The 56186-nt window shown below is 69.5% G+C and carries 53 protein-coding genes and 2 pseudogenes (1 of these 55 running past the window's edge); 23 read left to right on the top strand and 32 right to left on the bottom strand.

The genetic code is table 11. The features are described from left to right. Nucleotides 1-1038, bottom strand: partial view of a glycoside hydrolase family 35 protein gene (locus tag ACWDEW_RS40735; protein ID WP_450520151.1) — the beginning only. Its footprint begins 1938 nt before the window's first position; the window shows 1038 of its 2976 coding nt (coding positions 1-1038); it begins with the start codon at nt 1036-1038; its stop codon lies off the left edge, out of view. A gap of 118 nt (nt 1039-1156) precedes the next feature. Here ACWDEW_RS40735 and ACWDEW_RS40730 point away from each other — a divergent pair, with 118 nt between their 5' ends. Both ACWDEW_RS40730 and ACWDEW_RS40725 read left to right on the top strand, forming a co-directional pair. After that, a complete protein-coding gene (locus tag ACWDEW_RS40730) occupies nt 1157-1615 on the top strand; it encodes an RrF2 family transcriptional regulator (protein WP_019067053.1) in 459 nt (152 codons plus the stop codon). Nucleotides 1616-1717: 102 nt separating this feature from the next. Continuing rightward, on the top strand, nt 1718-2644 hold the full coding sequence (locus ACWDEW_RS40725; protein WP_450520148.1) for a sulfite exporter TauE/SafE family protein: 927 nt from the start codon (nt 1718-1720) through the stop codon (nt 2642-2644). A 43-nt stretch (nt 2645-2687) separates the two neighbouring features. On the opposite strand, the gene ACWDEW_RS40720 is transcribed toward ACWDEW_RS40725, so the two are convergent. Next, nucleotides 2688-3536: an intradiol ring-cleavage dioxygenase gene (locus tag ACWDEW_RS40720; protein WP_450520146.1), complete on the bottom strand. Its 849-nt coding sequence runs from the start codon at nt 3534-3536 to the stop codon at nt 2688-2690. 283 nt (nt 3537-3819) lie between these two features. Here ACWDEW_RS40720 and ACWDEW_RS40715 point away from each other — a divergent pair, with 283 nt between their 5' ends. Next, nucleotides 3820-4476 carry a DUF4360 domain-containing protein gene (locus ACWDEW_RS40715; RefSeq protein WP_450520144.1) on the top strand — a complete coding sequence of 219 codons (657 nt, stop codon included), beginning with the start codon at nt 3820-3822 and terminating at the stop codon, nt 4474-4476. 65 nt (nt 4477-4541) lie between these two features. On the opposite strand, the gene ACWDEW_RS40710 is transcribed toward ACWDEW_RS40715, so the two are convergent. After that, nucleotides 4542-5318 (bottom strand): intradiol ring-cleavage dioxygenase, encoded by a 777-nt coding sequence (locus tag ACWDEW_RS40710; RefSeq protein WP_450520142.1) that lies wholly within the window; start codon nt 5316-5318, stop codon nt 4542-4544. Nucleotides 5319-5464: 146 nt separating this feature from the next. Between ACWDEW_RS40710 and ACWDEW_RS40705 the strand changes: the two genes are divergently transcribed. Continuing rightward, a complete protein-coding gene (locus ACWDEW_RS40705) occupies nt 5465-6001 on the top strand; it encodes a hypothetical protein (RefSeq protein WP_450520140.1) in 537 nt (178 codons plus the stop codon). Between the two features lie 83 nt (nt 6002-6084). On the opposite strand, the pseudogene ACWDEW_RS40700 reads toward ACWDEW_RS40705, so the two are convergent. From ACWDEW_RS40700 to ACWDEW_RS40690, 3 genes and pseudogenes are all read right to left on the bottom strand, one after another. After that, nucleotides 6085-6849 (bottom strand): annotated as a pseudogene (locus ACWDEW_RS40700) (catalase); the annotation flags it as partial. 15 nt (nt 6850-6864) lie between these two features. Next, nucleotides 6865-7062 carry a hypothetical protein gene (locus tag ACWDEW_RS40695; protein WP_450520138.1) on the bottom strand — a complete coding sequence of 66 codons (198 nt, stop codon included), beginning with the start codon at nt 7060-7062 and terminating at the stop codon, nt 6865-6867. Between the two features lie 7 nt (nt 7063-7069). Next, the gene (locus ACWDEW_RS40690; RefSeq protein WP_450520136.1) at nt 7070-7474 is read right to left on the bottom strand and encodes a hypothetical protein; all 405 of its coding nucleotides are present in this window, start codon (nt 7472-7474) and stop codon (nt 7070-7072) included. Nucleotides 7475-7575: 101 nt separating this feature from the next. Here ACWDEW_RS40690 and ACWDEW_RS40685 point away from each other — a divergent pair, with 101 nt between their 5' ends. The 4 genes from ACWDEW_RS40685 to ACWDEW_RS40670 all read left to right on the top strand — a co-directional run bounded on the left by ACWDEW_RS40685 (nt 7576) and on the right by ACWDEW_RS40670 (nt 12430). Further along, on the top strand, nt 7576-7974 hold the full coding sequence (locus ACWDEW_RS40685; RefSeq protein ID WP_450520134.1) for a MerR family transcriptional regulator: 399 nt from the start codon (nt 7576-7578) through the stop codon (nt 7972-7974). Between the two features lie 165 nt (nt 7975-8139). Further along, a complete protein-coding gene (locus ACWDEW_RS40680; RefSeq protein WP_450520132.1) occupies nt 8140-9519 on the top strand; it encodes a DUF3500 domain-containing protein in 1380 nt (459 codons plus the stop codon). Nucleotides 9520-9628: 109 nt separating this feature from the next. Beyond that, nucleotides 9629-10804 (top strand): 4-hydroxybenzoate 3-monooxygenase, encoded by a 1176-nt coding sequence (locus tag ACWDEW_RS40675; protein ID WP_450520130.1) that lies wholly within the window; start codon nt 9629-9631, stop codon nt 10802-10804. Between the two features lie 27 nt (nt 10805-10831). Next, nucleotides 10832-12430: a methyltransferase gene (locus tag ACWDEW_RS40670; protein WP_450520128.1), complete on the top strand. Its 1599-nt coding sequence runs from the start codon at nt 10832-10834 to the stop codon at nt 12428-12430. Between the two features lie 54 nt (nt 12431-12484). Here the strand turns inward: ACWDEW_RS40670 and ACWDEW_RS40665 are convergent, their stop codons facing one another. From ACWDEW_RS40665 to ACWDEW_RS40630, 8 genes are all read right to left on the bottom strand, one after another. After that, on the bottom strand, nt 12485-14146 hold the full coding sequence (locus ACWDEW_RS40665) for an aminotransferase class I/II-fold pyridoxal phosphate-dependent enzyme (RefSeq protein WP_450520126.1): 1662 nt from the start codon (nt 14144-14146) through the stop codon (nt 12485-12487). Between the two features lie 181 nt (nt 14147-14327). Continuing rightward, nucleotides 14328-15482, bottom strand: coding sequence for an aldose epimerase family protein (locus tag ACWDEW_RS40660; RefSeq protein WP_450520124.1), 1155 nt, complete (start codon nt 15480-15482; stop codon nt 14328-14330). Between the two features lie 73 nt (nt 15483-15555). Further along, entirely contained in the window at nt 15556-16800 is a 1245-nt protein-coding gene (gene mmsB, locus ACWDEW_RS40655) for a multiple monosaccharide ABC transporter permease (RefSeq protein WP_450520122.1), read from the bottom strand. After that, nucleotides 16797-18347, bottom strand: a complete 1551-nt coding sequence (gene mmsA / locus ACWDEW_RS40650; RefSeq protein WP_450520120.1) for a multiple monosaccharide ABC transporter ATP-binding protein — start codon at nt 18345-18347, stop codon at nt 16797-16799. The genes mmsB and mmsA overlap by 4 nt, the downstream gene beginning before the upstream one ends. Nucleotides 18348-18393: 46 nt before the next feature. Continuing rightward, nucleotides 18394-19503, bottom strand: coding sequence for a multiple monosaccharide ABC transporter substrate-binding protein (gene chvE / locus ACWDEW_RS40645; RefSeq protein ID WP_450520118.1), 1110 nt, complete (start codon nt 19501-19503; stop codon nt 18394-18396). A 267-nt stretch (nt 19504-19770) separates the two neighbouring features. Beyond that, nucleotides 19771-20745 carry a hypothetical protein gene (locus ACWDEW_RS40640; RefSeq protein WP_450520116.1) on the bottom strand — a complete coding sequence of 325 codons (975 nt, stop codon included), beginning with the start codon at nt 20743-20745 and terminating at the stop codon, nt 19771-19773. A 121-nt stretch (nt 20746-20866) separates the two neighbouring features. Continuing rightward, nucleotides 20867-21871, bottom strand: coding sequence for a zinc-dependent alcohol dehydrogenase (locus ACWDEW_RS40635; RefSeq protein WP_450520114.1), 1005 nt, complete (start codon nt 21869-21871; stop codon nt 20867-20869). Beyond that, nucleotides 21868-23025, bottom strand: coding sequence for a mandelate racemase/muconate lactonizing enzyme family protein (locus ACWDEW_RS40630; RefSeq protein ID WP_450520112.1), 1158 nt, complete (start codon nt 23023-23025; stop codon nt 21868-21870). Before ACWDEW_RS40630 ends, ACWDEW_RS40635 begins: the two co-directional genes overlap by 4 nt. A gap of 226 nt (nt 23026-23251) precedes the next feature. On the opposite strand from ACWDEW_RS40630, the pseudogene ACWDEW_RS40625 reads away from it, so the two are divergent. Then, nucleotides 23252-23482 (top strand): annotated as a pseudogene (locus ACWDEW_RS40625) (SCO2400 family protein); the annotation flags it as partial. Here ACWDEW_RS40625 and ACWDEW_RS40620 read toward each other — a convergent pair. Beyond that, entirely contained in the window at nt 23375-23683 is a 309-nt protein-coding gene (locus tag ACWDEW_RS40620; RefSeq protein WP_450520215.1) for a hypothetical protein, read from the bottom strand. The pseudogene ACWDEW_RS40625 and the gene ACWDEW_RS40620 sit on opposite strands and share 108 nt — an antisense overlap. Nucleotides 23684-24190: 507 nt before the next feature. Further along, nucleotides 24191-24643 carry a MarR family winged helix-turn-helix transcriptional regulator gene (locus tag ACWDEW_RS40615; RefSeq protein WP_450520110.1) on the bottom strand — a complete coding sequence of 151 codons (453 nt, stop codon included), beginning with the start codon at nt 24641-24643 and terminating at the stop codon, nt 24191-24193. A gap of 137 nt (nt 24644-24780) precedes the next feature. Between ACWDEW_RS40615 and ACWDEW_RS40610 the strand changes: the two genes are divergently transcribed. Continuing rightward, entirely contained in the window at nt 24781-25779 is a 999-nt protein-coding gene (locus ACWDEW_RS40610) for an NADP-dependent oxidoreductase (RefSeq protein WP_450520108.1), read from the top strand. Between the two features lie 406 nt (nt 25780-26185). Here ACWDEW_RS40610 and ACWDEW_RS40605 read toward each other — a convergent pair whose 3' ends face one another. Beyond that, nucleotides 26186-27340: a serine hydrolase domain-containing protein gene (locus ACWDEW_RS40605; protein WP_450520106.1), complete on the bottom strand. Its 1155-nt coding sequence runs from the start codon at nt 27338-27340 to the stop codon at nt 26186-26188. Nucleotides 27341-27655: 315 nt separating this feature from the next. On the opposite strand from ACWDEW_RS40605, the gene ACWDEW_RS40600 reads away from it, so the two are divergent. Then, entirely contained in the window at nt 27656-28474 is an 819-nt protein-coding gene (locus ACWDEW_RS40600; RefSeq protein WP_450520104.1) for a hypothetical protein, read from the top strand. A 57-nt stretch (nt 28475-28531) separates the two neighbouring features. Next, on the top strand, nt 28532-29335 hold the full coding sequence (locus ACWDEW_RS40595; RefSeq protein ID WP_450520102.1) for an EI24 domain-containing protein: 804 nt from the start codon (nt 28532-28534) through the stop codon (nt 29333-29335). Here the strand turns inward: ACWDEW_RS40595 and ACWDEW_RS40590 are convergent. Then, nucleotides 29321-30580 (bottom strand): pyroglutamyl peptidase, encoded by a 1260-nt coding sequence (locus ACWDEW_RS40590; RefSeq protein WP_450520100.1) that lies wholly within the window; start codon nt 30578-30580, stop codon nt 29321-29323. The two genes, ACWDEW_RS40595 and ACWDEW_RS40590, sit on opposite strands and share 15 nt — an antisense overlap. Before the next feature lie 154 nt (nt 30581-30734). Here ACWDEW_RS40590 and ACWDEW_RS40585 point away from each other — a divergent pair, with 154 nt between their 5' ends. Next, on the top strand, nt 30735-31085 hold the full coding sequence (locus ACWDEW_RS40585) for a YrdB family protein (RefSeq protein ID WP_450520098.1): 351 nt from the start codon (nt 30735-30737) through the stop codon (nt 31083-31085). A gap of 15 nt (nt 31086-31100) precedes the next feature. Here the strand turns inward: ACWDEW_RS40585 and ACWDEW_RS40580 are convergent, their stop codons facing one another. After that, nucleotides 31101-31676: a TetR/AcrR family transcriptional regulator gene (locus ACWDEW_RS40580; protein WP_362970729.1), complete on the bottom strand. Its 576-nt coding sequence runs from the start codon at nt 31674-31676 to the stop codon at nt 31101-31103. Between the two features lie 109 nt (nt 31677-31785). Here ACWDEW_RS40580 and ACWDEW_RS40575 point away from each other — a divergent pair, with 109 nt between their 5' ends. Next, complete coding sequence (locus ACWDEW_RS40575) at nt 31786-34218, top strand: beta-glucosidase (RefSeq protein ID WP_450520096.1); 2433 nt, start codon at nt 31786-31788, stop codon at nt 34216-34218. A 104-nt stretch (nt 34219-34322) separates the two neighbouring features. Here the strand turns inward: ACWDEW_RS40575 and ACWDEW_RS40570 are convergent, their stop codons facing one another. Further along, the gene (locus ACWDEW_RS40570) at nt 34323-35294 is read right to left on the bottom strand and encodes an aldose epimerase family protein (RefSeq protein WP_450520094.1); all 972 of its coding nucleotides are present in this window, start codon (nt 35292-35294) and stop codon (nt 34323-34325) included. A 10-nt stretch (nt 35295-35304) separates the two neighbouring features. Beyond that, nucleotides 35305-36210 (bottom strand): SGNH/GDSL hydrolase family protein, encoded by a 906-nt coding sequence (locus ACWDEW_RS40565; RefSeq protein WP_450520092.1) that lies wholly within the window; start codon nt 36208-36210, stop codon nt 35305-35307. A gap of 248 nt (nt 36211-36458) precedes the next feature. On the opposite strand from ACWDEW_RS40565, the gene ACWDEW_RS40560 reads away from it, so the two are divergent. Then, nucleotides 36459-36953, top strand: a complete 495-nt coding sequence (locus ACWDEW_RS40560) for a DUF3145 domain-containing protein (protein WP_093626247.1) — start codon at nt 36459-36461, stop codon at nt 36951-36953. A gap of 135 nt (nt 36954-37088) precedes the next feature. Here ACWDEW_RS40560 and fabF read toward each other — a convergent pair whose 3' ends face one another. The 5 genes from fabF to fasR all read right to left on the bottom strand — a co-directional run bounded on the left by fabF (nt 37089) and on the right by fasR (nt 42037). After that, nucleotides 37089-38360: a beta-ketoacyl-ACP synthase II gene (fabF, locus tag ACWDEW_RS40555; protein WP_450520090.1), complete on the bottom strand. Its 1272-nt coding sequence runs from the start codon at nt 38358-38360 to the stop codon at nt 37089-37091. 118 nt (nt 38361-38478) lie between these two features. Then, nucleotides 38479-38727 carry an acyl carrier protein gene (locus ACWDEW_RS40550; RefSeq protein ID WP_019067091.1) on the bottom strand — a complete coding sequence of 83 codons (249 nt, stop codon included), beginning with the start codon at nt 38725-38727 and terminating at the stop codon, nt 38479-38481. Between the two features lie 81 nt (nt 38728-38808). Further along, the gene (locus tag ACWDEW_RS40545) at nt 38809-39807 is read right to left on the bottom strand and encodes a beta-ketoacyl-ACP synthase 3 (protein WP_450520088.1); all 999 of its coding nucleotides are present in this window, start codon (nt 39805-39807) and stop codon (nt 38809-38811) included. A gap of 17 nt (nt 39808-39824) precedes the next feature. Continuing rightward, on the bottom strand, nt 39825-40742 hold the full coding sequence (locus tag ACWDEW_RS40540; protein ID WP_450520205.1) for an ACP S-malonyltransferase: 918 nt from the start codon (nt 40740-40742) through the stop codon (nt 39825-39827). An 89-nt stretch (nt 40743-40831) separates the two neighbouring features. Further along, nucleotides 40832-42037, bottom strand: a complete 1206-nt coding sequence (fasR, locus tag ACWDEW_RS40535) for a fatty acid biosynthesis transcriptional regulator FasR (RefSeq protein ID WP_450520086.1) — start codon at nt 42035-42037, stop codon at nt 40832-40834. A gap of 175 nt (nt 42038-42212) precedes the next feature. Here fasR and ACWDEW_RS40530 point away from each other — a divergent pair, with 175 nt between their 5' ends. Beyond that, complete coding sequence (locus tag ACWDEW_RS40530; protein WP_450520203.1) at nt 42213-42863, top strand: pirin family protein; 651 nt, start codon at nt 42213-42215, stop codon at nt 42861-42863. On the opposite strand, the gene ACWDEW_RS40525 is transcribed toward ACWDEW_RS40530, so the two are convergent. Beyond that, on the bottom strand, nt 42860-43684 hold the full coding sequence (locus tag ACWDEW_RS40525; protein ID WP_450520084.1) for a serine hydrolase domain-containing protein: 825 nt from the start codon (nt 43682-43684) through the stop codon (nt 42860-42862). The two genes, ACWDEW_RS40530 and ACWDEW_RS40525, sit on opposite strands and share 4 nt — an antisense overlap. Before the next feature lie 95 nt (nt 43685-43779). On the opposite strand from ACWDEW_RS40525, the gene ACWDEW_RS40520 reads away from it, so the two are divergent. Both ACWDEW_RS40520 and ACWDEW_RS40515 read left to right on the top strand, forming a co-directional pair. After that, entirely contained in the window at nt 43780-44241 is a 462-nt protein-coding gene (locus tag ACWDEW_RS40520; RefSeq protein ID WP_019067097.1) for a MerR family transcriptional regulator, read from the top strand. After that, nucleotides 44238-45254 carry an aldo/keto reductase gene (locus tag ACWDEW_RS40515; RefSeq protein WP_450520081.1) on the top strand — a complete coding sequence of 339 codons (1017 nt, stop codon included), beginning with the start codon at nt 44238-44240 and terminating at the stop codon, nt 45252-45254. The genes ACWDEW_RS40520 and ACWDEW_RS40515 overlap by 4 nt, the downstream gene beginning before the upstream one ends. A 51-nt stretch (nt 45255-45305) precedes the next feature. Here ACWDEW_RS40515 and ACWDEW_RS40510 read toward each other — a convergent pair whose 3' ends face one another. From ACWDEW_RS40510 to ACWDEW_RS40500, 3 genes are all read right to left on the bottom strand, one after another. Beyond that, complete coding sequence (locus ACWDEW_RS40510; RefSeq protein ID WP_450520079.1) at nt 45306-46154, bottom strand: DUF4429 domain-containing protein; 849 nt, start codon at nt 46152-46154, stop codon at nt 45306-45308. Nucleotides 46155-46211: 57 nt separating this feature from the next. Then, a complete protein-coding gene (locus ACWDEW_RS40505; protein ID WP_450520077.1) occupies nt 46212-47441 on the bottom strand; it encodes an alpha/beta hydrolase in 1230 nt (409 codons plus the stop codon). A gap of 83 nt (nt 47442-47524) precedes the next feature. Beyond that, nucleotides 47525-48160, bottom strand: a complete 636-nt coding sequence (locus ACWDEW_RS40500; protein WP_450520075.1) for a TetR family transcriptional regulator — start codon at nt 48158-48160, stop codon at nt 47525-47527. A gap of 83 nt (nt 48161-48243) precedes the next feature. Here ACWDEW_RS40500 and ACWDEW_RS40495 point away from each other — a divergent pair, with 83 nt between their 5' ends. Both ACWDEW_RS40495 and ACWDEW_RS40490 read left to right on the top strand, forming a co-directional pair. Continuing rightward, nucleotides 48244-49890, top strand: a complete 1647-nt coding sequence (locus tag ACWDEW_RS40495) for an MFS transporter (RefSeq protein WP_450520073.1) — start codon at nt 48244-48246, stop codon at nt 49888-49890. 234 nt (nt 49891-50124) lie between these two features. Next, nucleotides 50125-50412: a hypothetical protein gene (locus ACWDEW_RS40490; RefSeq protein WP_450520072.1), complete on the top strand. Its 288-nt coding sequence runs from the start codon at nt 50125-50127 to the stop codon at nt 50410-50412. A 19-nt stretch (nt 50413-50431) separates the two neighbouring features. Here the strand turns inward: ACWDEW_RS40490 and ACWDEW_RS40485 are convergent, their stop codons facing one another. Continuing rightward, nucleotides 50432-51193: a potassium channel family protein gene (locus tag ACWDEW_RS40485; protein WP_450520070.1), complete on the bottom strand. Its 762-nt coding sequence runs from the start codon at nt 51191-51193 to the stop codon at nt 50432-50434. A 109-nt stretch (nt 51194-51302) separates the two neighbouring features. After that, nucleotides 51303-54050 (bottom strand): pyruvate dehydrogenase (acetyl-transferring), homodimeric type, encoded by a 2748-nt coding sequence (gene aceE / locus ACWDEW_RS40480; protein ID WP_450520068.1) that lies wholly within the window; start codon nt 54048-54050, stop codon nt 51303-51305. A gap of 362 nt (nt 54051-54412) precedes the next feature. On the opposite strand from aceE, the gene ACWDEW_RS40475 reads away from it, so the two are divergent. The 3 genes from ACWDEW_RS40475 to ACWDEW_RS40465 form a co-directional block, all read left to right on the top strand. Next, the gene (locus ACWDEW_RS40475) at nt 54413-54850 is read left to right on the top strand and encodes a DUF3052 domain-containing protein (RefSeq protein ID WP_019067106.1); all 438 of its coding nucleotides are present in this window, start codon (nt 54413-54415) and stop codon (nt 54848-54850) included. Between the two features lie 141 nt (nt 54851-54991). Beyond that, entirely contained in the window at nt 54992-55450 is a 459-nt protein-coding gene (locus tag ACWDEW_RS40470; protein WP_200713458.1) for a peroxiredoxin, read from the top strand. 113 nt (nt 55451-55563) lie between these two features. Next, on the top strand, nt 55564-56186 hold a 623-nt coding region (locus ACWDEW_RS40465), incomplete at its 3' end, for a TerD family protein (protein ID WP_450520066.1).

The following is a 56186-nucleotide window of genomic DNA, read 5'->3' as shown; positions in this document are numbered from 1 at the left end:
GGCGAGGTTGGTGAGGTAGAAGCGCCGCTCGTACGCCGCGTCACGCGTCCGGCGCGACTCCGCGTACCCCTTCCCCTCGAACCAGGACCCGCCCCACGGATCGAACCAGCCGCCCCCGAACTCCGGCACGAAACCAGGGGTCTTGGGGCTGGCGGTCGCCCCGCCCTTCGCTCCGCCGATTCCGAAGTGGCCCCAGTCCGGCGGCGGTTGGGTCGGCGTCGGATAGCCGTCGAAGCCGTAGAGCCAACCGCCCGTGTCGCCGCCGGTGTCGAAGGAGCCGGGGGTCCAATAGCCGTTGCGGCCCTTGTCGTTGTGGAACAGCGGGACGTCGATGCCGTCGGCGCGCACCTTCTTGTACAGGTGGGACATGTAGGCGGCGCCGGTCGGCTGGGTGATCTGGGCGTCGTACTCGTTCTCGATCTGGTAGAGCAGCACCGTGCCCGTGCCCTGGGTGAACAGGTGCTTGGACACGATGGAGTTGACCTGCGTCAGCCACTCGTCGACATGCGAGAGATACGTCGGATCGGCCGTCCTGGCCGTGCCCTTGGTGGCGGTCAGCCAGCCGGGGAAGCCGCCCGCGTCGATCTCCGCGTTGATGTACGGGCCCGGGCGCAGGATGACGTAGAGGCCGGTCTCGGCGGCCGTGCGCAGGAACAGGTCGAGGTCGCGGACGCCCGTGAAGTCGTAGCGGCCCTGGGCGGGGGAGTGGTAGTTCCACGAGACATAGATGCTGACCGCGTTGTAGCCGAAGGCGCGCATCTTCTGCAGGACGTCCCGCCACAGGGACGGGCTCGGCAGCCGGAACGGGTGCATCTCGCCCGACCACAGGACCAGGCGTCTGCCGTCGACGAGCAGCGAGTAGCGGTCGTAGCCGATCGTGTGCGGCAGCCCGTCCGCGGCCGGCGGGGCGGGCGGCGGGCCGGTCGGCACGACGTGCGCGGCGTAGGCGTCCGGGGAAGCGGCGCTGCCACCTCCCAGCGCGAGTCCGAGCGCGGCCGTACCCGCGAGGGTGCTGAAGGTACGCCTGCTCAGCTCCACTGGAAGCTCCTTTCGGGTCCGGACCGTCGGCGGCACGTGCGAAGCCATTTTCCGTGGTGATCCCGGGAGGCTTTCGTGCGGGGTCATTCTGTACGCCAGAACGGCCCACAATGGACGCATGAGGATCTCGGCACGGGCGGATTACGCGGTACGGGCGGTACTGGAGCTCGCCGTACGGGGTGACGACGGCCCGCTGAAGGCCGAGACCATCGCCACCACGCAGGGCATCCCGCACAAGTTCCTGGAGGGCATTCTCGGTGATCTCCGGCGTGCCGGGATCGTCGACAGCCGGCGCGGCGGGGGCGGCGGCTACCGGCTGGCGCGCGACGCGACCGCGATCACCGTCGCCGACGTGATACGCGCGGTGGACGGCCCGATCGTGTCGGTGCGCGGCGAGCGCCCCACCGGCCTCGCCTACACCGGTTCCGCCGAACCCCTCCTCCCGCTGTGGATCGCGCTGCGCGCCAACGTCCGCAAGATCCTGGAGGGCGTCACGCTCGCGGACATCGCGGCGGACGCGCTGCCGGAGCCGGTACGGGCGCTGGCGGCGGAACCGGCCGCGTGGGAGAACCCCTAGGGGCGCGCAGTCTCAGGCAGCACTCAGAATCACCCTTTAGCGTCACCTCCCGTTCATCCCTACCCAACCGGTGGGAAACCCGGGAACGAGAGGCCGCTCGACATGCGCACGCTGATACTGCTCGCCCTCGCGGGCCTGGGGGCCCAGCTCGTGGACGGCAGCCTCGGCATGGCCTACGGGGTCACCTCGACGACGCTGCTGCTGGCCATGGGGACGAATCCGGCCGCCGCCTCCGCCACGGTCCATCTCTCCGAGATCGGTACGACCCTGATGTCCGGGGCCTCGCACTGGCGGTTCGGGAACGTGGACTGGAAGGTCGTCGTGCGGATCGGCGTACCGGGCGCGGTCGGCTCGTTCCTGGGGGCCACCGTGCTGTCGAAGCTCTCGACGGAGGTCGCGGAGCCGGTGATGTCGCTGGTCCTGCTCGGGCTCGGTGTCTACGTCATGTCGCGGTTCACCTTCAAAGGGCTGCCGGAGGGGCGGCTGGGCAAGCCGCTGCGGAGGCGGTTCCTGGCGCCGCTGGGCCTCGTCGCCGGCTTCCTGGACGCCACCGGCGGGGGCGGCTGGGGGCCGGTCGGTACGCCCGCGCTGCTGGCCGGCGGCCGGCTGGAGCCGCGCAAGGTGATCGGGTCGGTCGACACCAGCGAGTTCCTGGTCGCGGTGGCGGCGAGCCTCGGATTCCTGTTCTCGCTCGGGTCCCAGGGGCTGAAGTGGACCTGGGTGATCGCCTTCCTGCTCGGCGGGGTGGTCGCCGCGCCGGTCGCCGCCTGGCTGGTCCGGCTGATGCCGCCCCGGGTACTGGGCTCGGCGGTCGGCGGGATCATCGTCGTGACCAACGTCCGTTCGCTGCTGCACAGCGACTGGATCGGCACGCCGGGCGCCGCGCTGAGCACTCCGGTCTACGTCGTGCTGTACGGGATGTGGGCTGCCGCTCTGGCGTACTCGGTCCGTGCCCATCGCCGGGACGAGGCGAGGAAGGCGCGGACCGAGTCCGAGTCCGCCGAAGGGCGGCAGCCCGTCAGGGTGTGATCGGCGCTCGCCGATCAGTGCTTTGCGGTCAACTGCCTCCCGGTCAACTAGTACTGACGCCCACGGTCAGGGTGGCCGTGTAGCCGTCGGAGACGCTCGTGCCGAGCGCGGTCAGGGTGAGCAGGCCGGACGCGGCCCCTCCGTCGTCGTAGACCGTGTCGTCCGCGAGGACCGTCTCGGCGGTGGTGTTGTCCGAGTACGGCGAGGTGGCCTGCACCTGCTCGTTGCGGTCCGCGTCGAAGAACAGCTGGCCGGTGTGGACGAGCGTGCCGCCGGTGTAGGTGCCGTCGGCGATCGTCACGCCCGTGTGCACCCGCATATGGACGTGGACGGCGCGCGAGACGTAGTGCCCCGGCCAGACGGAGACCAGGCTCACCTGCCCCTGGGTGTCGGTCGGTTGCCCACCGCGCAGGAAGGTGCCGTCGTCGTCCTCCGTGTGTCCGTTCTTGCCGACGTAGCCGGAGTACTCGCCGAGCGCGTCGCAGTGCCAGATCTCGACGAGGGCGCCGACCAGTGGCGCGCAGTCGTTGTCCTGGTCGACGACGGTGAAGGTGTACTGGACCTCGACGCCTTCCTTTCCCTCTCTGAGGTCCGTGCGGACGAGAGCGCCGTCGAGCGCGTACGGACCCTCGGTGACCTCGGCGCTGAGGGTGCAGAGGCCGCTGGAGGCGGAGGCCGACGTGCCCGTGGCGATGGTGGTGGTCGCCTCGTCGGTGACGGTCGCGCTGCCCGTGACCGTGTCGGCCGAGGAGAGGCCGGCCGCCACCAGGCCTCCCGTCAGGGCCACCGTGCCCCCGCCGATCAGGACCCGGCGGCGCCGCATTCCCTGGTCCCGGCGGTGCCGGGCGGGTGGCTCCTCGTGCTGCCCGGGGTGCTCTCGTTTTCCCGTCATGGACAGCGAAGTTACGGCCGTACCTGAAGAGTTCCTTAATGTGCGGCTGTGAAGGGCCTGAGAACGGATCGGTCAACGCCCGCTTATTTCCACAGAGTTCACACACTGTGGGGAGAGTGTGAAAGGCGCATCTGTGAATGGCCTGAGTTCGCCCTGACCGTTCCGGGTGCGGCTTCCTACGATGCGAGCGCCCCGTCGGTCTTCACAGGAACTTCATTGTTTCTTCAAAGATTCGTTCTTCGAGGACCTGGGGCACAGCCACCCCCCAACCCAAGGAGAAACCATGCCTGGTGGGCTCCTCCTGAGTGGTGCGGTCGCCGCACTGCTCGCCACCGCGCTGCCGTCCGCGCAGCACTCGCCGTCGCCGGTCTTCGACGACCCGCCGCCGGACAAGATCGTCATCAACGTCGCCACCGTGAACGGCTCGGGCTGCCCGCAGGGCACGACGGCCGTCGCCGTCTCCGAGGACAACACCGCCTTCACGGTGACCTACAGCGCGTATCTCGCCCAGGTCGGCGGCAACTCCGACCCCACGGCGTTCCGTAAGAACTGCCAGCTCAACCTGGTCGTCCACGTCCCGCAGGGCTTCACCTACGCCATCGCGAGCGTCGACTACCGGGGCTTCGCCTCGCTCCAGCGCGGTGCGAGCGGGGCGCAGAAGGCCTCGTACTACTTCCAGGGCTCGTCGAACACCGCGTCCAAGAACCACCCGTTCAACGGCCCCTACGACGACAACTGGCAGGCGACCGACAGTACCGACTGGGCCCAACTGGTCTGGGCGCCCTGCGGAGTTCAGCGCAACTTCAACATCAACACGGAGCTGCGGGTGGCCGCCGGCACCTCGTCGTCCAGCGCGGTCAGCTTCATGACCATGGACTCGACGGACGGTGACATCAGCACGGTCTACCACATGGCGTGGAAGCAGTGCCCGGCCTCCTGAGGTGAGGTGGGGGTGGCCCGTGTCGCACCGCGGGCCACCCCCCTTGGGCCCTTGAGCCCTTGGGCTCAGCTCTGCTGGACGCCGAGCGTCAGCGTGCCGGTGTAGCCGGACGAGGTCGAACTACCCAGCGCGGTAAGGGTCATGAGGCCGGACGCGGCGCCTCCGTCGTCGTAGATCGAGTCCTGCGCGAGGGTGGTGCGGGTGACCGTGTTGGTCGAGTACGGCGAGATCTTGGCGACGGCGGTGGTGATCGTCTCGTCGATGAACAGCTGGCCGGTGTGGAGTTCCTGGCCGCCGGTGAACGAGCCGTTCGAGGTGAGCGTGACGCCGGTGTGCACCTTGACGTGGATGTGCACGCAGCGGCCCCGGTACCAACCCGGGTAGATCGTGGTGATGTTGGCGAGTCCGGCGGAGTTCGTCAGGACACCGCCGCGCAGGAAGGTGCCGTCGTCCGGTTCGCTGTGGCCGTTGTTGCCGACGTAGCCGGAGTACTCGCCGAGCGCGTCGCAGTGCCAGATCTCGACGAGCGCGTTGGCGATGACGGCGCAGGTGCTGTCGTTCACGACGGTGAGGGCCAGCTTGAGCGGGATGCCGGCCTTGCCTTCGGTGACGTCGGCACGGACGAGGGCGCCGTCGAGGTAGTAGGGGCCTTCGGTCATCTCCTTGGTGAGGGTGCAGACGGCCGCCGCGGCGGCGGGAGTTGTGCCCGTGGTGTCCGACGTGGCGGTTGTGGGGGCTTCGGGCGCGGCGGCGCCGACGGCCAGTACGGCGGCCGTGGTGCCGGTGGCGATCAGTACGGTGCGGCGCCCGATCGGGTTGGTTGCTCCAGAAGTGTCTGTCATGGACACGGCACCTTAGGTAAGGAGTCTGTTGGTCGGCTGTGCGACCGGCAAAGTGAGGGATCGTCAAGTTCCTTGCAGGACAGGGCATATGGCCGCTACCGATATCTGCCACCTGTCGGCGCGATGGCTCGGGAGAGGATCGCGGGGTGAACGACTTCGACTTCCGCCGTGCCGAACCCGGCGAGTTCCCGCGCCTGGGCGCCGCGCTGGACACGGTCAACCGCGACTTCGCGGCGATCTTCCCCGACCGGGAGCCGCTGATCCTGATGGTCTGGGGCGGGGACGAGGACATCGGCGAGCAGGTCTACGTCTCGCTGTCCGACGGCACCTCGCAGGGCAACGGTCTGTCCGAACCCGGGGACGCCGACGCCGATCCGCTCGTTCATGTCGCGGAGGCGGCGCAGGAGACCGTGGTCGAACTGCTCTGGCGGGCCTGGCCGGTGTGTCCGTTCCACAAGCTCGGCACGCATCCGCGTCCCGAGGGGACGACGGCCGACTGGGAGTACGGGGAGAGCTGGGGCCCGGGGGTGGTGTGGTGGTGCCGGGGTCATCGCGGCGGCGACTGCCACGACCTCGCGGCGGTGGGCGAACTGGCCGGAGCCCTGCCGGGGAAGCAGCGGCGGGAGGCGCGGCGCAGGGAGCGGAAGCGGGGACGGCCGGAGGCCGGGGAGGTCCGGGGGTGAGGTGAAAAAAGTGTGACGCTTTGTCCGGAAAGTGTCACGCTTTTTTGGGGTGGGGGTCAGGGAGTGAGGGGCAGGGGGCGGGGTCAGGTGGCGAGCCGGCGTTCGGCCGAGACGGAGTAGGCGTGGCGGCGGAAGGTCACCATGGTGTCGTCGGAGAGGTCCACGCCGGGGGCGAGCCGGGTGGGGTCGAACACCTGCTGCTGCCAGTGGTCCTCCCGGGTCGAGCGGGCCGTGATGTGCAACTGCCCGGCTGGGATCAGCGGCCGGTGCTCGGGCCACGCCTGTGAGGGGTCGTGGGTCGGGTCGCCCGGCTCCGCGAACTGGAACACCAGGGTGAAGGAGAGGGGCCTCGTCGTGAGCCGGGAGTCGAGGTCGCTGATGAGGAAGTCCGGGGCCGGCGTCGCGCCGTAGGCCGAATCCAGTTCCACTTCGCCGAGTTGGGGCACGAGGCGGTAGCGGAACGGCCGGCGCTCACCCGCCTCGTCCACCAACACGAAGGCGTGCAGCCCGTCGTAGCGGGCGGTGGCGAAACCGGCGGGCGCCTGCTGACCGGCGAAGGACTTCAACGCCCCCCGGCTCTCCGGGTGTTGGGCGAGCACGGTGGCGAACTTCCCGGCCGCCGCCGGCTTCCCCTTGGCCCGGTCGGCGAGCCCGCCCTCCGTGCCCGCCCTGCCCAGCGCCTCGACGAGGTCGATGAACCCCTCGGGGTTGTGGCTGGGAAAGACCCGGAAGGTGGCCGCCACCAGATCCATGACGCCCTTGTCGGCGTCGAGGAACTTCACGGCCATCCCGCGTACGCCGCGTGCCCGGTCGTCCGCGTCGTAGCGGCCCGACCCGTTGGAGAACCGTACGACCGCCTCGGACTAGGCGGTGAGACAGGCGGCGGTCGACCACTGCGAGACCTGCCCGCTGGGCACGAAGCGCGCGTCGTAGACGGCGCCGCGCGCGTGCGGACGGCAGTCGTGCGGGCGCGGTGGCGCCGCGGCCTCGATCCGGTCGACGGCCTGTGCCGCGGTCATGCCGTCCTTGGTGACCGACGAGTCCTGCGACGACTGAGCCATGCCCGCATCATCGCACCGGCGGCTCCCGCACCTCCGTTCCCCGCCGACACCACGGCGCCAGTTGGAGCACGCCGAACACCGCCTCCACGCCCAGGAACAGCCACAGGAACCGCGGGGCGCCCTGCGCGAGGGCGTACCCCTGCCAGGCGGTGAACAGCACACGGGCCACCCCGTCCAGCAGCCCGTGCAGAACCAGCGGCCGGACGAGCCGCAGCACGGCCCAGACGACCACCACCGACCCCAGCAGATTCGCGTACAGGGTCTGAATCGGGTCGGCTTCGGGCAGTGCGCCCAGCGTCGACAGCGCGTCGTGCACCAGCGCGTACGTCCACGGAGTCGCGAAACCGGCCGTCACGACGAGGTCGTACCAGGCACTGGCCCGCACGACCCGGAGATAGGAGGTGATCGTCATGCCGCCGACGCTAAACAGTGGAGTGCGGTCCAAGGTCAAGCCATCGAGCCATCGAGCCATCGAGCCATCAAGTCATCGAGCCATCAAGTCATCATGTGGGCATGCGTATCGGGGAGTTGGCGACACGGGTGGGCCTGAGCAGGGACGCCCTCCGGTTCTACGAACAGGTGGGCATCCTCACCAGCGAGCGTCGGCCGAACGGCTATCGCGACTACCCGCCCGAGGCGGTCCCCTGGCTCGAATACGTCCGCACGGCCCAGGCTCTCGGCTTCTCGCTGGCGGAAATCGCCGAGCAGGGTGAGCAGTTGACCGAGGCCCCGGATCAAGCGGCGGCCCTGTCCGCCCTGTTCGCCGACAAGATCGCCCTCATCGACGCCCGCATGGCCGAACTGTCCACCCTCCGAGCCGAGTTGACGGCCCGCGCCGGCACGGGCTGCCCCCTGCGCAAGCAGCCGGAGCCCGTGCCGCGGGCGGCCAGACGGCCAGGATTCTCCGGGTGATCAGGACCGGCGGCACGAAGAGGACGCCGACCGCCGCGAGACGCAGCTGCGAGGCATGGCCGCCCGGGAGGTACCGGGCGGGCCGGATCACCCGCAAGGGCAGGTCGTCTCTGTCCACAGGTTGCTGACAAGAACACTTCAGGTTCGGCGTGGACTCTGATCCCCATGCATGGACACCGACCCCACACCCCCGCATCCGAGCGCAGCCGCCGCTGGTTCATGAACAAGGCGCTGCTCGCCGGCGGAGTCGCCGCCCTGGCGACCATGACGGGATGCTCCAACGACTCGTCGGACACGGCGAGTTCGTCCTCAGCCGCACAGTCCGGCGCCCCGAGCGGGATGCCCTCGGGCGGGCCCGGAGCCGGTGGGGGAGGAGGCGGCGGCATGGGCCCCGGGGTCTCCCAGGTGAAGTACAAGGACGTGAAGGGGGTCACCACAGACGGCAACGTCGTCGACGACCTGTTCACGATCCACTCGACCGGTGTCTCCACGGACGGACTGGTCAAGGCGGCGCAGGCGTTCCTGGACGGGCTCTCCGCGAAGGAGCGCAAGTCGTGCACCTTCGACGTCGACGCCGACGAGTGGACGGCCTGGAGCAACGTCGACGGCTACGCCCGCAAGGGCGTCCGCATGGGTGACCTCACGGAGAAGAAGCGCGACCTCGGTTACGCACTGCTCGGCGTCGCCCTCTCCGCCGACGGACTCACCCAGACCCGCAACATCATGAAGCTCAACCAGTTCCTCGGCGACTCCAACGGCGGCAACCAGAAGACCCTCACCGAGGGCCACTACTTCTTCACCTTCATGGGCACCCCGTCGACCACCAAGCCGTGGGGCTTCCAGTACGAGGGCCATCACGTCGCCATCAACTACTTCGTGCTCGGCGACCAGGTCGTGATGACCCCGACCTTCATGGGCTCCGAGCCGACCACGGCCACGTACAAGGGCGAGAAGATCAGCCTGTTCCGGCCGGAGACGACGGCCGGCCTGGCGATGATCCGCTCCCTCACCAAGGCCCAGCTCGCCAAGGCGGTCTCCTCGCAGGGCAACGGCAACGAGGACATGAAGGCCGGCGCCGGCTCGGACAACCTCAAGCTCGCCTACGCGGGCGTACGCGGCTCCGAACTCACCGCCGCGCAGCGGAAGAAGCTGCTCGCCGTGGCCCAGGTGTACATCGGCTACGTCAACGAGGGGCACGCCGAGGTCAAGATGACCGAGGTGGAGAAGCACCTCGGCGACACGTACTTCTACTGGATGGGCGAGACGAAGGACGACTCCGCCTTCTACTACCGCATCCACAGCCCGGTCGTGCTGATCGAGTACGACGCCCAGGCCCCGCTCTTCTACCACGAGGCCTCGTCGGCGAGCCCGAGCGCCAGCGCCAGTGCGAGCCCGAGCTCCAACGTCGGCGGCCCGCCCGGCGGCGGCATGGGCATGGGCGGCGGCACCCCGTCCCAGGAGCACATCCACACCATCGTTCGCACGCCCAACGGCGGCGACTACGGCGTGGACCTGCTGAAGCTGCACCTGGACAACGACCACTGACATATGCCTAATTGGGCCTTAAGCGCTATTTAGTCATTATGAATTCCTCATCGCCGCGATCTTGCTGATATGAAACCCCTTGGCCGAAAAAGCAATATCAGGGGTGTTTGTGGGGAAACGATTCAACTCCGGGACGCGGACCGGGGTGGTGATCGTCGGGGCGGGCCCGGCGGGGCTGGTCCTGGGGAACCTGCTCCTGGACCAGGGCATCGACTGCGTGATCCTGGAACGGCGCGGACGCGAGGCGGTGGAGGGGCGGGCCAGAGCAGGCTTCCTGGCCGCCCACTCCGTCCGCGTACTCACCCAACATGGCCTGGACACCGGCCTGTCGGCCAGGGGTCATACGCACCGGACCTGCCTCTTCCGTAGCGAACAGGGTGAATTCACCCTCGACTACGGCGAGTTGGGACGCGGCGAGGTCCACACCGTCTACCCCCAGCAGGAGTTGGTACGGGACCTGCTCGCCGAGTACCTCCGACGCGGCGGCGAGATCCGCTTCGGCGTCGAGGTCGAGGAGATCTCCGAGGGCCGGGTCCGGACCCGCGACGGTGCGGAGCTCACCGGGCGCTACGTCGCCGGCTGCGACGGACACCGGGGCGTCGCCCGCGCCACCCTCACGGCCCAGGGCACCCGCACCGCCCGCTGGGACCACGGCGTGAGCTGGCTGGCGGTGCTGGCCGAGGCCCCGCCGAGCCTCGCCGCCGTCGGATACGCCCTGCACGCACGCGGATTCGCCGGCCACATGGCCCGTACGGCGACCGTCACCCGCTACTACCTCCAGTGCCCGCGCGGCACCGCCCCCGCCGACTGGAGCGAGGACCGGATCTGGACCGAGCTGGAACTCCGGCTCAGGACAGCCGAGTTCGGCGCGCTGAAGCAGGGCCCCGTACTGGAGAAGACGGTCGTCGACCTGCGCTCCGACGTCCTGGACAGCCCCGGCGCCGGACGCCTCTGGCTGGCCGGCGATGCCGCCGGACTCATCAGCCCCTCCGCCGCCAAGGGCGCCAACCTCGCCGTACTCCAGGCCGAACGCCTCGCCCAGGCACTCGCGTCGGCGCTGACCCGCGACGACGAGAGCGACCTCGCCCGCTACGCCGCCGACTGCCTGCCCCGCGTCTGGCGGGCCCACGAGTTCTCCCACTGGATGAGCACGCTCCTGCACGGCCCGACGGCCGAGGACGCCGAGGCCCGCTACGGCCGCGCGCTCCAGTACGCCCGCCTCGACAGCCTGCGCACCTCCCGCACGCACCAGGACTTCTTCGCCGAGAACTACACCGGCATCTGACCCTCCCCACGATCACCGGGACCCCACATGAACCTCCCCGTCGTACAGGCGCGCCTTGCCGAGGCCGACGTACACCGCATCCGGCGCGCGGCGGCCTACGTCGAGGCCCACGACACGGACGCCGTCCTGGCCGAACTGCTCCCCGACCTCACCCCGCCCGAACGGGCCGACGTGGCCCGCCACTTGGTCTTCGACCACACCGCCGTCCTGGTCTTCCCCGACTCCCTCGACGGCCTGTGCGAGGAACTCCGCCGACAGGGCTTCGCCCCCGGCTCCGTCACCCCGAGCGTCGTGGTCCGCGAACGCCTCGCCCGCCGCTACGGCCCCGCCCTCGCCGAGACCCCGGTCGCCATCGTGCACGTCACGGCAGGCACCCGCAGCGTGGAGATCTTCGCGCTCCCCGTCCCCCCGGACTCCCCCCTGGAGGCGGTGGCGGCAGACGAACGCACCGCCGAGCACGAGTCGCACCACGCCTTCGCGGTCACGACCCCCGGCCCGGTGGTCCCCGCGGGCCTACGGCTCCTGCTCCAGGAGCGGGGCGGCGCGGTCCCCGACGGCGGCGGCTACAACGGCCACGAAAACGTCACCGTCCTCTACCACCGCACCCGAACCCACCGCCGCTTCGAACTCCGCCTCCCCGGCCGCCACACCCCGCTCCCCGACCCCACGACCTCACTCCTCGGCGTCATGACGGGAGCCTGGGCCACCCAAGCGGTCGCCACGATGGCCGAGTTGCGCATCGCCGACCACCTGGCCGACCACCCGGGCACCGACGCCGACACCCTGGCCCACCTCACGGCCACCCACCCGGAGGCACTGCGCCGCCTGCTCCGCTACCTGACCTCACTGGGCCTGCTCACCTCGTCCGACGGCACCTACCACCTCACCGCCACGGGCCAACCCCTGCGTACGGGAACGGAGTTCAGCCTCCACCCCTTGGCACGCCTCTACGCGGGCCCGTTCTACGACTCCTTCTCCGGCCTGACCCACTCCGTACGCACCGGCCAGGAAGCCTTCGCCCACCGCTACGGCCGGCACCATTTCCCGTATTTCGCCCAACACCCCGAACTCGGCGACCTCTTCCACCGCGCGATGGCGGCGAGCGCGGAAATGTTCGCCCCCGTACCCACGCTGATCGACTTCTCGGCCGCACGACGCGTGGTCGACGTGGGCGGCGGAAACGGCGCCCTGCTGTCCCGACTCCTGCGCACCCACGCCCACTTGGAGGGCGTCCTGCTGGAACGCCCGGAAGCCCTTGAGGCGGCCCGCCCCCGACTCCCCGAGCGCTGCACCTTCGTACCGGGCGACTTCACCGAGTCGGTCCCGGAGGGCGGCGACATCTACCTCCTGTCCCGAGTCCTCCACGACTGGGACGACGACCGCTGCCTGACCATCCTCGACAACTGCGCCAGGGCAATGCGCCCGGGAACCCAACTACTGCTGGTGGAACGCCTGTTGCCGACCCCGACGGCGGTGGCGTGGGACATCCACATGCTGTGCAACGTGGGGGGACGGGAGAGGGACGAGGACCACTACGGCCTACTGCTGGAGAAGACGGGCTTCGAGGTAGAGGGTTGTTACGCGTTGCCATTGGGGGCGTCGCTACTCAACGCCGTGAGAAATTAGGGGCGCGGGGAACTGCGCGACCAGCCCCCACCCACCCGCACCCGACAACGAGACCTAACCGGCCTGCCCCATCCCCGCAGCATTGGGCCAACTCTGCGCATTGGGCCACCCGGTCGCAGGCGCCGGCGCAAGATTCTGCATCCCGTTGGGACTGGTAGCCCCCCGCACCTGCGCGGCCGTAAGCCCATTACGCGCAGGCACACCAGTAGGCGTAGGCCCCTGAGGAGCCGGCGCAGGCGTACCGTACGGCTGCTGCTGGGGCTGCTGCATCACCGGCATCTGCTGCGACACCTGAGCCAGCTGCTCCGGCATCTGCGCAACGGGCTGCATCGGCATCTGCGGAGCCTGCGCCGCGGCCACCATCGGCTGGTACTGCGGCTGCTGCTGAGGCTGGGGCTGCGGCACAGGCACAGGCTGTGGCTGAGACACCGCAGCCGCCGGCGCCTGCATGGGCACGGGCTGCGGCTGCACAGGCATCTGCGCGATAGCCGCAGGCATCTGGATGCCCGCACCGTTCGTCGCCCCGACGAGCCGGTCCACGGCCGCCGTACCCGAGCTGTAGCTGGTCCCTGTGCTCAGCTCGGGCACGGCGGCTCCCCTCCTGGTCCCGTAGAGCACCTGTTCCAGGCCGGACACCAGGCGACGCACGTCCACCTGGGGGCGCACCACGAGACGCAGGAAGCGGCTGGACGAACCGATCTTGTTGCCGCACTCGCGGACCAGGATGCGGTGCTCGGTGAGCATCCGGTCCCGGACCACGGTCCCCTCGGCGCCCACGGGGAGGCGTACGAAGAGGAAGTTGCCCTGCGACGGATAGACCGTCAGGCCGGGCAGCGCGGAGAGATGGCTCGCCATGTCGAGCCGGTCGCGGCGCACCTGCTGGAGGCTCTGCGCGTACTCCGCGCCGTGCTCCTTGAGGATGAACACCACGTGTTCCGCGAACGCGTTGAGGTTCCACTTGGGGAGCATCGAGCGGACGCGGCCGGCGAGGGCGGGGTTGGCGACGAGGTAGCCGAACCGTATGCCGTGCAGGCCGAAGTTCTTGCCGAGGCTGCGCAGGACGACCACGTTGGGGCGGATCATCGCCTCTTGTACGACGCTGGGTTCGACCTCGGCGTCGGCGAACTCCAGGAACGACTCGTCGATGACGATGAGGTCGAGGTCGGCCATCGCGTCCATGAACTGGACGAGGGCCTGCTTGTGCTGGAAGCCGCCGTCGGGGTTGTTCGGGTTGCAGATGACGGCGACCTTGGTGTTGCGCTTGCGGATGAACTCGGCGTACTGCGCGAGGTCCAGGGCGAAGCCGTTGGACTCCTGGAGCGGGAACATGTCCACCCGCTTGCCGGTCTCCATGGGCTGGTCGGTCCAGCGGCCGAAGGTGGGGACGGGGATGGCGAGCGACTCGCGGACCAGCAAGTGGTCGATCCAGGTGATCAGTTCGGTGGAGCCGTTGCCCATCGCGACGCAGCTCGGCGGGAGTTGGAGCAGATTGCAGAGCTCGGCCGTGATGGTGTCGGCGCTGCTCGGGTAGTACGTGATGATCTCGCGCAGCCGGGCCGCCATCTGGTCGAACATGGCGGGGGTGGGGAAGTACGGGTTGCACGGGATACAGAAGTCCACGGGGCCTGTGCCGTCGCTCTCACGCGCCAGCGCTGCCATCGACGGGCTGTGCGCCGCCGTACTGCGGAACAGCGAGGTGACGTTGGAGTCGGCCAATGGAACCTCCGTATGAAGGCGGGCCCGGCGGGGACGACCGGGCCCGTCGTCTTGGGTGGCCCGCGCGGGGGAGCACGGGCCGCCCTTGAATACGGAGACGAGAGTGGCACTGTTCAACGGATGTGAAATTAGTGTGAGTTCGGGAACCCCTGACCCGAGTCTCGCGTCACGTGGCGGATGGTCACGCGCTGAACGTGTGGATCGTCGACGTCTTGTACGTCTGACCTGGCCTCAGCACCGTTGACGGGAAGTTCGCGTGGTTCGGCGAGTCCGGGAAGTGCTGGGTCTCCAGGCAGAGCGCGTCGCCCTGGCGGTAGGTGTGGCCGCCGGTGCCGGTCAGGGTGCCGTCGAGGAAGTTGCCGGAGTAGAACTGCAGCCCCGGCTGGTCGGTGGCGATCTTCAGGGTGCGGCCGGAGCGCGGGTCGTGCAGGGTCGCCGCGTGCTCGGGCTTCGCGGTGATGCCCTTGTCGAGGACCCAGTTGTGGTCGTAGCCCTTGGCCTGCACCTGCTGGACGTGCGCGGCCCGGATGTCACGCCCGATCGGCTTGGTCTTGCGGAAGTCGAAGGGGGTGGCGGAGACCTTGGCCAGTTCGCCCGTGGGGATCAGCCCCGAGTCGGTGGGCGTGTAGCGGGCCGCGGGGATCGTGAGCTCGTGGTTCTCGATCGTGCCGCTGCCCTCGCCGGCGAGGTTCCAGTAGACGTGGCTGGTGAGGTTGACGACCGTGGCCTTGTCGGTGGTGGCCTCGTAGTCGATGCGCCAGTCGCCGTGCTTGTTGAGCGTGTACGTCACCTTCACCTTGAGGGTGCCCGGGTAGCCCATCTCGCCGTCGACGCTGGTGTAGTAGAGGTGCAGGCCGACGTCCGAGCCGGCGGTGAAGCCCTCCACGTCCCAGATGTGCTTGTCGAAGCCCTGGGTGCCGCCGTGCAGGCTGTTGACCCCGTCGTTGACGGAGAGCTGGTAGCTCTTGCCGTCGAGGGTGAACTGGCCCTTGGCGATACGGTTTCCGTAGCGGCCGATGAGCGCGCCGAAGTACGGGGTCTTCGCCACGTAGTCGGCGATGTTGTCGAAGCCCAGGGAGACGTTGGCGTACTTGCCGTGCCGGTCCGGGAGTTCGAGGGACTGGACGACTCCGCCCCACGACAGCACCTTGAGCCGGGTGCCGCCGTTCTCCAGCGACCAGCGGTAGACCTTGCTGCCGTCGGCGAGGGTGCCGAAGAGTTCCTTCACGGGCTTTCTGCCTCCGGATGCCGCCTGCGCCGTACCTGTACCGAGGGCGCTCGCGGCGATGCCCGCCGCTGCCGCGCCTGCAATGACCGTGCGTCTGTTCAGTTCCATCGAGCGGCTCCTGCACATGGAAGGGGCCCCGCCGTGCTGTGCGTGTGACAGACGTGCGGGGCCCGGGCTGAAATTACGAACCGGACTTGCGTTTGTTCCACACGTCGAAGCCGACCGCGGCCAGCAGGGCGAGGCCCTTGATGACCTTCTGCCAGTCGGTGCCGACGCTGAGGAGGTTCATGCCGTTGTTCAGCACGCCGAGGACGAGACCGCCGATGATGGCACCGAACACGGTGCCGACACCGCCGCTCATGGACGCGCCACCGATGAACGAGGAGGCGATGGCCTCCAGTTCGTAGCCGTCGCCCGCCTTCGGCGAGGCCGCGTTGAGGCGGGCGGTGATCACCAGACCCGCCAGGGCCGCGAGCACGCCCATGTTCAGGAACACCTGGAAGGTGACGCGCTTGTCCTTGACGCCGGACAGCTTCGCGGCCGGCAGATTGCCGCCGATCGCGTAGATGTGGCGGCCGAAGACCGAGTTGCGCATCACATAGCCGTAACCGGCCACCAGGACGGCGAGGACGATCAGGATGATCGGCGCGCCGTTGTAGCTGGCGAGCAGCAGGGTCAGCCAGAGGATCGCGGCGACGATGACGACGAGCTTGAGGAGGAACAGCTTCGTCGGTGCCACGTCGAGCGAGAACTCCTGCTGGCGTCGGCGGTCGCGGAACTCCTGCCACACCACCGCGGCGATCATCACCAGGCCCAACAGCAGCGTGATGTTGTGGTAGTTGGTGTTCGGGCCGACCGCGGGCAGGAAGCCGTTGCCGAACTTCTGCAGACCGTTGGGGAACGGGCCCAGGGTCTGGCCCTGGAGGAGGATCTCCGTGAGGCCGCGGAAGAGCAGCATCCCGGCGAGGGTGACGATGAACGACGGTATGCCCGCGTAGGCGATCAACAGCCCCTGTATCGAGCCCGCCACCGCGCCCATCAGCAGGCACAGCACCAACGCGACGGGCCACGACACATGGTGATTGACCATCAGGACCGCCGCGAAGGCGCCCACGAACGCCGTGAGCGAGCCGACCGACAGGTCGATGTGCCCGGCGATGATGACCAGCATCATGCCGATCGCGAGGATCAGGATGTAGCTGTTCTGCAGCACCAGGTTGGAGACGTTGCGCGGCAGCAGCAGGTCCCCGCCGGTCCAGATCTCGAAGAGGACCATGATCAGACCGAGGGCGATCAGCATGCCGTACTGCCGCATGTTGCGCCGCAGGCCGTCCAGCACCAGCCACAACAGGCTGCCGCCCGCGGCCGATCCGCTCTTGCCCGGTGGCGCGGGGGCCGGGCTCTTGGCGGTCACGTCCGTGCTCATCGCGTTACCTCTTTGTCCTTCGTCATCTGGCGCATCAGCACTTCCTGCGTGGCCTCGGCCCGGGGCACCTCACCGGTCAGCCGGCCCGCCGCCATCGTGTAGATGCGGTCGCACATGCCGAGCAGTTCCGGCAGTTCGGAGGAGATGAAGACCACCGCCTTGCCCTCGGCGGCGAGTTGGTCGATGACCGTGTAGATCTCGTACTTGGCGCCCACGTCGATGCCGCGGGTGGGCTCGTCCAGGATCAGCACCTCGGGACCCGCGAAGATCCACTTGCTGAGGACGACCTTCTGCTGGTTGCCGCCGGACAGCTTGCCCACCGGCTCGAACACCGTCGGTGCCTTGATGTTCATGGACGTGCGGAACCGCTCGGCGACCTGCCGTTCCTCGTGCTCGTCCACCACACCGCGCTTGGCGACCTTGCTCAGGGCGGTCAGCGAGATGTTCCGGTTGATCGTGTCGATGAGGTTCAGGCCGTAGTGCTTACGGTCCTCCGTGACATAGGCGATGCCGTGCTGGACCGCCTCCGCGACGGACTTGGTGCGGATCTCCTGGCCGTCCTTGAGGACCGTGCCGCCGGCGTACCGGCCGTAGGAGCGCCCGAAGACGCTCATGGCGAGTTCGGTGCGGCCGGCGCCCATGAGTCCGGCGATGCCGACGATCTCGCCCCTGCGCACATTTATTGACACATCGTCAACTACCTTGCGCTGCTGGTCGATCGGGTGGAACACCGTCCAGCCGCGGATCTCCAGCGCGGGCGCCGCCTCGGGCTCGCCCGCGTACGCGGTGCGCTCGGGGAAGCGGTGGTCGAGGTCCCGGCCGACCATGCCGGAGATGATCCGCTCCTCGGTCGTCTCCGGCGCCTTCACGTCGAGGGTCTCGATCGAGCGGCCGTCGCGCAGGATCGTCACCGAGTCGGCGACCCTGCGGATCTCGTTCAGCTTGTGCGAGATGATGATCGAGGTGATGCCCTGGTTCTTCAACTCCAGGATGAGATCGAGGAGTTTGCCGCTGTCCTCGTCGTTCAGCGCCGCCGTCGGCTCGTCGAGGATGAGCAGCTTCACCTTCTTCGACAGCGCCTTCGCGATCTCCACCAGCTGCTGCTTGCCCACGCCGATGTCGGCGACGCGGGTCTCCGGGTGGTCGCTCAGACCCACCCGGCGCAGCAGCTCGGTGCCGTGCCGCAGCGTTTCGCTCCAGTTGATGAGCCCGCGCGTGGCGTGCTCGTTGCCGAGGAAGATGTTCTCCGCGATCGACAGGAACGGCACCAGCGCCAGTTCCTGATGGATGATGACGATGCCTCGGTGCTCGCTGGCCCGGATGTCACGGAAGCGGCACTCCTCCCCTTCGAAGAGGATGTCGCCCTCGTAACTGCCGTGCGGATGGACGCCGGAGAGCACCTTCATCAAGGTGGACTTCCCGGCGCCGTTCTCACCGCAGATGGCATGGACCTCGCCCTGACGGACCGTCAAAGTGACGTCCGACAGCGCTTTGACACCGGGAAAGGTCTTGACGATCGAGCGCATTTCCAGGACGGGTCCCGCCATGGTCGTGCCTTCCAATCAAGTGTGGGGTGGGTAACGGGCGGCGGAACTACTTGAGTTGCGCGTCCGTGTAGTACCCGCCCTTGACCAGCACGTCCTCGTAGTTGGACTTGTCCACGCTCACCGGCTGCAGCAGATAGGCCGGGACGACCTTGGTGCCGTTGTCGTAGGTCTTGGTGTCGTTGGTCTTCGGCGTCTTGCCGTTGAGCACGTCGTCGATCATCGTGTCCGCGACCTTGGCGAGCTCACGGGTGTCCTTGTAGACGGTCTGCGTCTGCTCACCCGCGATGATCGACTTCACCGACGCCAGCTCGGCGTCCTGGCCGGTGATGACCGGCAGCGGCTTGCTGGCCGAGCCGTAGCCGTCCGACTTCAGCGCGGACAGGATGCCGATGGAGATGCCGTCGTAGGGCGAGAGCACCGCGTCGACCCGGCCGGTCTTGTACGAGCCGGTGAGGATGTCCTCCATGCGGTTCTGCGCGGTGGTGCCGTCCCAGCGCAGCGTGGTCACCTTGTTGAGCGCGGTCTGCCCGGACTTGACGACCAGTTCCTTCTTGTCGATGTACGGCTGGAGCACGCTCATCGCGCCGTTGAAGAAGTACTTGGTGTTGTTGTCGTCGTTCGAGCCGGCGAACAGCTCGATGTTGAACGGGCCCTTCTTGCCGCTGTCCAGACCGAGCTTCTGGATGAGGTACGTGCCCTGGAGTACGCCGACCTTCGTGTTGTCGAAGGAGGCGTAGTAGTCGACGTTCTTCGTGCCGAGGATCAGGCGGTCGTAGGCGATGACCGGGATCTTCGCGTCGGCGGCCTCTTGAAGCACGTTGTTCAGCGACTTGTTGTCGATCGCCGCGATGATCAGGCCCTTGACGCCCTGGGTGATCATGTTCTCGATCTGGGAGACCTGGGTGTCCGGGTCGTCCTCGCCGTAGACCAGCTTGGTCTTGTAGCCCTTGGACTTGAGGTCCTGGACCATGTTGTTGCCGTCGGAGATCCAGCGGGCGGAGGACTTCGTCGGCATCGCGATGCCGATCGTGCCTCCCTTGGCACTGCCCGCTTTCTCCTTGCTGCCGCCGGAGCCGCTCTGTCCGCACGCGGACAGGGTCAGCGCGAGGGTGGCGGCGCCGGCTATGAGGGGGAGGGCGCTTCTGCGGATGCGCATGTGAACTGGCCTCATTCTTCTCGTCGTTGAGAGGTACAGCGAGTGCGTGGATGCGGGATTGTTCGGTTGTGTTGTGTGGTGCGGGCCCGGTGGGGGCTTGTCGCGCCCCGCGGCGGAGCCGCAATTCGATGCGGCCCCGCGCCCCTGGAAAGCGGGCCGGTGTTGACAGGTGCGGGTGATGCCGGGTGCCTTGGAAGGCGGGGCCGTATTCACAAGGGGCGCGGGGAACTGCGCGACCAGCCCCCACGCACCCGCGGCCCCGGACGCTCAGCCCGTGGCAGCCTCGACCGGGAAACGGTTCAAGGACCCCGGCAACCTGGAACCCAGCGGAGCCATGTCGCCGTCCGCCCCGTGCCGGGCGAGCAGGTCGAGGGCGAGACGACCCCGACGCACCCGCTCGCGCGCCGTGTCGAGGGTGACGTCCCGCAGATGGGTGCCCCACGGGTAGATACCGGGGGCCTTGGAGAGGCCGAACTTCAGGTACAGCGGGGCCCCGCGGCGGATCAGCTCCGCGACCTCGTACATCCGGATGTAGCCACCGAGGTCGTCCGGCGCCTCGATGTACATGTCCATCGGAGCCGCCGACACCCGCCGGATCTCGGTGAGGTGATCGAGCGTCAGATCGCTGGGCACGTTGAGGGAGTCGGCGCCGAGCTGCTCGTAGACCGCGTACGCGGCCGGGTTGACCGGACCGATCAGCGCCGAGACCTTGAGCGTGGTGTCCGCCGGGATGATCCCGGCGATCCGCGCCCGGTGCAGCGTCCACAGCACGCCCTCGTCGGCGACGAGCAGGCACTTGACGCCCAACTCCGTTGCCCGCACGGCGTCTTCGATGCAGCCGGCGACCGCGTCGTGACCCCGGGCGCGCAGGCCCCCGCCGCGCGAGTCGGAGCGGACCGAGCCGCCGATGTCCCAGGTCCCGCGCGGACCGGTGAACAGGCAGAGCTCGATGTCGCGTTCGGCCGTCGCCTCGACCATCTCGGTGATCTCGGCGTCGGTCAGCATCCACACGCCGCTGCCCTGGCTGATCCGGTGGATCGGCACGTCGAGGCGCGAGGACTCCTTGAGGATGACCGCCAGCGCCTCGGGGCCCTCGCAGGAGGGGACCTCGGTGCGCCAGCGGCCGCCGCCGGGGAAGGTGTGCGGCGAGGCGTCGGCGGGGTCGAGGGCGGGCGCGCCCAGGCCGAGCGCGGAGAGCGCCTGCTCCCCGGGCCTGCGGGCTGCCGTGGCGGTGTCGGTCACTGGCTGTCCTTCGTGTTCGGTATTTCGGACGCGGTTCGCGGCTCGGGGTACGGAAAAACTGTGGTGGTACGTCGGCACGGGGTGGTCAGGACACCCCGTGCCGACGTACGGCTTGGGGTTTCTACGGCCGCAGCAGCACCTTGCCGACCTTGGGATCGCCGGACCCCACCAGCTCGATGGCCTGCGGGAACCCGGCGAGCGGAAGCTCATGGGTGACCAGCGGAAGCGGATCGAGCAACCCCGCCCCGAACACCCGCACCGTGTGCGCCCAGGCGTCCGGCGGTGCCCCGAAGACGGTGTGCACCTCCAGCTGCCGTACGACGAGATCGGTCGGGTCGAGACCCTCCGCGCCCGGTGCCGGGATCCCGGTGAGGACCAGGCGCCCGCCACGCCTCAGCAGGGCGGCTCCCGTACGGGCCGCGTCCGCCGAGCCGGCGGTCTCGATCACCACGTCGAAGTCGTCGGGGAGCGGTTCGTTCTTGGTACGGAAGTCCGTGGCGCCGAACTGCTCGGAGAGGGCCGCGCGGTCCGGACGGGAGCCCACGACCAGGAGTTCGGCGGGGGAGTTCGCCCTGAGGAACTGGATCGCGAACATGCCCAGGGTTCCGGTGCCGACCACGGCCACCCGCTCGCCCGGCCGCGCGTTCGCCTTCAGTGCCGCCGCCGCGATGCAGGCCGCCGGCTCCAGCAGCGCCGCCGCCGTCAGGTCGGCCTCGTCCGGGAGCACATGGAGCAGCCGGGCGGGGAGGGTGAGGGTGGTCGCCATCGCGCCGGGCTGGGTGAAGCCCGTCTCCTCGTAGCCCGCCGAGCACAACGTCGTCTCGCCCGCATGACACCGGTCGCACACCTGGCAGTTGCGGAAGCCCTCACCAACGACCTTGCGGCCGACCAGACTTGACGGCACCCCGGCGCCGACCGCCTCCACCGTCCCGGACCACTCGTGGCCCGGGGTGAGGGGGTAACGGACGTAGCCCTCGGGCCTGTTGCCCTGGTACACCTCGCGGTCGCTGCCGCAGATGCCGACCGCGTGGACGCGCACGAGCGCCTCGCCCGCGTCCGGCTGCCGGGGCTCGTGCGAGACCACACTGTGCTCGCCCGGTCCCGCGACGACGACCGCCGTGCTCACTTCGAGCCCTTCGGCTTGCGCTGCTCCCAGCCGTCCGCCCACAGGTCGAACCGGGCCTGCTGCTGCGGGAACTCGGCCGCCGCGTCGACGTCCAGCTCGACGCCGAGACCGGGCGCGTCGGAGAGGTGGAAGTAGCCGTCGATCACCTGAGGGGCACCCTTGACGACCTTCTTGATCTCCGCGTCCGCGAAGTCGTTGAAGTGCTCCAGGATCTTGAAGTTCGGTGTGGAGAAGCCGACTTGGAGCGAGGCCGCGGTCAGCACCGGCCCGCCCACGTTGTGCGGGGCGACGAGCACGTAGTGCGCCTCGGCGGTCGCGGCCAGCTTGCGCGTCTCCCAGATGCCGCCGATGTGACCGACGTCCGGCTGGATGATGTCGACGGCCTGGCTCTCGAACAGCTCGCGGAACTCGACGCGGTCGTGGATGCGTTCACCCGTGGCGACCGGGATGTCCACCTTCGCGGCGACCTTCTCCAGCGCCTTCAGGTTCTCCGGCGGAACCGGCTCCTCCAGCCACGCGGGCTTGAACGGCGCGAGTTCGCGCGCGAGCCGTACGGCGGTGGAGGGTGAGAAACGGCCGTGCATCTCCAGCATCAGCTCGGCGTCCGGGCCGATCGCGTCCCGTACGGCCTCGATGAGCGAGACGGCGTACAGGGTCTGCTCGTGGTCGAGTTCGAAGTGCCCGGTCCCGAACGGGTCGATCTTCAGCGCCTTGTAGCCGCGCTCCATGACCCCCTGGGCGGCCTTGTGATAGGCCTCCGGGGTCCGCTCGGTGGTGTACCAGCCGTTGGCGTACGCCTTGACCTTGTCGGTGACCTTGCCGCCGAGCAGCTGCCACACCGGCACACCGAGGGCCTTGCCCTTGATGTCCCAGCAGGCCATCTCGATGACGGCGATGCCGGACATGACGATTTCGCCTGCACGGCCGTAGTCGCCGTACTTCATCCGGCGTACGAGGTCTTCCAGGGCGAACGGATCGGAACCGAGAATGTGGTTTGCCTCGGCCTCGCGCAGGTAACCGATCAGCGCGTCGGTGTGGCCCAGCATCCGGGTCTCGCCGACGCCGGTGACGCCCTCGTCGGTGTGCACTTGGACGTACGTCAGATTGCGCCATGGCGTCCCGACCACGTGCGTGCTGATTCCCGTGATGCGCACGGCAGATGCCCCCTGTGCTCTTCAGTGCTGTTCGAAATTTCGGCTCACGTTCGAAATGCTGGGCAGACAGTAAGGACGACGGGGGTGGGGTGTCAATGGGTCGAACATGTAACGGTTTCGGCAAGGGGGTCGATCGGAGATCCGGGCGAGCGACCGGTTTTCCTTGCACAACTTTCACAGCCGTGACTATGAACGTTACCTGTCAGGAACTTAGTCTTCGGGCGTCATGGACTATTGCCACCCCTGCGGCCGGCACCTGAACGGCGCCCTCGCGTGCCCGGGGTGCGGCGCGTCCGCCGAAGTGCCCGTCGTATCAACTCCTGCCTACGAGACGGGAGTTGACGTGCGCTCACAAGCGGACGGTGGGGGCGACCGGCCCTCCGGCGCCGGTGGGTCGGATGGCGAGTCGGGCGGCGGGCCGTATGAGGAGCGCGGCGGCGAACACGAGGGCCACGGCAGCGAACACGAGGAGCGCGGCAGCGCACGCGAGGGGCGCGCCGCGCGGCGGAGGAGCCGCGGACGGGGCGACAGTGGCGGTGACGGCGGCAGCAATGGTGGCGGCGGCCGTGACGGTGACGGCGGCAGTGACGGTGGCGGTGACACCGAGGGGCCCGAGGCGGTCGGTGCGAGTCGTCGCGATCGCAAGGCCGCGGCACATCGCCGGCGGCGGCGCCGGGTGCTGCTCGTCACGGCCGGGTTCGTCCTGGCGGCCGGTGGGCTGAGTCTGGCCGAGCTGGGCACGGACGCGCCGTTCTCGACCTCGAAGCCCGCGGCGCCGGGCGACGCGTCTGCGGAGGGTGCGGCGTCCTCGGAGGCGAGCGGTACGGCCGAGCCCTTGGGCGACACGAAGACTGCGGGGGCGGGTACGGGGTCGGCGTCTCCGGATGCGTCACGGTCGGCTTCGCCTTCGGAGTCCGGGAAGGGGACGAAGAGTCCCTCCGCGTCGCTGACGCCGACGACCGCCGCAGGTCACACGTCCCCCACGTCGACGTCCACGACGAATCCGGTGACCACTCCGACCTCGGAGCCCTCGTCGTCGGAACCGAGTCCTACGCCGTCGCCTTCGGAAACCTGCAAGCAGATCCTGTGGTGGTGTTCCTGAGGCGTTCGGCTTGGCTTGCGGGGCGGGGCGGGGCGGGGCGGGTTGGGGTTCGGGGTTGAACGGTCAGATTTCCAGCATCCGTCGCAGCAGGCCTCGGAGTGCCAGTCTTTCGTCGTCCGACAACCCTGCGAGTGGTTCTCGGGCGAAGCGCAGTGATTCGCGCAGGCTACGGGCCACCTGGCGTCCTTCGTCCGTCGCCGCCGCCAGTTTCACACGCCTGTCCGCGGGATCGGGGCGGCGTTCCACCAGGCCCCGCGTCTCCAGCCGGTCCACGATCCCGGTGACGTTGGACGGCTCGCACTTCAGCTTCTGCGCCAGCTTCCGCATCGGCAGCGGCTCAAGCGACAGCAGGCTCAGCAGTCGCGCCTGCGCGCCGGTCAGCGAGTGGTCGTCCGCCGCCTCCTCGTAGTCCTCGTAGAACCGCGCCACGACATCGCCGATCAGCTCGACGACCTCCAGGGTCACGGGGTCGGCGCGGCGCGTCTTGTCGGAGCGCGTCTTTTCGGGTGTGGACATGCGCTCCAGCGTACCCCGTTACTTGACATCATGAAATATTCAGAGGCATGGTTGTTTCAGGTACTGAAGTATTTGGGTCTCCCTGCGACAAGACCCGCACGGAGACCCGCACGGAGACACGAAGGAAGGCGCTTGTGATGATCAACCGCGAATGGCACCTGCTCAGCCGTCCGGTCGGCTGGCCGAAGCCCGAGGACTTCGCCCTGGTGGAGACCGAGACCCGGGCCCCCGGCGAGGGCCAGGTGCTGGTGCGGAACAAGTACCTCTCCGTCGACCCGTACATGCGCGGCCGGATGAGCGCCGCCAAGTCCTACGTCGCCCCGTTCGAGCTCGGCAAGGTCATGCAGGGCGGTGCGGTCGGCGAGGTCGTCGAGTCCAACGCCGAGGGCTTCGCGGTCGGGGACCACGTGCTGCACTTCGGCGGGTGGCGCGAGTACGCGACCATCGACGCCAAGGGCGCCGTCAAGGTCGACCCCGACCTCGCCCCGCTCTCCACCTACCTCGGCGTCCTCGGCATGACCGGCCTCACCGCCTACGCCGGGCTGCTGCGCACCGCGTCCTTCAAGGAGGGCGACTCGGTCTTCGTCTCCGGTGCGGCTGGTGCCGTGGGCAGCCAGGTCGGGCAGATCGCCAAGCTCAAGGGGGCGTCGCGGGTCATCGGCTCCGCGGGGTCCGATGAGAAGGTCAAGCTGCTTGTGGAGGAGTACGGGTTCGACGCCGCCTTCAACTACAAGAACGGGCCCGTCAGTCAGCAGCTGCGCGAGGCTGCTCCGGGTGGCGTCGATGTGTACTTCGACAATGTCGGGGGTGAGCATCTTGAGGCTGCGATTGGTTCGTTGAACGAGCGTGGGCGCATTGCCATTTGCGGCATGATCTCCGTCTACAACAGCACCGAGCCGGCTCCCGGGCCGAAGAACCTCGGGCGGCTCATCCAGACCCGGGGGCGTATCGAGGGCTTCCTCGTCGGCGACCACTACGACCTTCAGCCGGAGTTCGTCCGGGAGGTCGGCGCTTGGGTGGCTTCCGGTGAGCTGAAGTACCGGGAGACCGTCGTCGAGGGGATCGAGAACAACCTTGAGGCGTTCCTGGGGCAGCTGCGGGGGGAGAACACGGGGAAGATGATCGTCAAGCTTTGAGCGGGCGGTGTTGAGAGGGGTCCGGGGAGCTGGGCCGGTGTGGTGGGCGCCGGGTTGGTGGGCCGGGCTGGAAGGTGTTGCGCAGCTGGGCCGGTGGGGGTGCCGGGTTGGTGAGCCGGTGGTGAGCCTGTGGTGGGTGGGTGCCGGGGAGCTGGGCCGGTGTTGGGTAGGCGCCGGGTGGCTGGGCCGGTGCTGGAACAGGCGCCGTGCGCGCACCTCTTTTGGTTCGGTCGCCTTCGGGGCGCCTGAAGCCGGTGTCGAGAGCCCCACCGTGCTCAGCCCTTCGGGCCTCCGCGCGCTGGGCCTCTCGACACCGGCGCGCCCCTGCGGCTCCCTCTCGGCCGGCGCGTGGGGGCAGTGGGAGTTGGTGGGCCCTCACCGGTGGTGAGGGCTTGCGCCGTTGGTTTTAGTTGGCCAGGGCTGCTTGGTGGGCGGCTTGGACCAGGCGGGTGTTTTCCGGGGCCGGGCCGCCGGGGAGGGTGAAGCGGCGGCGGGTGTAGCCGTAGGTCAGGCCGGTGCGGGGGTCGGCGAAGGCCTGGGAGCCTCCGGCGCCGCTGTGGCCGATCGTGCCGGCGCTCAGGAACGGGTACCAGGTGCTTGCCGTCGCCTGGAAACCGAGGCCGTACGCCCGGTGCGTGCCGGTGATCATGTCGTGGCCGACGGAGTGGAGCTGGCCGAACTCCGCCACCGTGTCCGGCTTCAGGAGCGGGGCCCGGTCCTCGACCACGCTGATCGCCGCCGCGTAGAGGCCTGCCAGGCCGCGTGCCGATGCCACTCCGCCGACCGATGCGGGGCCCTTGGCGCGGATGGATGGTTGGTTGGGGAGCGATGCGAGTTCGGTGGGCTGGGCCGCGTGTTCGTTGAAGGCGATCCCGGCGAGGCTGCGGCGGTCGTCCGGTGCGGCAGCGACCAGGGCCGGTTCGTCGGAGGAGGGGAGTGGTGGGTGGGTGGTGCGGAAACGGGGCTCCTGGGTGGAGGGGAGGCCCAGGTAGAAGTCCAGGGCGTAGGGGGCGCGCACTCTCTCCTCGTACACGTCCTGGAGGGAGCGGCCTGTGGCTCGTCTTACGATCTCGCCGGTCAGGGCGCCGATGACCAGGGCGTGATAGCCGAAGGCCGTGCCGGGGCGCCAGAACGGGCGTTGGTCGGCGAGGCGTTCGGCGACCGCGCGGTCGTCGGCCAGTTCGTCAGGGGTGAAGCCGGTGTCCGTGCCGATCAGACCCGCCCGGTGCGCGAGCAACTCGCGTAGAGTCAGCGCGCCTTTGCCCTCGGATGCGAACTCCGGCCAGTAGTAGGTGACTTTGCGGTCCAGTTCGAGGGTGCCGTCCTGGACCAGCAGGGCCACCACGAGGTGGGCCGCGCCCTTGGTGGACGAGAACACGCCGTAGAGGGATTTGTTGGTGGTGTCGGGCGGTCCGGCCCAGAGGTCTACGACCTGTCGGCCGTGTACGTATGCGCACAACTGGCCCTCGTAGTCCGCGCGTTCCATCGACACGAACGCGGCGAACTCCTCTCGGACTGTTTCGAAGCCGTCGGCTACGGTGCCGTGGATCTCCTGGGTCATCCGCTCTCCTCAACTGATCCGCTGCTCGCGTGTGCCATGGTGAACAACGCCTGTCCGACCTGCGGGAGTTCCCCCTCGGACCTCCTCCTGGTTCCAGAGATCGGTACGGCGAGCGGCACCCGTTCGACTCAATGGGCCAGGGAAGACGCGGGGAAGGTGTTGGTGTCACCGATGCCCGGATGTCGCATTCAGGGGGGTGGGGAATGGGCATGCTGAGCACAGGTACCGGGCCGCCGGCGGCGGGCGGCGGGTGCATGGAGAGGGGTTCCCGTGGCGACCATTCCTTCGCTTCCCAGTAGGGATGATGTGGTGCGTATGGCGCGCAGCACCGGCGACATCACCGGACAACTTCTGGACACCGCCGGGAACATCACCAGAATCGCCATCAACACCCTTGATCCACGGGACGGTTCGGGTGCCGAGGCGCTGCGGGTGCTGCGGGAGACCACCGCGGAACTGGCCGAGGCGAGTGCTTCGCCGCAGGCTCAGGAGGCGTTCTATCGGATCGTCGATACCTTGACCCGGCTCGGTACGACCGGTGCGCCGCTGGCCGTGCATCCGGTGAGTCAGCCGGCGCAGGTGTTGTTGGGTGTGCTCGGGGACAGTCTGTTGCCCGTTCTGGATGCGGTGGAACCGGCGGTCGAGGAGTTCGCCGCGGCGCTCGGAGATCTGGTCGAGGCTGCCTCCCCGTTGCTGCCCGCGGCGGCGGGCATGGCGGCCGGCGTCCTGCTCGCCCTCACCCCGCTGCTCCGCGCGGCGGCCGACGCCCTGGGCGACTCCTCCCCAGAACTCCGGCGCATCGCCGAGGCGTTGACGGCGGCGCTGGCTCCCCTGCTGCCCCAGCAGGTGGCCCTCGCGCAACGGGCGGCCACTGCGGGCGCGAAGGTCCTCCGCGCCACCCTCCCGCCCCTCGCCGACCTCACGGAGGCCGCGGCCGCGACGACGAAGACGGCCGTGCCGGTGGTGGTCGCGGGCGAGGAGTTGTTCGTCTCGGCCCTGGAGCGGGTCCAGCCGGTCCTGCTGGCCGCGGCCTTCCGCGCGGGGCGGGTGGCCCGGGCCACCGCGGTCCGGGTGACCGCGGCGGTGTCACCCGCGGCGGACCAGGGGGTTGTGGTGGCGGTGTCGACCGCCTAGGGCGGGACTGGAACCCGTTCCACCCGTTCGGTGCCGACGCTGAGTAAGGTTCTCCCCATGCATGATCTTGGGGCGGGATTCGGCTATCTCCTGAAGGGCCAGCGCTGGGTGGCCCGGCACGGGCGGCAGTACGGGTTCGGTCTGATTCCCGGGCTGATCACGCTGGTTCTCTATGTCGCGGTGCTTGTCGCGCTCGCGGTGTGGGGTGACGACTTCGTCGGCTGGGCCACGCCCTTCGCGGACCACTGGTCGAGTCCGTGGCAGGGCCTGTTCCGGGGATTTCTCACGGCGGTCCTGTTCGTACTGGCCCTGCTGCTCTCGGTGTTGACCTTCACGGCGGTCACGCTGCTGATAGGGCAGCCCTTCTACGAGACCCTCTCCGAGAAGGTCGACCGGGACGTCTCGCCCGACGGCACGGCCCCCGAGTCCGGTCTCCCGCTCTGGCGTGAACTGTGGATCTCGGCCCGGGACAGCCTCCGGGTTCTGGTCCGTGCGCTCGTGTGGGGCGTGCTGCTCTTCGCGCTGGGGTTCCTGCCCTTCGTCGGGCAGACCGTCGTTCCGGTGATCGGGTTCTTCGTCACCGGGTTCTTCCTCACCGAGGAGTTGACGGCCGTGGCCCTGCAGCGCCGAGGCGTCGACCTCCGGGCCCGCCTCACTCTCCTCCGCGCCCGCAAGTCCCTGATCTGGGGCTTCGGCACCCCCCTCGGCCTGGCCTTCCTGGTCCCGTTCGTCGCCGTCTTCCTGATGCCGGGTGCGGTGGCGGGGGCGACGATGATGGCGCGGGAGCTGTTGGGCGAGGAGACCGAGGGGAGCGACGAGGGGGAGGACGGGGAGAGCGGGCCCGCGTCAGTCGACGGCTGACGCGTCCATCGCCGCCGTCACCATCGCCTTCACCTGCGCGATGATGTCCACCCGGTTCTGTATGAACTGGGGATCGGTGATCGTCCCGGTCGCCGGGTCCGTGTTGCCCGCTCCGAACTGCAGTACCGGCGTGTGGATATGGCCGCCCGGCAGCGAGTCGTGCAGGCCGAGCCGGTCCCGCAGCAGGGTCGCGCGGTAGGCGATCTCGTTGGAGAGGTAGTTGCCGCCGCCACCGGCGCGGGCTGTGGAGCCGGGGGTGGGGCCGTCCGGTTGTACGACGGGAGTCGTCCCGCCCGCCGGGATCTCGGTGACGTCGGTGTGGTCGTACACGGGGAAACGCCCGGTGTTCGCGGCCACAATTGCCTTGTACGGCAGGGTCGTCGACGTCCACTGGGGCTGCGAGGCCGGGTCGGTGACCGGGATGGTCTCCGTGCGCGAGATGGTGTCGTTGTCCGGATATCCGCCCCGCCAGGCCCCGTTGGTCCGCTCGATGTCGAACCGGCCCACCCGTCCCTGGCTCACGGTGGTGAACAGGTCCACCTTCGGCAGGTACGGCCGCAGCGTCCGCTCCACGGTTCCCTCGGCGAAGTCCGCCCAGCGCACCGGGAACAGGGCCGTCTCGATCCGCGCCGGGCCGTCCGCCGTCCGGATCACCGTGCCGTCGAGCGCGAGCGCGGTGGCCCCGGACGGGTTGGAGATCCTGATGTCCGCGTCCAGCGTGAACGGGTCGAAGCCGGTCACCAGGATCCGCTTCAGTCCCTTGGTGGGGGCGGGGTAGCGGATGCTGCTCCGACCGCGGGAAGTCTGTTCCAACTCCGAGAGCAGTGCGGTCCGTTGGGCGCTGCTGATGCCGAACTCCGGTTCCCAGGTCCGCACTTCCCTGGTCATGCCCAACCGCGCCCAGTACAGCGGCCGGTCGTCGTCCCTGCTGAGGTCCCCACCGGCGGGGCCCCGGCCCTGCGCGCGGTCGACTGCCCGCTGCCACAGGGCGGTTCCTTCGCGTGCGACGACGCGGCGGGCCTGCGCGTAGCTGTGCGCCCCTTCGAGCGCGTGGGTGAACTCCGGTGCCACGGTGTCGAATCCGGAGTGTTCGAGGATTTCCCGGGGGACCGCCCTGTCGAGCCGTTGTTCCTCGACGGTCGGGGGGAGCGTGGTGTCGGCCGCCGCCGTTCCGGTGCCGGGGGCGGAGAAACCGGCCAGCAGGGCCAGTCCGAGGATGCCTGTCCGAACTCGTATGACGTTCAAAGTGGTTGAGGCCTTCCATCGCAGTGGGGTGCGGTGCCGGACGGCCGCAGTATCGCGTGACGCGAGTGGTCTACGCCACGGGTGCGACGGACGATCCGGTCCCCCGCCTCCCCGGCCGGGACGGAGTGATCCGCTCCGGGTGATACTGCCGCTCATGACGGCAGTGAAGACAGCGAAGACAGCGAACCTCGGCGTGCTCTTCGCCATTGAGCTCGGCGCCCTGGTCGCCGTCGCCTACTGGGGGTTCACCCGGGACCTCGCCACCCCGCTGACCTGGCTGCTCGGTCTCGGCGCGCCCGTCGTGCTCGCCGTGGCCTGGGGGCTGTGCGGTTCACCCAAGGCCAGGTACAAGACGCGCGGGGCCGGTCGGGTCGTCTTCGAGGTGGTGTGGTTCGGTGCGGGCGTTGCCGCGCTGGTCCTTGCCGGGGCCTACGACTGGGCGCTCGTCTTCGGCCTCGTGTGCGCGGTGAGCAAGACGCTCGCCGTCATCTGGCGGCAGGTGTAGGGGAGTCGGGTGCCCTCACGTCTCGCCCAGCAGGGTCAGGAAGTCGCGGAACGCCCCGGGCATGTCCACCGACTCCGGGTCCAGCAGCCACTGGTACTGCAGGCCGTCCATCACCGCGACCAGGAGCGGGGCCGTGCGCTCGGGGGTGAGACCGTTCGGCAGGCGGTCGCCGTATTCGGCGCGCAGTACCCCCGCCATGCTCGCCCGCACCCTGGCGTACCGCGCGGTGAAGTAGTCGCGGGCCGGGTGCCCCTCCGTGACGCTCTCGCCGAGGAGGGCGGAGAACGTCTGGATGATCGCCGGCCGCATCGCGTTGTACTCGACCAGGGACGCGAGCAGGTCGATCCGCCACTGGCTGTCCGGGACCGCGTCCCACTGGTCCCGTTCCTCCAGGACGGCGACGAGCAGCGCGTCCTTCGTGGGGAAGTAGTGCAGCAGGCCCTGCTGGGTCAGCCCGACCCGCTCCGCCACCGCCGCCAGGCTCGCGCCCCGGTAGCCGCGCTCGGCGATCACCTCCAGCGCCGCCCGCACGATCTCGGCGCGCCGCTCCGCACTCTTGGCCCTGGCGTTCATTGCGTCACCGTACGACATTCGCCGACAGTGAATATAACGGCAAGGTTACGAAACCTACCGATCTACAGGTAACCGGTGCACGATGGAGGCACAGGGCACAGGACGGACTCAATGAGGAGGCGCCGCGGTGGCGGAAACCCATGAAGCGCGTGAAGCAGTCGTCGAAGCGGCCCTCGGCGCACTCGACCTCGACGCCAAGACCCGGCTGCTGGCCGGTCAGGACATGTGGTCCCTGCCCGCGCTCCCGGAGATCGGCCTGGCGTCCCTCGTGATGTCCGACGGCCCGATCGGTGTCCGGGGGCGGCACTGGACCGCCGACGACCCCTCCGTCGCGCTGCCGTCCCCGACCGCCCTCGCCGCCGCCTGGGACCCCGAACTCGCCCGCCGCGCCGGTGCGCTGCTCGCCCAGGAGGCCCGCCGCAAGGGCGTCCACGTACTGCTCGCGCCCACCGTCAACCTGCATCGCTCGCCGCTCGGTGGTCGGCACTTCGAGGCGTACAGCGAGGATCCGTACCTCACCGGGCGGATCGGCTCCGGGTACGTGGAAGGCGTTCAGGCGGGTGGCGTGGGCACCACCGTCAAGCACTTCGTCGCCAACGACGCCGAGACCGACCGCTTCACCGTCGACAACCTCATCTCCCAACGCGCTCTGCGCGAGCTGTACTTGGCCCCCTTCGAGCTCATCGTCGAGCAGGCCGGCCCCTGGGGCGTCATGACCGCCTACAACACGGTCAACGGCACGACGATGACCGAACACCACCAACTGGTGAACGAGATCCTGCGCGGCGAATGGGGCTTCGACGGCGTCAACGTCTCGGACTGGACCGCCGCCCGCTCCACCGTCGGCGCCATCGAGGGCGGCCTCGACGTCGCCATGCCCGGCCCGAAGACCGTCTACGGCGAGGCCCTCGCCCAGGCCGTACGCGCCGGCGAGGTCGCCGAGGCCACGGTCGACGCGGCCGTACGGAACGTGCTGCGGCTCGCCGCCCGCGTCGGCATCCTGGCCGGCGCCGAACCCGTCGTAACGGAGGCCCGACTTCCGTCACCTGTCGACGGAGAGGCACTCGCCCGCGAGATCGCCCGGCGCTCCTTCGTCCTCGTGCGGAACCAGGACAACGCCCTTCCGCTGAAGCCGAATACGACCGTCGCGCTCATCGGCGCCGCAGCTCGCGACGCCCGCGTCCTCGGCGGCGGCTCCGCCACCGTCTTCCCGGCCCGGATCGTCTCCCCGCTCGACGGCCTCACCGCCGCCCTCCCCGAAGGCGCCCTGAGCTACGCCGTCGGCGCCGACCCGAACACCGAACTCGCCGTCGCCGAGCAGGGGTTCACCCTGCGTGCCGTCTGCCGGAACGCGGCGGGCCGGGTCATCGCGACCGTCCCCCTGCCCGACGGGCAGATCAAGTGGGTGGGTTCGGAACTCCCCGAGGGCGTCACCCACGACACCCTCCACACCGTCGAACTCACCGGCACCTTCACCCCGCGCGCCACCGGACAGCACACCTTCGGCATCAAGGGGATCGGCGCGTTCACCCTCACCGTCGACGGCACCACGTACTACGACGACGTCCAACACCCGGCCAAGGACGACCCGTTCATCTCCTTCTTCGGCGCCCCCGAGCCCCGGGCCCTCGTCGAACTCACCGCCGACGCCCCCGTCGAGGTGTCCCTGGCGTACACCGTCGCCCGTCCCGTGGGCATCCCGCTCCGGGTCGTCGGCTTCGCGCTCGCCCATCAGGAACCGCAGCGCGACCCCGACGAACTGATCGCCGAGGCCGTCGAGGCGGCCCGCGCCGCCGACACCGCCGTCGTCGTGGTCGCCACCACCGAGCGGGTCGAGTCGGAGGGTTACGACCGCACGGACCTGCAACTCCCCGGCCGCCAGGACGACTTGGTGCACGCCGTCGCCGCCGCGAACCCGAACACCGTCGTGATCGTGAACTCCGGATCGCCGGTCGAACTGCCCTGGCGCGAGGAGGTCGCCGCCGTCCTGCTCGGCTGGTTCCCCGGCCAGGAGGCCGGCGCCGCCCTCGCCGACGTCCTCACCGGCGCCCACGAACCCGGCGGCCGGCTCCCCACCACCTGGGGTTCGCTGGCCGACGCCCCGGTCAGCCGAGTGGTCCCCGAGAACGGCGAACTCCCGTACACCGAGGGCGTGTTCATCGGCTACCGCGCCTGGGAGAAGGCGGGCCTTACCCCGTCGTACCCCTTCGGGCACGGCCTCGGCTACACCGACTGGACCTACGACGACATCAAGGCCGACGGTTCGTCCGTCACCGTCCGCGTCACCAACTCCGGTGCCCGGCACGGGCGTGAGGTCGTCCAGGTCTATCTGGCCCCGGCCGAGCCCGACCCCGAGCGCCCGGCCCGCTGGCTGGCCGGATTCGCCGGGGTCGAGGCCGGGCCCGGCGAGAGCGTCGAGGTACGGGTCGAACTCCCGCGCCGATCTTTCGAGATCTGGGATGAGACGGCGAACGGGTGGGCAGTTGTAAAGGGTTCGTACGAGATCCAGGCGGGCCGCTCGATCACGGACCGCAGGGTCGCCACGACGATTAACGTCTGACCCGGGACCCGTCTCCCCACAGACAGCCCCGGTCCGGGACCTGACCCCTGGACCGGGGCTCATTTCATGCCCGGGGCGCCGCCGTGGTCGGCGGGCCGTCGCCGTCAGCGGGTGGAGAAGCCGTACACGGTCTCCGAGCGGTAGACCTCGCCCGGGCGCAGTTCCGTGCTCGGGAAGTCCGGGCGGTTCGGGGAGTCCGGGAAGTGCTGGGTCTCCAGGGCGACTCCGGCGCCGGGGGTGAACGGGGCGCTCAGGTGCTCCCCGGTGTAGAGCTGGATGCCGGGCTCGGTCGTCGCGACCGTCAGGACGCGGCCGGACGCCGGGTCGTGCAGCTCGGCGATCTCCACGGGGGCCGGGGTCAGGCCCTTGTCGAGCGCGAAGTTGTGGTCGTAACCGGTGCCGACCTTGCGCGACTCGCGGAAGTCGAAGCGGGTGCCCGACACGTCGTCGAGGGAACCGGTGGGAATCAGGTCGGCGTCGACGGGTGTGAACCGCGAGGCGGCGAGCCGCAGTTCATGACCGCCCGGGTTTCCGCCGCCGCTCAGGTCGAAGTAGCTGTGGTTGGTGAGGTTCACGACGGTCGGCGCGTCCGTCGTCGCCTCGTAGGCGATGTGCAGCGCGCCCGACTCGTCCAGCGTGTATGTCACCGAGACGTCCAGGCGCCCGGGGAAGCCCTCCTCGCCGTCCCCGCTGACCCGGCTCAGCCGCAGCCCGTGCCCGACCGGCTCGACGTCCCACACCCGCTTGTCGAAGCCGCGCTCGCCGCCGTGCAGGGAGTTGGGCGCGTTGTTCCGCGCGAGGGAGTAGGTCACGCCCTCCAGCCGGAAACGGCCGCCCGCGATCCGGTTCGCGTACCGGCCGACCAGCGCGCCGAGATACGGCTCCGGGTGGGCGAGATAGCCGTCCAGAGCGGCGAACCCGAGCACCACGTCCGCCGTGTGGCCCGCCCGGTCCGGCACCTCCACCGACTGCACGATCCCGCCGTACGACAGCACCCGCACCCGTACGCCCGCCCGCTCCAGGGTCCAGCGGTGCACGGGAGTGCCGTCGGGCAGGGTGCCGAAAAGTTCGCTCATGAGGGAAACCCTAGGTCACGGGTTCGCTCGCGGTGATCCTCTGGTAGGCCATCGCCGCGAGCCGCGCCTGCCCGTCCTTGCTCGGGTGGAACCAGTCCCAGTGGCTCAACTGGTCCGTGCCGAAGCGGTAGTCGTAGACCGCGCCCCCGTCGAAACGGCAGCGGACGTCCGTCGCGCACACCTGCTCCAGGACCTTGTTGTACTCCTCTACCCGGTCCTGCACCGAGTCGCGCCGCTCGGTGGCCGCCGAGTCCAGGGAGTCCGCGTCGGCCAGCATCGAGGGGCAGATCCCCAGCTTCCACACCGCCTTGCCCAGCGGGTTGGTCCGCCCCTGCGACCAGAGGCGCTTGAGATTCGGCACGCTGGCGACGTAGACCTGCGTCTTCGGCAGCGCCCGGCGCAGGGACGTGAGGGAGTCCGCGAACTCGGTGCGGAAGTCGGCCACCGAGGTCATCGCCGAGGTGGAGGCCCGGCAGGCGTCGTTGGCCCCCACCATCACCGTGACCAACTGAGGCTTGCGGACGACCGCCTGGGCGATCTGGGCGGGCAGGTCGGCCATCCGGGCGCCGGTCTCCGCGTAGTTCCAACTCCGCTGGGCCGCCCCCGTCTTCCCCAGCAGCCGTACGGCGACACTGTCGACCGAGGCATCGGTGCCCGTCGCCCAGGACACCTCGGGGCAGTCCGACAGGACCGTACAGGCGTCGAATCCACGGGTGATGGAGTCGCCCACGGCCGCGACCGAGGACGGGCTGCGGTCCCAGACCGGGGTGGGGGAGGGCTTCGCCTTGGCCGCCGTACCGCTCTTGCTGTGGGTGCCGGAGGACGCGCCCCCGCCCGAGTCGCAGCCGGCCGCGCCCAGTACGGCCGCTGTCATGAGGGCGAGCGCTGCCCGTGAACGACTGCGTCGCATTCGCATGTTGAGACCCATCCCCTCCATAACGGTCTCAACCCATAACAACGCGCCAGGGTTCCCGTTGCGGTCCGATGCAACGGCTCACCCCCGTACAGGCGTCCCCCTGGGTGAATGGCAGGGTTTCCTGGCACCGGGAGGGACGGTACGTCACACTCCGCGCGTCGCCGCACGGTAGCCTCGCCCTCAACGTGGCTGCCCCGCCGCCGCCGTTTGCCAGTCAGCAAGATGCCCCGCTCTGTCCGGAGGTCCCGGTGACGACACGTGGAGTTCTGTACGTGCACTCCGCGCCGCGCGCGCTGTGCCCGCACGTCGAGTGGGCCGTCGCCGGGGTGCTCGGCACACGCGTCAGCCTCGACTGGATCCGGCAGCCCGCCGCGCCCGGAACCTGGCGCTCCGAATTCTCCTGGCAGGCGGAGGCGGGAACGGCGTCCAAGCTGGCGTCCGCCCTCCGCGGCTGGCACCTCCTGCGCTTCGAGGTCACCGCCGAGCCCTGCCCCACCGCCGAGGGCGAGCGCTACAGCTGCACCCCCGACCTCGGCATCTTCCACGCCGTCACCGGCATCCACGGCGACATCCTCATCCCGGAGGACCGCCTCCGCGCGGCCCTGACCCGCTCCCAACAGGGCGAGACCGACCTGGAAGCCGACATCGCCAAGCTCCTCGGCAAGCCCTGGGACGACGAGCTGGAGCCGTTCAGGTACGCGGGCGAGGGCGCTCCGGTGCGCTGGCTGCACCAGGTGGTCTGAGAAACGCCTTCAGGGGCGACTCCCTCAGGGCGCGGGGAACTGCGCGCCCAGCCCCCACCGGGCCGGCACCCGACAAACGACGAAGTGGCCCGCCCCCAACCCGGGGAGCGGGCCACACGCCGTTCACAGCACTTCTCAGACCGTACGGAACGCCAGCACCACGTTGTGCCCACCGAACCCGAACGAGTCGTTCAGAGCGGCGATACGGCCCTCGACCGGCAGCTTGCGGGCCTCGCCGCGGACCACGTCCGCGTTGGCCTCCGCCTCCGGGTCGAGGTTCTCGACGTTGATGGTCGGCGGGGCGATGCGGTTGTAGAGCGCGAGGACGGTCGCGACCGACTCGACGCCGCCCGCGCCACCCAGCAGGTGACCGGTCATCGACTTGGTCGCGGAGACCGCCATGTGGTCCGCGTCGTCGCCGAACACCTTGCGCAGCGCCTTCAGTTCGGCCACGTCACCGGCCGGCGTCGAGGTCGCGTGCGCGTTCACGTGCACGATCTCCGCCGGGTCCAGGTCGGTGCTGTCGAGCAGGTGCTTCAGGGCCTGCGAGATACCGCGCCCCTCCGGCTCGGGCTGCACGATGTCGTGGCTGTCGGCGGAGATGCCCTGCCCGACCGCCTCGGCGTACACCCGGGCACCGCGCTGGGCGGCGTGCTCGGCGGACTCCAGGACCAGGACGCCGGCGCCCTCGCCGAGGACGAAGCCGTCGCGGGCGGTGTCGTAGGGACGCGAGGCGCCCTGCGGGTCGTCGTTGTTCTTGGACATCGCCATCATGTTGCCGAACGCGGCGATGGGCAGCGGGTGGATGGCCGCCTCCGTGCCACCCGCGACGACGACGTCGGCGCGGCCGGTGCGGATCATCTCGATGGCGTAGCCGATGGCCTCGGCGCCGGACGCGCACGCGGAGACCGGCGTGTGCACACCCGCGCGGGCGCCCACGAGCAGACCCACGTTGGCGGACGGGCCGTTCGGCATCAGCATGGGGACGGTGTGCGGGGAGACGCGGCGGACGCCCTTCTCCTTGAGCACGTCGTACTGGTCGAGGAGGGTCGTCACACCGCCGATGCCGGAGGCGATGACGGTGCCCAGGCGGTCGGGGTCGACTGCCTTGTCCTCACCTGCCTTGTCGGTGAAGCCGGCGTCGGCCCACGCCTCCTTGGCCGCGATCAGCGCGAACTGCGCCGAGCGGTCCAGCCGGCGGGCCTGCGGACGCGGGATCACCTCGGAGGGGTCCACGGCGGCCGGTGCGGCGATACGGACCGCCTGCTCGGCGGCCCACTCCTGCTCCAGGGCCTTCACACCGGACTTGCCGGCGATCAGACCTTCCCAGGTAGAGGCTGCGTCGCCACCCAGCGGTGTGGTTGCGCCGATACCGGTGACGACCACGGTGCGATTGGTCGGGCTCACGGGAATTCTCTCTCCAACGGTACGAGGATTAAGCGGCGCCACCGCCGGGTGGCGGGGCCATGCAGCCGGGCCTATGGGGTGGCTCGGGCCTGGTGGTGGTCCGGGCCTAGGAGGTGGCTCAGCCCTGGTTCTTGAGGATGTAGTCGGTCGCGTCGCCGACCGTCTTGAGGTTCTTGACGTCCTCGTCGGGGATCTTGACGTCGAAGCGCTCTTCGGCGGCGACGACGACCTCGACCATGGACAGCGAGTCGACGTCCAGGTCGTCGGTGAAGGACTTGTCCAGCTGGACGTCCTCAACCGGGATGCCGGCGATCTCGTTCACGATGTCGGCGAGACCGGCGACGATCTCTTCCTGAGTGGCGGCCATGTCAGGCGCTCCTTCTTTGTGATCCAGAGGGTGTGGCAGTGCTTTCCGGTCCGGATCCGATGATGATCCGGCACGGAGTGCCTAGGGGAGGGTAACGACCGTCGCGGCGTACACAAGACCCGCCCCGAAGCCGATGACGAGCGCGGTGTCGCCGCTCTTCGCCTCGCCGGTCGCCAGAAGCCGCTCCATAGCGAGCGGAATCGAGGCGGCCGAGGTGTTGCCGGTGGTGCGTACGTCACGCGCGACCGTGACGTGCTCCGGCAGTTTCAGCGTCTTCACCATCGAGTCGATGATCCGCTCGTTGGCCTGGTGGGGAATGAAGACATCCAGGTCGTCCGGGCTGATCCCGGCCGCGTCCAGCGCCTGCTGCGCGACCTTCGCCATCTCGAACACGGCCCAGCGGAACACCGCCTGGCCCTCCTGCGTGATCGCAGGGAACTTGCCCGTGGAGTCGTACTCGTTCCACGGCACGGTCTGCTTGATGGTGTCGGACTTGTCGCCCTCCGAACCCCACACGGTCGGGCCGATCGCCGGCTCCTTGGAGGGGCCCACCACGACCGCGCCCGCGCCGTCGCCGAACAGGAAGGCCGTCGCGCGGTCCTCCAGGTCGGTCAGGTCGGACAGCCGCTCCACGCCGATGACGAGGACGTACTCCGCGCTGCCCTCGACGACCATGCCCTTGGCGAGGGTGAGGCCGTAGCCGAAGCCCGCACAGCCCGCCGAGATGTCGAACGCGGCGGCCTTGTTCGTGCCCAGCTTGTCGGCGATCTCCGTCGCCACGGCCGGGGTCTGCTTGAAGTGCGAGACCGTCGACACGATCACGCCGCCGATCTGCTCGGCGGAGATCCCCGAGTCCGCGATCGCCTTGCCGGACGCCTCGATGGACATCGCGGCGACGGTCTCCTCGTCGTTCGCCCAGTGCCGGGTCTCGATACCGGAACGCGAGCGGATCCACTCGTCGGACGAGTCGATCGTCTCCAGGATCACGTCGTTCGGGACGACCCGGACCGGACGGTAGCCGCCCACGCCGAGGATGCGCGCGTACGGTGCGCCCTTGCTCGGCTTGATCTTCGTCGACATTTCCTACGGCTCCTTCTTCAGGCGTTGGCGTGCTCGGAGATGAGCTCGCGGGCCGCGTCGAGGTCGTCAGGGGTCTTCAGGGCCAGCGTCTTCACGCCGGGCAGGGCACGCTTGGCGAGGCCGGTCAGGGTGCCGCCGGGGCACACCTCCAGGAGCGCGGTGACGCCGAGCTCCTTGAAGGTCTCCATGCACAGGTCCCAGCGGACCGGGTTGGCGACCTGGCCGACGAGGCGGTCCAGCACCTCGGCGCCGGTGGCGACCGCCTTGCCGTCCTTGTTCGAGATGTACGTCAACTTCGGGTCGGCGGGCGTCAGTTCACGCGCGGCCTCGGCGAGCACGTCGACCGCCGGGCCCATGTGCTCGGTGTGGAACGCGCCGGCCACCTTCAGCGCCACGACCCGCCGTACGCCCTCGGGCTTGTCGGCCTCCAGGGCGGCGAGCTGCTCCAGCGTGCCGGCGGCCACGATCTGACCCGCGCCGTTCACGTTCGCCGGGGTCAGCCCCAGCTTCTCCAGGTGTACGACCGTGGTGTCCGGGTCGCCGCCGAGCAGCGCGGACATCCCGGTCGGGCTGATCGCGGCGGCCTCGGCCATCGCCAGACCCCGCTTGCGTACGAGGGTCAGGGCGGCCGTGTCGTCGAGGACACCGGCGAACACGGCGGCGGTGATCTCGCCGACGCTGTGACCGGCGACGGCGTTCGGGGACACCTCGCCGAGAGCCGTCGCGGAGACCAGTCCGGCGGCGACCAGCAGCGGCTGGGCGACGGCGGTGTCACGGATCTCGTCCGCGTCGGCCTTCGTGCCGTAGTGCACCAGATCGAGGTCGACGGCGGCCGAGAGGGCACGCAGACGGTCCTCGACACCGGGGAGGTCGAGCCAGGGGGTCAGGAAGCCGGGCGTCTGGGCGCCCTGGCCGGGAGCGACGAGTACGAGCACTCTCACACTCTCTCTTGGGGACGGGCACGGCCGCCCGTGGGGACAGGGACGAAGAACACGAGGGGGTTTTGTGGGGCCCCGACAAAAACCTAGGTCTGGAGATCTCCATCGGCCAGACGCCCCAGGATCAGCGCGATCCGCAGCGTGAACGCGGACCGTACATCGGACGGCGACCAGCCGGTGACGTCAGTCACACGTCGAAGCCGGTAGCGCACGGTGTTGGGATGGACGAACAGCATGCGTGCCGCGCCTTCGAGACTACTCGCCTGCTCCAGATAGACACTGAGTGTCTCCAGGAGCGCGGACCCGGCCTCCTCCAGTGGTCTGTAGATCTCCTCCACCAACTGGTCGCGCGCACTGGGGTCACCGGCCATCGCGCGTTCCGGAAGCAGGTCGTCCGCCAGCACCGGGCGCGGTGCGTCCTGCCAGGCGGAGCAGGCCTTGAGCCCGGCCGCGGCGGCCTGCGCGGACCGGGTCGCGGCGAGGAGATCGGGCACGATGGGCCCGGCCACGACAGGTCCGGCCGCATACGGCCCGATCAGCGACTTGGCGACCGCGAGGGGGTTGTCGCTGCCGCCGGCGATCACGACCAGCCGGTCGCCGAGCACCCCGGTCAGCACCTGGAGCTTGGCGTGCCGGGCGGCGCGGCGGATCGCCTCGACGGTCAGCTCGCTGTCACCGTCGGGCGCGGTACCCAGCACCACGCACACATGCTCGGGCGAGTTCCACCCGAGCGCGGCGGCCCTGCTGACCGCCCCCTCGTCGGCCTCGCCGCTCAGCACGGCGTTCACGACCAGCGACTCCAGCCGCGCGTCCCACGCGCCGCGGGCCTCGGCGGCCTGCGCGTACACCTGGGCGGTCGCGAAGGCGATCTCCCGGGCGTAGACGAGAAGCGCCTCGCGGAGGACGGATTCGTCGCCGGGGGCGGCCACCTCGTCGATGGCCGACTCCATGACCTCGATCGTCGTACGCACCATCTCCACGGTCTGGCGGAGCGTGATGGCCCGGGTCAGCTCGCGGGGCGCCGTACCGAAGACGTCGGTGGAGATGGCCTGCGGCGCGTCGGGATGCCGGAACCACTCGGTGAACGCGGCGATACCGGCCTGCGCGACCAGCCCGATCCAGGAACGGTTCTCCGGTGGCATCGCCCGGTACCACGGCAGCGACTCGTCCATGCGCGCGATGGCCTGGGCGGCGAGACTCCCGGACGACTGCTCCAGCCGCTTGAGGGTTGCCGGGTGCGAGTGGGCGCGGGGCAGGGGGCCTGCGGGTTTGGTGGTTTCGGGTTCGGGCACGGAACAAGACTGCCTTATCCGGGTGGGGGTGTGCGGTGCGGGTGGCCGCGCCGGACGTTACGGCGTGCGGTGCGCGGCCGGGGCCGTGCCTGCCGTCCCCGAGGGCTCCGCCCATGGCCTGCGCCCGGCCACCCACCCACCTACCCGACCCGGCAGGACTACCGTGGTCCCCGTGATGGACGTACGGCGCTCCGCCGAGCGCTACCCCGGAGGGGACCCCCAAGCCGGTATCGAGTCATGGCATGCCTTCTCCTTCGGGCCGCACTACGACCCGGACAACCTCCGGTTCGGCGCGGTCATCGCCTGCAACGAGGAACGGCTCGCCCCCGGTGCCGGTTTCGACGAACACCCGCACAGCCACACCGAGATCATCACCTGGGTCGTGGAGGGGGAGCTGAGCCACCGCGACTCCACCGGCCACCTCACCCGCGTCCGCCCCGGCGACGTCCAGCGCCTCAGTTCGGCGGCCGGGGTGCGGCACGTCGAGCGCAACGACAGCGACTCGCCCCTGGCCTTCGTGCAGATGTGGCTGGCACCGCTGGAGCCCGGTGGCGAACCGTCGTACGAGATCGTCCACGGCATCGCCGACTCCACCCCGTACGCGGTGCCGGAGGCGGGGGCGATGCTGCACGTGCGCCGTCTTGCGCCCGGCGAGCGGACGGCCGTACCGGACGCGGCGCATGTGTATGTGCATGTGGTGCGGGGCGAAGTGTGGGTGGGGGGAGAGAAGTTGGGGCCCGGGGACGCCGCCCGGATCACGGATGCGCGGGACCTGGTGGTGGAGGCGGCGACCGGGGCCGAGCTGCTGATGTGGGAGATGCTTTAGGGGGTGGGGAGTTCGGCCAGCACCGCGTCCGTGAACGCCGGCCATGCCTCCACCGCCCACGGGCCGAACGCGCGGTCCGTCAGTGCCACGCAGGCCGCGGACGCCGTCGGGTCCACCCACAGGAACGTACCGGACTGGCCGAAGTGGCCGAAGGTGCGCGGGGAGGACGAACTGCCCGTCCAGTGCGGGGACTTGGAGTCGCGGATCTCGAAGCCGAGGCCCCAGTCGTTGGGGTTCTGGTGGCCGTAGCCCGGCAGGACGCCCTTGGTGCCGGGGTATTGGACCGTCATCGCCTCGGCGACCGTACGGGGGTCGAGCAGGCGTGGTGCCTGGAGTTCGGCGGCGAAGAGGAGCAGGTCCTCGACCGTCGAGATCCCGTCCTTCGCCGGGGAGCCGTTGAGTGAGGTCGCGTTCATGCCGAGGGGGGCGAGTACCGCCTGGTGCAGGTACTCGGCGAACTCGATCTCCGTCGCCTTCGCGATGTGGTCGCCGAGCTGCTCGAAGCCCGCGTTCGAGTACAGGCGGCGCTGTCCGGGGGGCGCCGTCACCCGGTGTTCGTCGAAGGCCAGGCCCGAGGTGTGGGCGAGGAGGTGGCGGACGGTGGAGCCGGGCGGGCCCGCCGGTTCGTCCAGCTCGATCGCGCCCTCCTCGTAGGCGACGAGGGCGGCGTACGCCGCGAGCGGCTTGGTGACCGAGGCGAGCGGGAAGGGGCGGGTGGCCGGGCCGTGGGTCCCGAGGACGGTTCCGTCGGCTCGTACGACGCCTGCCGCCGCGGTCGGCACCGGCCAGTTCTCGATCAACGCGAGGCTCTGCAAGGACATGCGGTCGAGCCTAAGCGCTCGGTCTCGGGCGTCCCGCCGATTTCTTACCGGTTCCGCTTGCTTCGAGTGCACTCCAAGGCCCTAGCGTGGTGGCCATGACGGTGATGGAGACCACGGGTACCAGGACCGACAGCTGCGGAGGCCCGCCGCAGGCCGAACGGCGCCCCGACGGCGCGGACAGCTACACGATCAGCGAGGTCGTCGCCTTCACCGGGCTGACGGCACACACCCTGCGCTGGTACGAGCGCATCGGGCTGATGCAGCACATCGACCGCTCGCACACCGGCCAGCGCCGCTACAGCAACCGCGACCTCGACTGGCTCGACCTCGTCGGCAAGCTCCGCCTGACCGGAATGCCGGTCGCCGACATGGTCCGCTACGCCGAGCTCGTGCGCGAGGGCGACCACACCTACGGCGACCGCTTCGAACTCCTGGAAGCGACCAGGCGGGACGTGCTGGCCAGGATCGCCGAACTGCACGACACCCTCGCCGTACTCGACCGGAAGATCGCCTTCTACGGCGAGGCCCACGCCTACGAGAAGGAGAAGGCAGGATGACCGGCACCGCGATCCCGACCGCACGGCTGGGTGCGGACGGTCCCGAGGTCGGCGTCCAGGGCCTCGGCTGCATGGGCATGAGTTTCGCCTACGGTCCCTCCGACGCGAAGGAGTCGCTGGCCACCCTGGACCGGGCGCTGGAGCTCGGCGTGACCTTCTACGACACGGCCGACGTGTACGGGGTCGGGGAGAACGAGCGGTTCCTCTCGCCGTTCTTCACGGCGCACCGCGACGAGGTCGTCGTCGCCACCAAGTTCGCCATGTCGATCCCGCCCGGCGAGCCGACCCGGCGGGTCGTCCGCAACGACCGGCCCTACATCCGCCAGGCCGTCGAGGCCAGCCTGCGACGGCTCGGCATCGATGTCATCGACCTCTACTACATGCACCGCCGCGACCCGGCCGTCCCCATCGAGGAGACCGTCGGCGCGATGGCGGAGCTGGTCCGCGAGGGCAAGGTCAGGCATCTCGGGCTGAGCGAGGTCACGGGGGCGGAGCTGCGCGCCGCGCACGCCGTGCACCCGATCGCGGCCGTGCAGTCGGAGTGGTCGCTGTTCAGCCGGGACGTCGAGATCAGCCTGGTCGGGGCGGCCGTCGAGCTGGGCTCGGCCGTCGTGCCGTACTCGCCGCTCGGCCGCGGCTTCCTCACCGGCTCCTTCGCCAACGCCGAACAGGACCTGACGGAGGGCGACTTCCGCCGTTCGCAGCCCCGCTTCACCGGCGAGAACGCGGCGGCCAACGCGGCCCTCCTGGAGCCGATCCGCACGGTCGCCGACGCCCACGGCGCCTCCCTCGGCCAGATCGCCCTGGCCTGGGTCCAGCAGCGCGCCCAGGTCCACGGCCTCCCGGTGATCCCGATCCCCGGCACCACCAAGCGCAGGCGGGTGGAGGAGAACACGGCGGCGACCGGGATCGTCCTGACCGACGACCAGTTGAGCCTGCTGGAGCCGATCGCGGGGAAGGTGGCGGGCGACCGCTACGCGGACATGACCTTCGCTTCCACCAGCAGGGAGTAGTGCAAAGAAGGGGCGCGGGGAACTGCGCGACCAGCCACGACGGACCCGCGGTCAAAGTTCCGCGAGCAGCTCCGCTTTTTTCACGCTGAACTCCTCATCCGTCACCAACCCCGCCGCATGCAACTCCCCAAGATGCCGAATCCGCTCGGCGATGTCCGCGGGGTCACGCCGAGCGGCCGGGATCACAGCAGTAGGACGCGCGGAGCGAACGGCGGCAAGGACCGCTGCCGCGAACGGCAGGGACTCGTGCACCGGCCCGTATCCCAGCCCGAACACCACAGCCGCCGGATCCTGGTCCACCGGCGCGAGCGGCGCAGCCCCTCGCAGCAGCCGCAGATGACCCTCGAAGACCTCGGGGGAGCGCCACTCGACGCCATTCAGGTCGGCGACCGGGAAGGTCTGGTCGCCGGCCTTCCACTTGGCCGACGAGGCGCCGGTCCAGAACCAGCGGAAGGAGACCGTCTTGCCGTCGAAGGTCGCCTTCCCGTCGTACGCCTTGAAGCGCAGCGGTACTTCGGGGGCGGCCACGAGAAACCTTTCGGCCGGCCCGCGGTCCTGCTTCAGCTGGGCGCTCAACTCGTCGGCGTAGTACTCGGCGAGGGTCTCGCGCTCGGCGGGCAGCACCAGTTGATAGGGGTCGCTGCCCTCCTTCAGCTGGCCCGCCGCCGCTTCCACGAGCGGGTCGGCGCCCGGGCGCGGCACCATGCGCAGGACGACGGTGCCGCGTCTGCCGGGGGCGAGCGTCACCGTCTCGATCGCCTCGAAGGGGATCCGGCGTTCACCGAGTGTCTGGAACAGCTTGGGTGTTCGAATGCCTCGCTCGTAGCGGATACGCACGAAGTCGGACTCGAACTCCCAAGCGGCATGAAATCCGGCCAGTACGTCACCCATGCGGCTCATCGTAGGCGGCACATGTCCTCCGTCCCATCCCCGCGCAGACCGCAGTTCCTGCTGTTTCTACGCGCGTCCGGCCTCTGGTGCATCGGGCAGACCCTGTCGGCAGGTGTCGGTGTCGTGCGCGCAGGACACCGCGTCGTACGCGCCCACACCGATGTCGGCGAAATTGGCGAGGCTGTCGGTGCCCGCGGCGAAATAGCCGGTGTGACCCTGGGCGTCCTTCGCGGCCAGCACCCGCGCGCCGAACGCCCTGGACACCGGGTCCTCGCCGTGCCCGAGACCGCCGACCTCCATGTACGGCACGTCCTGGATCCAGTCGTTGGCGTCCCGCATCGCCCAGACCCGGGCGAGGGTGCGCAGGTGGGAGGCGTTCGAGGCGCGCATGCCGGGGCTGCCGGCCACCGCTATGTCGGTCACCCGGGACGGCAGTTCGTGCGCGGCGACCCCGCACACCACCGAGCCGTAGCTGTGGCAGAACAGGGCGATCCGTGAGGCGCCGGGCAGTGCGCGTACCAGCGCGTTCAGGCGTACGGCGCCTGCCTCGGCGCGGCCCGCGGTGGCCGAGTCGATGCCGAGACCGCCGGGCGCGGTGTAGTCGGCCCAGGCGATGACGGCCGTGCGCGTGCCGGTGTCGGTCGCGGACTTCGCCGTGTTCTCGGCGGCGTACAGGTTCTGTGCCATGCCGACCGGCGCCGAGTAGCTCTTGCTCGTCTTCTGGAAGGTCAGCAGGTCGGTGTCGACACCGGGGACGATGACCGACACGCGCTGCGCGGTGTCCAGGTCGCCGAAGACCTCGGCGATACGGCCCGAACCCTCGGGGTCGAAGGCAAGGATGTGGCGGTCCCCGCTCATCAGCTGCTCGAAGCGGTGCATGAGGCGGCCCGCCTCCTGCTTGCCGTAGGGCGTGAGGCGGCTGTCGTGCATGCGCTTGCGCTCGACCTTGCGGGCCTGGTCGAGGGCGATGTGGTTGGCGCGGTAGCGCAGCTGGACCGGGGCACCGTTCATGTTGCCGACCGCGAGTGGGTAGCGGTGCGCGAGGCGGGTGCGCTGCTGTGCGGTGAGCGAGGCGAAGAAGCGGGCCAGCCGGGTCGGGGAGGCGTCCGGGTCGGGCAGCTCGCGCCCGTTCAGGTGGCCGTGCTCCCACGCGGAGAGGGAGGCCTGGAGCGCCGTTTTCCCGGGATGGCTGCGCACCGCGGTCCAGCCGGTGGTCGCCAGCATCACGAACACCACGGCCAGCGCGAGCAGCGCGCGCCAGGCGTTCAGCGTGGGGGAGGATTCGAAGGAAGTCACTGTAAGGACACACTAGGAGAACGAGCGGGTCTCGCGTTAACCGAGTGATGGGGATCACGTTTCAGCGGTACGTGATGAGGAACTCAGTACGACTCGCTCGCGCGCCAGTTCCCCGCGAGCGCCGGTCCCACTCCGTCGAGGTGGGCGGCCGTCAGCTCCCGCATCGCCTCGACACTGAGGTCGTCCCCCGCGATCCACATCCGCTCCACCACCCGCATCACCCCGCCGAACACCGCCACCACCAGCCGCGGCCTGGGGTCCGCGTCCATCGCCAGCCCCTCGCGTACGGCGATGATCTGCGCCAGCTCCTCCTCCAGTTCCATCGAGCGCCGCAGATGCGCGGCGAGCAGCGCGGGCGTCGACTCGATCACCCGGTAGGTGCGCATGTGCAGTTCCAGCGGTACGACCTGCTGGACCGCCTCGTTGATGGTGTCCCAGCTCTCCAGCACGGCCCGGCGCAGTGCCTCCAGCGGGGCCTCGTGCGGCGGGCGGGCGGCGACGGCCCCGACGAAGTGCGTCTCGGTGAGCCGGGGCACGAAGAAGGCGGCCTCCTCCTTGCTCGCGAAGTAGCGGAAGAAGGTGCGCTGCGAGACGTCGACGGCCTCGGCGATCTCGTCGACGGTGGTCTGTTCGTAGCCCTTGGCCGTGAACAGTTCGAGGGCGGCACGCAGCAGCGCGTCCCGCGTGCGGGCCTTCTTGCGCTCGCGCAGTGTCTCCATGCCGTTCTCCTCGTGATTGTTGACAGCCGCCGACATCTGAACCTGTTTGTCAACTGTCAGCGGCTGACACTAGCCTCGAACGCATGACTAGTCAGACCACCATCAGCGCGACGGGGCCGGGGGACAAGGCGGCGGCAGCCCCGTCCGACCCGACGCCCTCCACGGGGTTGCGCGGCCACCCGTGGTTCACCCTCATAACCGTCGCCGTCGGCGTCATGATGGTGGCCCTCGACGGCACCATCGTCGCCATCGCCAACCCGGCCATCCAGAAGGACCTCGGCGCCAGCTTCGCCGACGTCCAGTGGATCACCAACGGCTACTTCCTCGCCCTCGCGGTCTCCCTGATCACCGCGGGCAAGCTCGGCGACCGCTTCGGCCACCGCCAGACCTTCCTGATCGGCGTCACCGGCTTCGCCGCCGCCTCCGGCGCCATCGGCCTCTCCCACAGCATCGCGTTCGTCGTCACCTTCCGCGTGCTCCAGGGACTCTTCGGCGCCCTGCTGATGCCGGCCGCGCTCGGCCTGCTGCGGGCCACCTTCCCGGCCGAGAAGCTCAACATGGCCATCGGCCTGTGGGGCATGGTCATCGGCGCCTCCACCGCGGGCGGCCCGATCCTCGGCGGCGTCCTCGTCGAGCACGTCAACTGGCAGTCGGTGTTCTTCATCAACGTGCCGGTCGGCGCGGTCGCGCTCGTCCTCGGCCTGCTGATCCTGCGCGACCACCGCGCCGCCCTCGGGCGGAGCCCGGAAAATGGATCCAGTGCCCCGCGCTCCTTCGACATCCTCGGCATCGTGCTGCTCTCCGGCGCGATGTTCTGCCTGGTCTGGGCCCTCATCAAGGCCCCCACCTGGGGCTGGGGCGCCGGCACGACCTGGTCGTTCCTCGCCGCGTCCGTCCTGGGCTTCGGCCTGTTCGCCTTCTGGGAGCAGCGGGTCAAGGAACCCCTCATCCCGCTGGGCCTGTTCCGCTCGGTCCCGCTGTCCGCGGGCGTGGTCCTCATGGTCCTGATGGCGATCGCCTTCATGGGCGGCCTGTTCTTCGTGACGTTCTATCTGCAGAACGTGCACGGTATGAGCCCCATCGACGCCGGTCTCCACCTCCTCCCACTCACCGGGATGATGATCGTCGGCTCCCCGCTGGCCGGCGCCGCGATCACCAAGCTCGGCCCGCGCATCCCGCTGGCCGGCGGCATGGCGGCCACCGCGATCGCCATGTACGGCATGTCCACCCTGGAGTCGGACACCGGCAGCCCCGTCATGTCGATCTGGTTCGCCCTGCTGGGCTTCGGCCTCGCCCCCGTGATGGTCGGCGCCACCGAGGTCATCGTGGGCAACGCTCCCATGGAGCTCTCCGGTGTCGCCGGCGGTCTCCAGCAGGCCGCGATGCAGATCGGCGGCAGCCTCGGTACGGCCGTCCTCGGCGCCGTGATGGCCTCCCGCGTCGACAGCGACCTGCCCGGCAACTGGACCGGCGCGGGCCTGCCCAAGCTCACCCAGCCCCAGCTGGACGCGGCCTCCGAAGCCGTCCAGGTCGGTGTCGCCCCGATCGCCAAGGGCACCCCGGAGGCGATCGCCGCGAAGATCACGACGGTCGCCCACGACACGTTCATCTCCGGCATGAGCCTGGCCTGCCTGGTCGCCGCCGGCGTGGCGGTGGTCGCGGTGTTCGTCGCCCTGCTCACCAAGCGCGGCGAGAACGCGGAGGCGGGCGCGGGAGCGGCCCACATCTAACCCTTTTCCAGGGCGAGTTCGCCTATCAGGGTGACTGCGCTAAAGATTCCTGGCGTTCGGTACGCGCCGCAGGTCACAGTAAGTCAAGTCCTCCGCAGGGCAGGGGGGACGGGTGGTCTGCGGCGCGCTGCCGGAGGGGGGCAGCGCGCAGGCAGGCTTTTTTCGCGCGTACGGGGGTATCCGGTCACCGTAGGAGTACGGGCCGAACGGGCGCGAACGCCCAGGGAGTTGACGATGACAGGCTTCGGCAACGGAACGCGCAGGACCCCCCGCTCACGTGGCCGTACGGGGTCAGGGACCGGGCCGGACCGCGCGACCCTCGCCATCGTCGGCCTTGTCTGCGCGATCGCGGGCTTCTTCCTGGCGGGGAACCTGGGGATCGTCCTCGGCCCGATCGCGGTGGTCTGCGGCTGGCTGGCCATGGGCCGCCGGTGGGCGGGCTCGCGCCGGGTGATGGCACTGGTGGCCCTGGTCCTGGGCGCGATAGACACGGTGGCGGCGATCCTGTGGACGTTCTTCTGAGCCGGAGCCGGAACCGCGGCTAACGGGACACCTCGTCCCCGACCGGCTGGGCGATCCCCGCCCCCGACAGGGCCGCCACCTCCGCCCGCAGCGCCCGCACCTCCGCCGTCAGCGCCTCGATGGCCTCGGTCTGCCGCCGCTCCTCCACGTCGTCCTTCTCGAACCGGGCGATGAACCAGGTGGCGATGTTCGCGGTGACGACACCGAGCAGCGCGATCCCGGACAGCATCAGCCCGACGGCGATCATCCGCCCCAGTCCGGTGGTCGGCGCGTGATCCCCGTACCCCACCGTCGTCATGGTCGTGAAGGACCACCACACGGCGTCACCCAGCGTCCGGATGTTCCCGTTGGGAGAGTCCCGCTCCACGGACAGCACGGCGAGCGACCCGAACATCAACAGCCCGACCACCGCGCCGGCGACGTACGTCGTCAGCTGGATCTTCGAGGCCATCCGGGCCCGCCGCCCGACGAGTATGAGCGTCGACACCATGCGCAGCAGCCGCAGCGGCTGGAGTATCGGCAGCACGACCGCGCACAGGTCCATCCAGTGCGTCCGCACGAACCGCCGCCGGTCCCGGGACATCGCGAGCCGCATCAGATAGTCGACGGCGAACGCCGCCCACACCACCCACTCGACCCCCGTGCACACCGCCGTCAGCGAATGACCGGCGGTGGTGTCCACGATCGGCACGGCATAGGCCACGGCGAACGCAACGGCGAGCGCCAGCAACGGCCGCTGAGTCCGCTGCTCCCAACGGGCTTGCGCCGATTGTTGCTTCATGCCCGCATGGTAGGGGGAGGGGAGACGGCTTATGGGCGCCCCGAAGGGGCCGCCCTCCAGGGGCGCGGGGAACTGCGCGACCAGCCCCCACGCACCCGCAGGCAAAAAACTACGCGTCTCCTCCAGCCACACCCGGATCAGCCGAAGCCACATCCAGCAACTGATACCGATCGATCGCCTGCTTCAACACAGACCGATCGACCTTCCCCTCCCGAGCCAGCTCCGTCAGCACAGCCACCACGATCGACTCCGCGTCGATGTGGAAGAACCGCCGGGCAGCCCCCCGAGTGTCCGCGAACCCGAACCCGTCAGCCCCCAACGACTGATAGGTCCCCGGCACCCACCGAGCGATCTGATCAGGAACCGACCGCATCCAGTCGGAAACCGCCACGAACGGCCCCTCCGCCCCGCTCAACTTCCGCGTGACATAAGGAACCTGCTGCTCCTCCTCGGGATGCAGCAGGTTGTGCCGCTCCGCCTCGACCGCCTCGCGCCGCAGTTCGTTCCAGGAGGTCGCCGACCACACGTCGGCCCGTACGTTCCAGTCCTCGGCGAGAATCCGCTGCGCCTCGATGGCCCACGGCACCGCCACCCCCGACGCCATGATCTGCGCCGGAACCGTGCCGGAGGCCCCCACGCTGATCCGGTGGACGCCCTTGAGGATGCCCTCGACGTCGACGTCCGCCGGCTCGGCCGGGTGCTGGATCGGCTCGTTGTAGACGGTGAGGTAGTAGAAGACGTCCTCCCCGTGCGGGTGTTCCGCGTCCGAGCCGTACATCCGCCGCAGCCCGTCCTGCACGATGTACGCGATCTCGTACGAGTACGCCGGGTCGTAGGCGACACACCCCGGGTTGGTGGAGGCCAGCAACTGCGAGTGTCCGTCCGCGTGTTGCAGACCCTCGCCGGTCAGAGTCGTACGCCCGGCGGTCGCACCCAGGACGAAACCGCGCGACAACTGGTCGGCCATCTGCCAGAACTGGTCACCGGTGCGCTGGAAACCGAACATCGAGTAGAAGACGTAGACCGGGATGAGCGGCTCGCCGTGCGTGGCGTACGCCGAGCCCGCCGCGATCAGGGAGGCCGTGCAGCCCGCCTCCGAGATGCCGTCGTGCAGCATCTGCCCGGTCGGCGACTCCTTGTACGCGAGCAGCAGATCGCGGTCCACCGACTCGTACTGCTGGCCCAGCGGGTTGTAGATCTTCGCGCTCGGGAAGAACGAGTCCATGCCGAACGTGCGGTACTCGTCCGGTGCGATCAGCACGAACCGCTTGCCGATCTCCTTGTCCCGCATGAGGTCCTTGAGCAGCCGCACGAAGGCCATGGTGGTGGCGATCGACTGCTGCCCCGAACCCTTCTTCACACTCGCGTACGTCTTGTCCTCGGGCAGCGCCAGCGGCTTCGAGCGGACGACACGGGTCGGGACGTAGCCGCCCAGCGCCTTGCGCCGGTCGTGCATGTACTGGATCTCCTCCGAGTTCCGGCCCGGGTGGTAGTACGGCGGCGCGCCGGACTCCAGCTCCTGGTCCGTGATCGGGAGGTGCAGCCGGTCGCGGAAGCCCTTGAGGTCGGCGACCGTCAGCTTCTTCATCTGGTGCGTGGCGTTGCGGCCCTCGAAGTTGGGGCCCAGCGTCCAGCCCTTGACCGTCTGCGCGAGCACGACCGTCGGCTGGCCCTTGTGCTCCTTGGCCGCCTCGAAGGCGGCGAACACCTTGCGGTGGTCGTGGCCGCCGCGACCCAGGTGCAGGATCTGGTCGTCGGTCATGTTCTCGACCATCGCGCGCAGCCGGTGGTCGTGCCCGAAGAAGTGCTCGCGGATGTACGCGCCGGTCTCCGTGGCGTACGTCTGGAACTGGCCGTCCGGCGTGGTGTTCAGCTGGTTCACCAGCACGCCGTCGCGGTCCTGGGCGAGCAGCGGGTCCCAGGTGCGGTCCCAGACCAGCTTGATGACGTTCCAGCCGGCGCCCCGGAACTGCGACTCCAGCTCCTGGATGATCTTGCCGTTGCCGCGTACCGGGCCGTCGAGCCGCTGGAGGTTGCAGTTGACGACGAAGGTCAGGTTGTCCAGGCCCTCGCGCGCCGCGATCGACAGCTGGCCCAGCGACTCCGGCTCGTCCATCTCGCCGTCACCGAGGAACGCCCACACGTGTGACCTGGAGGTGTCCGCGATCCCGCGCGCCTCCATGTAGCGGTTCATCCGCGCCTGGAAGATCGCGCCGAGCGGGCCGAGGCCCATCGACACGGTCGGGAACTCCCAGAAGTCCGGCATCGACCGCGGGTGCGGATACGAGGACAGTCCGTACGGTGCCTTCGACTTCTCCTGGCGGAACGCGTCGAGCTGCTGCTCGCTGAGCCGGTCGAGGAGGAACGCGCGGGCGTAGATGCCCGGCGAGGCGTGCCCCTGGAAGAAGATCTGGTCGCCGCCGTCGCCCTGGTCCTTGCCACGGAAGAAGTGGTTGAAGCCCACGTCGTAGAGGGAGGCGGAGGAGGCGAAGGTGGCGATGTGGCCGCCGACCCCGATACCGGGACGCTGGGCCCTGGACACCATCACGGCGGCGTTCCAGCGGGTGGCGTTCAGGATCCTGCGCTCGATCTCCTCGTTGCCGGGGAAGAACGGCTCGTCCTTGGTGGCGATGGTGTTGACGTAGTCCGTGCTGCGCATCTCGGGCACGGCCACGCGCTTCTCGCGGGCCCGCTCGATCAGCCGGAGCATCAGGTAGCGGGCCCGCTCACGGCCGCGCTGGTCCACGGCGGCGTCGAGCGAGTCGAGCCACTCCTGGGTCTCTTCGGGATCGAAGTCAGGAACCTGACTCGGAAGGCCGCCAATGATGATCGGATTGCGATCGGATCCGGAAGCCACGCTGTTCCTTACCTGTCAGAGGGAGCTGGGTGAGGGGGCTGCACCGCTCCCCATGGTCTACCGCGGGGCGGCAATCGTCATCTCTACCGTGAGGTAACCGTGACTCGTTTAGCAAAGTCATTCGAGTCGCGTACCCTCGGAGGGTTCTCAAACGTGCAAACCGGGCAGAACGCTGTGGTGTACGTCACCAGCGGCCGCGATAGCGTGCCTGGAGTTGCGGCGACACGGCCAGGATCGTCACCGTTTCGGCGTTCCGAATCGCCGGGTACTTGCGCGATCCGGCCCGTCCGTGTGGACTACGGCCAATGCTTCGCGCACGCGCGATGCTGGACATTCATCAAGACATGATCAGGAGGCAACCCGTGAGCGCGACCGCGGACCACGCGGAGGAGCGGACGAACCCTGCCGCAAGGCTGGGGTTCCAGCCCGAGCAGGTGGTCCAGGAGATCGGCTACGACGACGACGTAGACCAGGAACTCCGCGAGGCCATTGAAGAAGTCATCGGCAGCGACCTGGTGGACGAGGACTACGACGACGTCGCCGATGCCGTGGTGCTGTGGTTCCGCGACGAGGACGGCGACCTGACCGACGTGCTGGTGGACGCCATCTCGTACGTCGAGGAGGGCGGCTCCATCCTGCTGTTGACGCCGAAGACCGGCCGTGACGGCTACGTCGAGCCGAGCGACATCTCGGAAGCCGCCACGACCGCGGGCCTTTCCGCCGCCAAGAGCGTCAGCGTGGGCAAGGACTGGAGCGGCAGCCGGCTGGTGACGCCCAAGGCGGCCAAGTCCAAGAGGTAGTCCACGGAGGTACCTCGATCGTCGAACCCCGGACGGGCCGGCCACGCCGGCCCGTCCGTCCGCATGCCGTGATCGCTGCGTAGGGTGGTGGGCCCAGGGTGCTCTCACCCGAACAGCCCCACCGAAGGGATGCAGGACGAGATGGCGATCCAGGTCGGCGACAAGGCCCCCGATTTCGAGCTCAAGGACAACCACGGCGCCACCGTGAAGCTCTCCGACTTCCGCGGCGACAAGAACGTGGTGCTGCTCTTCTACCCCTTCGCCTTCACCGGCGTCTGCACCGGTGAACTGTGCTCCCTGCGCGACAACCTGCCGCAGTTCACCGACCGCGACACCCAGCTCCTCGCGGTCTCCAACGACTCCATCCACACCCTGCGCGTCTTCGCCGAGCAGGAGGGCCTGGAGTACCCGCTGCTCTCCGACTTCTGGCCGCACGGCAACACTTCGCGCGCGTACGGCGTCTTCGACGAGGACAAGGGGTGCGCGCTGCGCGGCACCTTCATCATCGACAAGGAGGGCGTCGTGCGCTGGACCGTCGTCAACGGTCTCCCGGACGCGCGGGACCTGGGCGAGTACGTGAAGGCGCTCGACACCCTGTGATTGTTAGGTTCCAGGGCCTGCGTGGGCCGGGAACCCGTCACTAGGATCGAGACGTTGATCCGATACCGACGCACTACGGGGCATCCCCGCCCCTGGACACCAATGGAGGACTCGTGGGAGTCAGCCTCAGCAAGGGCGGCAACGTTTCACTGACCAAGGAGGCCCCGGGCCTGACCGCGGTCATCGTCGGTCTGGGGTGGGACGTCCGCACCACCACCGGTACCGACTTCGACCTCGACGCCAGCGCACTGCTGCTGAACAGCGCGGGCAAGGTCGCGAGCGACGCCAACTTCGTCTTCTTCAACAACCTCAAGAGCCCCGACGGCTCCGTCGAGCACACCGGTGACAACACCACCGGTGAGGGCGAGGGCGACGACGAGGCGATCAAGGTCAACCTGGCGGCGGTCCCGGCGGACGTCGACAAGATCACCTTCCCGGTCTCGATCTACGACGCCGAGAACCGCCAGCAGTCCTTCGGCCAGGTCCGCAACGCGTTCATCCGCGTGGTGAACCAGGCCGGCGGCGCCGAGATCGCCCGCTACGACCTCTCCGAGGACGCCTCGACCGAGACGGCCATGGTCTTCGGCGAGCTGTACCGCAACGGCGCGGAGTGGAAGTTCCGCGCCATCGGCCAGGGCTATGCCTCGGGCCTGCGCGGTATCGCCCAGGACTTCGGCGTCAACCGTGGCGTCGGAGACCCGGAGTTGGTGGGCGGTGATGTGGCCGCGGGCGAGCA

It is taken from the genome of Streptomyces sp. NPDC001100, assembly GCF_053598575.1.
The sequence above is the reverse complement of the archived record's forward strand: the minus strand, read 5'-3'. Positions and strand labels throughout refer to the sequence as shown.

Coding starts and splice junctions, on each gene's coding strand:
- ACWDEW_RS40730 (WP_019067053.1), top strand. CDS start 1,157: ATGAGGATCTCGGCACGGGCGGATTACGCGGTACGGGCGGTACTGGAG.
- ACWDEW_RS40725 (WP_450520148.1), top strand. CDS start 1,718: ATGCGCACGCTGATACTGCTCGCCCTCGCGGGCCTGGGGGCCCAGCTC.
- ACWDEW_RS40720 (WP_450520146.1), bottom strand. CDS start 3,536: ATGACGGGAAAACGAGAGCACCCCGGGCAGCACGAGGAGCCACCCGCC.
- ACWDEW_RS40715 (WP_450520144.1), top strand. CDS start 3,820: ATGCCTGGTGGGCTCCTCCTGAGTGGTGCGGTCGCCGCACTGCTCGCC.
- ACWDEW_RS40710 (WP_450520142.1), bottom strand. CDS start 5,318: ATGACAGACACTTCTGGAGCAACCAACCCGATCGGGCGCCGCACCGTA.
- ACWDEW_RS40695 (WP_450520138.1), bottom strand. CDS start 7,062: ATGGCTCAGTCGTCGCAGGACTCGTCGGTCACCAAGGACGGCATGACC.
- ACWDEW_RS40690 (WP_450520136.1), bottom strand. CDS start 7,474: ATGACGATCACCTCCTATCTCCGGGTCGTGCGGGCCAGTGCCTGGTAC.
- ACWDEW_RS40685 (WP_450520134.1), top strand. CDS start 7,576: ATGCGTATCGGGGAGTTGGCGACACGGGTGGGCCTGAGCAGGGACGCC.
- ACWDEW_RS40680 (WP_450520132.1), top strand. CDS start 8,140: ATGCATGGACACCGACCCCACACCCCCGCATCCGAGCGCAGCCGCCGC.
- ACWDEW_RS40670 (WP_450520128.1), top strand. CDS start 10,832: ATGAACCTCCCCGTCGTACAGGCGCGCCTTGCCGAGGCCGACGTACAC.
- ACWDEW_RS40660 (WP_450520124.1), bottom strand. CDS start 15,482: ATGGAACTGAACAGACGCACGGTCATTGCAGGCGCGGCAGCGGCGGGC.
- mmsB (WP_450520122.1), bottom strand. CDS start 16,800: ATGAGCACGGACGTGACCGCCAAGAGCCCGGCCCCCGCGCCACCGGGC.
- mmsA (WP_450520120.1), bottom strand. CDS start 18,347: ATGGCGGGACCCGTCCTGGAAATGCGCTCGATCGTCAAGACCTTTCCC.
- chvE (WP_450520118.1), bottom strand. CDS start 19,503: ATGCGCATCCGCAGAAGCGCCCTCCCCCTCATAGCCGGCGCCGCCACC.
- ACWDEW_RS40620 (WP_450520215.1), bottom strand. CDS start 23,683: ATGTGCCGCGGCCTTGCGATCGCGACGACTCGCACCGACCGCCTCGGG.
- ACWDEW_RS40615 (WP_450520110.1), bottom strand. CDS start 24,643: ATGTCCACACCCGAAAAGACGCGCTCCGACAAGACGCGCCGCGCCGAC.
- ACWDEW_RS40610 (WP_450520108.1), top strand. CDS start 24,781: ATGATCAACCGCGAATGGCACCTGCTCAGCCGTCCGGTCGGCTGGCCG.
- ACWDEW_RS40605 (WP_450520106.1), bottom strand. CDS start 27,340: ATGACCCAGGAGATCCACGGCACCGTAGCCGACGGCTTCGAAACAGTC.
- ACWDEW_RS40600 (WP_450520104.1), top strand. CDS start 27,656: ATGGCGCGCAGCACCGGCGACATCACCGGACAACTTCTGGACACCGCC.
- ACWDEW_RS40595 (WP_450520102.1), top strand. CDS start 28,532: ATGCATGATCTTGGGGCGGGATTCGGCTATCTCCTGAAGGGCCAGCGC.
- ACWDEW_RS40585 (WP_450520098.1), top strand. CDS start 30,735: ATGACGGCAGTGAAGACAGCGAAGACAGCGAACCTCGGCGTGCTCTTC.
- ACWDEW_RS40580 (WP_362970729.1), bottom strand. CDS start 31,676: ATGTCGTACGGTGACGCAATGAACGCCAGGGCCAAGAGTGCGGAGCGG.
- ACWDEW_RS40570 (WP_450520094.1), bottom strand. CDS start 35,294: ATGAGCGAACTTTTCGGCACCCTGCCCGACGGCACTCCCGTGCACCGC.
- ACWDEW_RS40565 (WP_450520092.1), bottom strand. CDS start 36,210: ATGCGAATGCGACGCAGTCGTTCACGGGCAGCGCTCGCCCTCATGACA.
- ACWDEW_RS40550 (WP_019067091.1), bottom strand. CDS start 38,727: ATGGCCGCCACTCAGGAAGAGATCGTCGCCGGTCTCGCCGACATCGTG.
- ACWDEW_RS40545 (WP_450520088.1), bottom strand. CDS start 39,807: ATGTCGACGAAGATCAAGCCGAGCAAGGGCGCACCGTACGCGCGCATC.
- ACWDEW_RS40530 (WP_450520203.1), top strand. CDS start 42,213: ATGGACGTACGGCGCTCCGCCGAGCGCTACCCCGGAGGGGACCCCCAA.
- ACWDEW_RS40525 (WP_450520084.1), bottom strand. CDS start 43,684: ATGTCCTTGCAGAGCCTCGCGTTGATCGAGAACTGGCCGGTGCCGACC.
- ACWDEW_RS40520 (WP_019067097.1), top strand. CDS start 43,780: ATGACGGTGATGGAGACCACGGGTACCAGGACCGACAGCTGCGGAGGC.
- ACWDEW_RS40515 (WP_450520081.1), top strand. CDS start 44,238: ATGACCGGCACCGCGATCCCGACCGCACGGCTGGGTGCGGACGGTCCC.
- ACWDEW_RS40510 (WP_450520079.1), bottom strand. CDS start 46,154: ATGAGCCGCATGGGTGACGTACTGGCCGGATTTCATGCCGCTTGGGAG.
- ACWDEW_RS40500 (WP_450520075.1), bottom strand. CDS start 48,160: ATGGAGACACTGCGCGAGCGCAAGAAGGCCCGCACGCGGGACGCGCTG.
- ACWDEW_RS40495 (WP_450520073.1), top strand. CDS start 48,244: ATGACTAGTCAGACCACCATCAGCGCGACGGGGCCGGGGGACAAGGCG.
- ACWDEW_RS40490 (WP_450520072.1), top strand. CDS start 50,125: ATGACAGGCTTCGGCAACGGAACGCGCAGGACCCCCCGCTCACGTGGC.
- ACWDEW_RS40485 (WP_450520070.1), bottom strand. CDS start 51,193: ATGAAGCAACAATCGGCGCAAGCCCGTTGGGAGCAGCGGACTCAGCGG.
- ACWDEW_RS40470 (WP_200713458.1), top strand. CDS start 54,992: ATGGCGATCCAGGTCGGCGACAAGGCCCCCGATTTCGAGCTCAAGGAC.